Raw genomic sequence first — 54998 nt, forward strand, 5'->3', positions numbered from 1 at the left:
CAGGATCAAACTCTCCAATAAAGTTTGTTACTGGTTCAAAGCTGGCAAATCATTTAATGATAGACTCATTAACGCTTTCGCTGTTCAGTTTTCAAGGAGCATTTTCCTGTCCTCAATGTTCATCGTTATTTGTGATGGCGTCTTAAGGACAAGAACTAATCTATCACGTTACCTATCTTTGAGTCAATATGTTTTTTAAAAAAGTTTTTAAGTATAATGTTCCTCCCCGAGTTTTCTGCGTCTAACATACTTGGATAACTCATTGGGAGAGGCGATTCTTGCATACATACGAAACATGATGGAGTACCTCTCCTCCATGGCCCGCTTCACTAGATGATCAATTCGTTTATCGCTAAAATCAAGGAGCATCTCTTCCAGCTCACGTTTTAACAAGTATTCTAGTTCCTGTACTTCTTTTGTATTGAACAAAAACCCTAGCAACGATATCGCCCTCCGCCTTACGAGTCTCTCCTCTATCCTTTCCATCAAAATTCAGCCCTATTCAAAATAAAAAGCCCTCCGTTTAGGAAGGCTTCAATTTGTTCACAAATCTGAATTATTTCAGTAAGTTCAATTGCTGCAGTTGTTGACCCACTGTTTCCTTGAGAATGGTTGGAGTAATCGTACTCTCCACAATAGCAGCGACGAATAGCAGAACGACCACAGTAAGAACCGCTACTGGAAATTGCTTGAGTGTATCGTACCAGTCATTTTTCAATCGTGCCAGCTTGTGCGGTTGGATTAGAGCTCCCACTGTGCGTAAACTCAGCACTCCTAAACGAATACCAACTCCCGCTGCAAACAGGATAGCTGGGAGCTCAAAAATTCCATGTGGCAAAATACCTGCACTAAAAATAAGCCATGGACTTACTCCCACCGTGCTGTATTTGAAAAGGAGAAATCCAAGCAGCACTCCATTCGTGAGCATTCCAATTATGGGGAAGAATGCAAACAATATTCCCAGCGCCATCATCATCAATGCACTGAAGACATTATTGGAAAAAATCATCCAGAATACCGCTAATGGTCCGCCGCCGTTGTCTTTTATCCGTTCAGCAATTTCCTTTAATTGGCCCATCATTTTATTGACCATCTCTTCAACAAGCGGTGCTTGAAAATAACCAATCAAGGCGCCACCAAAAAATAATAAGCATGCGGCGAAGAAATATTTTCGGTTATCAAGCCATAAATGCCGCAATCGATTGCCCATGCAACACACCCCTTTACTGCCTCTTCATTCACTATATGCATTGTACCTCAACAATAGCCAACAGGCCAAAGAATATCCTTGTCTTCCCTGCATAAACTGTTATCGGACAAAGGAGGTGCTTATCCATGAAATTCATTTACGTGATCAGCGCGAAACGATTAAAGCAAATCTTAATTATCGTCGCGGCCATCGTACTCACAGCTGGAATTGGTTATGCGGAACGCGATTCAATTGCTGCCTTTGCTGAAGGAGCCAGCACGCAAGCCCCCCAAGCTATTTATAAGGTCGACACCAAAGAAAAGAAAATCGCCCTTACCTTTGACATTAGCTGGGGAGAGACACGAGCATTACCCATACTGAATGTGTTGAAAGAAAAAAAGGTAAACAAAGCGACCTTTTTTCTCTCCTCCCCTTGGAGTCAACGACATCCAGACATCTTGAAACGCATCAAAGAAGATGGCTTAGAAATTGGTTCGCACGGTCACAAGCACGATAACTACACCAAATACTCCGATGAAGAAATTCGCTCCCAAATGGCCAAGGCTGACTCCATTCTAACCGAAATGACTGGAAAAAAACCTACGCTCATTCGGATGCCAAATGGTGATTTTGACAAACGAGTGCTGGAAATCGCGAATCGCATGGGTTATTCTGTCATCCAATGGGATACGGACTCAAAAGATTGGACCAATCCGGGAACAGATGTGATCATCAACAATGTATTATCGAAAGCTCATCCAGGAGACATCATCCTGATGCATGCGAGCGATTCTGCGAAAGATACACATCTTGCCCTTCCTGTGATCATTGATAAACTTCGCAAGGATGGCTATGAATTCGTTACGGTATCTGAACTCATCTCGGGTACAAGTGTAGACAGCAGTGAAATTCACTAAAATAAAAAAAGCTGACCTTCATTGGGTCAGCTTTCTCTTTTTACCAGACGGTGCAATTGCATGACTTGCCAGACGTTGCAAAACAATAGTGGAACGAGCATGGACAAAGTGGCACGCACATTATCTTCCTTCAATGCTGGAATCCATTCCAGTGCTGTAACGACAAACATAAAGAATGTCGTCGGTATCCATGCAGATTTATTGGTCAGACTCACTTTTCCGTATGCGGTAACAATAGCGACAATCAATAATAGCGTTGGCTCAATAAAATACGTGCCAAATCCTTTTCCCTCACCGAAGGACGTATAGCGAAGATATATCATATCGAAAAAGACAAACAAAATAAGAAATACTTGGACACTTTTCCACATGGAAGCGGTTTTAAATATCGTTTTGGCGAAATAGTTAATCGTCATATACGCAAAGAAACCCATCTGAGCCACAATGCTAATGGTCATTCCATACAGTAGATACATGAACAAGCCGACAAAAAAGTTACCGGTGCTTCCCACGAGCAGCTTGTCCAAATCAAAAATTAGGGCAACCAGGATCCCACCTAATCCCCCAAGCAAGAGCGTGGTAATAAAAAGCCAGCCATACTTACGCAAACTCACCAAGTATTCCCTCCCATCCACATCGAATATGATTGTACCAATGGATACAAGAAAATACTAGCGTAAGAACAAAACAAAATGCACACGTTACTTGTAGGCAGAGTAAAGAAGGAGGTGTCCACCCCATGAGAAAAAAGACAATGTCTTTTTGGTTAACCGCTCTTGTCTGTCTGGTGCTCACCAGTTGCGGGGGTGGCGGACAAGCGCAAAGTTCGTCTCAGCCTGATTATAAAAGCGTCAAAGACATGGTGCTGGACATATTGCAGACGGACGAAGCGAAGCAATCTGTTAGCAAGATGATGAAGGATGAAAAGTTCAAGCAAAGCCTGATGTTGGACGAGTCCACTGTGCGAACCACCTTGATTCAAAGCATGACCAATCCAAATAGTACGCACATTAAAGAGGCGTTTAAAGACCCCAAGTTCGCTAGCGCCATGGCGAAATCCATGAAAAACGAGCAAAAAACGCTCATGAAGGACCTGATGAAGGACCCTGATTACCAAAAAGAGCTCATTAGTGTTATGAAAGACCCTGAGTTTGAAAAAAATTTGATGGACCTCATGAAAAGCTCTGCCTATCGTCAACAAACTATGCAGGTGATGAAGGATTCCTTGCAAAGCCCTTTGTTCCAAGCTGAACTCATGAAGATCATGACCAAAGTATCTGAGGACATGACAAAACCAAAGGAGCTCAAGCCAAAGAAAAAAGGGAAAGGAAAAGAAGGTGGCGATGGTGGTGGCGGAGGCGATTCCGGCGGAGGCGGCGGCGGAGGCAGTTCTTCCTAAACGTAAAGGTGAGCTCTTTTTATAGAGCCCACCTTTTTTACGTACATTTTTATCGTTTTACAGCTTCTCCGCATTTTTCTACAACACGTTTTGCCATATCGATGTAAAGTTGACCAATTTCCGTCTTTTCTCCATAGATGGATGGGGAATAATCAGGTTCAGATGGATGATTATCCGGTTGACCCAGCGGAATTTGAGCGAGCAGCTCACATGCCAATGTCTCGGCAAGCTTAGCTCCTCCACCACGTCCGAATACGTATTCTTTCGAGCCATCCTTTGCTTCGTACCATGCCATGTTCTCCACAATACCAAGGATTTCATGACCGGTCCGTTTTGCCATAGCGCCTGCCCGGGCTGCTACAAACGCTGCTGTAGCATGAGGAGTCGTTACCACAATCTCCATGCTTTGCGGAATCATGGTGTGCACGTCGAGGGCCATATCTCCCGTTCCTGGAGGCAAGTCCAGCAAGAGGTAGTCCAGTTCTTCGCCCCAGTGTACTTCCGTGAAAAAGTTACGCAGCATTTTACCCAACATAGGGCCACGCCAAATGATCGGAGAGTTATCCTCCACAAAAAAGCCCATGGACATAACCTTTACATTTTGCTTTTCAACAGGCAGAATGGTTTCGCCAATCACGGTTGGACGTTGTTCAATATTCATCATATCGGGCACACTAAAGCCGTAAATGTCTGCGTCGATAATGCCCACTTTTTTTCCTAAACGTGCGAGTGCAACAGCCAGGTTCACTGTCACCGTCGACTTTCCGACACCACCTTTTCCGGAAGTCACTGCGATAAAGGTCGTATTCGAATCCTTCGCCAAGATCGGGTTCAAGAGGGGAGCTTGTCCCGGTGTTATGTTATGTGTTTGCCCACCTTGGTTCTTGCGAAGCTGGGCAGACAGAGCCGCACGTTCCTCGTCTGTCATCGATCCGAATTGCAGGCGTACTTCCTCGGCTCCTAGCGCTTTCACAGCTGCGATGACATCGTCCTCGATCTTGGCTTTCAGTGGACAGCCCGAAATCGTCAGAACAACGGTGAGGCTTACTGTCTTGCCTTCAATATGGATATCCCGAATCATGTTGAGCTCGACCAAGCTACGATTAATTTCAGGGTCTTTTACATCGCGTAGTGCTTCGAGAACCTGTTCTCTGGTCAACATTTTGGTTCACCTCATCTATGATCTTTTCAAACATTTTCATGCTGGTATACCGACAGCGTATGCGCGTTCATTATAGCATATTCGGGCGGTCGGGACACGACCACCGCCCTCTTAAGGTGTAATTGGCGCTTTTTCTCCCGAATACTGACGCAAGATCCCCTGATAAATGGCATTCGCCATAGCCTTTTGGTATTCAACGCTCTGAAGTCGCTTTGCCTCCTCCGTATTGCTGACAAAGCCTACTTCTACCATAACGGCTGGACAGTTAACCTCCCGAATCAAGAACACATTGTTCGTCTTGCTGGGAACCCGATCTGTATGACCGATCACCCGTTTGATTTCATCTTGAATCAGATAGGAAACTTCTTCGCTCTTTTTAAAGGTGGGGGAATAGAAAGTCTGCGCTCCTGACCATTTCGGAGAAGGGATGGAATTGACATGGATGCTGACCAAGAAATCCGGTGAACTGTCATTGACCAGCTTCACCCGGTTTCGAATGTCCTCTGCTTTTCGTTTACGTAGCTGGTCGGCATCTGGACTCGCCAAATCCTTGTCCTCTTCCCTTGTCATGACCACAAACGCTCCTGACTGCTGGAGAAAATCCCGCAAATACATGCTGATGGCCAACGTTACTTCCTTTTCAACCACATCCCCCGCTTTAGAAACCGCACCACCGTCCTTCCCACCATGTCCTGGGTCAATGGCTATAACCGTTCCTGTCAGCGGCAGCGACCATGCCTGCCAGGAAGAGCGATCCGGCGATTCGTAGGTGAACAACAGCATAAGTACAGCAAAAGCCAATATCCAGCCTACTCCTTTTCGTGTCACAGTGTATCGTCCCCTTTGTCCCATTCTCGTTCCATCTTATGGACAAACATGGACAAATATACCCGTTTGTGAAAAGGAAAAACCCCCTGCCTGCGAACAGACAAGGGGTTTGTATCCAACAGCAATTAGCGCTTGGAGAATTGAGGTGCGCGACGAGCTGCTTTCAAGCCGTATTTCTTACGCTCTTTCATACGAGGATCGCGAGTCAGGAAGCCAGCGCGTTTCAGAGCGCCGCGCAGTTCCGGATCTGCTTTCAGCAGAGCGCGAGCAACGCCGTGACGGATTGCACCAGCTTGACCAGTGGTTCCGCCGCCGTTTACGTTAACCAATACATCGTAACGACCAAGAGTTTCAGTCAGAACGAGTGGTTGTTTTACGATCAATTTCAGTGTTTCCAAACCAAAGTAAGTATCCATTTCACGCTTGTTGATCACGATGCGACCTTCACCTGGAACCAGGCGAACGCGTGCTACGGAGTGCTTACGACGACCTGTACCGTAGTATTGTACTTGTGCCACGTATATTTCCTCCCTTTACCTTAACCGCGAATTTGCCAAACTTCTGGTTTTTGTGCTGCGTGCGGATGCTCAGTTCCAGCGTATACTTTCAGCTTGGTGAACATTTGACGTCCCAGGCTGTTTTTAGGCAGCATGCCTTTTACCGCCAGTTCGAACATACGATCTGGTCTCTTATTCAGCATTGCGCCAGCAGTGGTTTTTTTCAGACCACCTGGATACAGGGAGTGAGTGTAGTAAATTTTGTCGTTCAGTTTGTTACCAGTCAATTTCACTTTGTCAGCGTTGATTACGATTACGAAATCGCCAGCGTCAACGTGAGGAGTGAATTCTGGTTTCAATTTTCCGCGCAGGATAGAAGCTACTTCGCTCGCCAGACGACCCAGCGTTTGGCCTTCAGCGTCAACGATGTACCATTTGCGCTCAACTTCGAGCGGTTTCGCCATATATGTGGTACGCATTTTTGTCCCTCCTAAATATCTTACCTAACACATATCCATCTACTTATAACCAAAACAACCGAAACTTGCAATGGAAGATAATTGCTGTTACGGGTGAGCAACTCTTCCAGGTGTTCCATGTAATCACGATCTTGTCTTTCAATCCCGGGGCTAGAGTGGGGCTAGGCGGGGTTAAAATACCAAGGAATATCGTACTACATAGACGCCCTATAGTCAAGTGCTGCTCGTTCGTCTAATAGTTGGAAATCAGAGAACTAGTAGACAACTTCCCACATGGTCAGACCCTTGGCTGGTGCTGTCTTACCTGCCTTTTCCCGATCACATGCGGCGAGGATTACCTTCAGTTCAGCAGGACTTCTTTTTCCTTGCCCTACTTCAACCAAAGTCCCCACAATAATTCGAACCATGTTGTACAAAAAACCGTTGCCTCGGCATGTTACCCATACCTCGTCTCCGATTTTTTCGACAGTGAGTCCGTACACAGTCCGAACCTTGTCCTCAACGAATGTCTTTGCCGAGCAAAAGGAAGTAAAATCATGTTCACCCACCAAGTAATGAGCAGCCTGCTGCATCGCGTCCACATCTAACGGAAACCGGACATGGTCGGCGTAGCGATGTCGAAATACATTCGCCACTGGGTTGTTGTCGATACAATATCGATATTCTTTTACTTGCACGTCAAAACGCGCATGAAAAGAGGCATCGACCTCTTCGACTGTCCGAATGACAATAGAATCAGGCAACTGATTGTTCAACACAAACCGCCATTTATCCATCGGAATGTTGCTAGACGTGTCAAAGTGAATCACTTGACCGCGTGCATGAACACCCGCATCTGTCCGGCCTGAACCGAAGACTTGGATATCCTCTCCGGTAACCCGATTCAATGCAGCCTCAATTTCACCCTGGACCGTTACTTGATCTGGCTGTACCTGAAAACCGCTGAAGTCAGTCCCGTCATATGCCAATACACATCGCAGTCGCTTCATGTACGCCACCATCCAATCACGATTACCAAGATCACACTCACAACAGCTACGATTCCATCACGCCAAGTGAACGTCAGCTTATTCAGCCGCGTTCTCCCCACTCCCCCGCGGTAGCCCCGCGCTTCCATCGCCAAAGCCAGCTCTTCCGCACGCCGAAACGCACTAACGAACAATGGGATAGCGATCGGAATCAGGTTCTTGGCTCTGCGTACGAGACTTCCACTGGTGAAATTGGCTCCTCTGGCGGTCTGCGCCTTGATGATTTTATCCGTTTCTTCCATCAGGGTCGGAATGAACCGGAGTGCAATTGACATCATCAGGGCTATATCATGAACCGGTATGCCGATCTTCCCTAGTGGTCCTAGTAAACGCTCCAAACCCTCTGTCAAATCGATTGGAGAGGTGGTCAGTGTCAGCAAGGAACTAATGAGAATCAAAAGTCCCAAGCGCAAAGAAATGAAGATCGCCTGGCGAACTCCCTGTTCTTCTACTGTAAACCATCCCCACTGAAAGTAGACCGTTCCGCCTTTCGTGATAAAAATATGCAAGACGACGGTAAACAAAATCAGGATCCAGACTGGCTTTAAGCTTTTTAATATATAGGACAATGAAAGCCTAGAAAGAAGTGCTGCATACAAGGTAAAACCAATGAGCATGGCGTACGTTACCGTATTGTTAGCCAGAAAAATCAAGGTAGCAAAAAGAATGATGAAGAGAAGCTTGCTTCGCGGATCTGCACGATGTAAAAAAGATTGCCCTGGTACGTATTGACCAATTGCGATATTCTGCAGCATGCCTAGCCCTCCTTTGGTACGGACAGTCGTTCCAGCAGATGGGCAATCAGCTCTTCCTCCCGATAAAGGGAGCTCGGCAGACTAGCCTTGTCCGGCAGCATTTGATTCAATTGCGATACGAGAGCCACCGTTTCCGGTACATCCAAAGACAGCTCTCGGAGACGATCCACTTGCATGAATACTTCCTCCGGCTTCCCCTGCAACGCTACTTGACCTTGTGCCATCACAAGCAAATAGTCTGCATAGCGGGCTGCCTCTTCCATGCTGTGCGTTACCAATAGTGTCGTGAGGTTTTGTTCCTGATGAATCCGGTAGATCCCTTCCAGAATCGTGACTCGTCCCGCAGGATCAAGACCCGCAGTTGGTTCATCCAATACCAGAACCTTCGGCTGCATGGCAAGAACACCAGCCAAAGCAACACGTCGCATTTGCCCGCCACTCAAATGAAACGGCGAGCGATCCTTGATCGTGGCATAATCCAGGCCGACAATTTCAAGGGACTCCTTTACACGCGCTTCCACCATCTCCGTTGGCAAGTCAAAGTTGAGCGGTCCAAAAGCAACATCCTTCGCAACCGTTTCTTCAAACAACTGATGTTCAGGATATTGAAAGACGAGCCCAATATTGCGCCTTTGAGCATGGGGTAACCGCCGCTTTGGAGTAATGACCGCATCACCCAGGGTAATCTGCCCTGTACTAGGCATCAGCAACCCGTTCAAGTGCTGAATCAGCGTTGACTTACCCGAGCCCGTGTGGCCAATAATTCCGACAAACGAACCGGATGGAATCGTCAGCGAAATATTGTGTAAAGCAACTCGTTCGAACGGTGTTCCCTTTGCGTAGATATGGCTTACTTGGTCAAAAGTAATTTGCATACGTGCTCCACCAGCTCCTCTTGATGCAGGACAAACGGTAAATCAATCCCTTTGGAATGAAGTGCGTGTCGCAGTCGAACGGCAAATGGCACATCCAGTCCCACCTGTTTCAAACGATCTACCTCATTAAACACTTCACTCGGTTTGCCTTCCATCAGGACTTCACCCGCATTCATGACGATGACCTTATCCGAATAGATGGCTTCTTCCGGAAAATGGGTAATGTTAATGATCGTGAGTCCCTCGTCACAGTTCAGTTGACGAGCCAGATTCAGCACTTCCATTCTCCCTTGTGGATCAAGCATCGCTGTCGCTTCATCCAAGATGATGACAGAAGGCCGCATCGCCATAATCCCTGCGATCGCCACTCGCTGCTTTTGTCCACCAGACAGACGATGTGGTTGTGCCTGTAAATAAGACTCCATTCCTACAGAAACGAGCGCCTCATCAATACGATCTCGCATCTCTTTGGGGTCCACACCCATGTTTTCTAGGCCAAAGGCGACATCATCTTCCACTGTAGCCCCAACAATCTGATTGTCCGGGTTCTGAAAGACCATGCCAACATGTCGTCGAATTTCCCAAAGCAGCTCCCCATCTTTCGTATCCATTCCACTGATAAGTACTGTGCCGCCTTCTGGAAGCAACAGAGCATTCATCAGCTTTGCCATCGTAGATTTGCCGGAACCGTTGTGACCCAGTACGGATACAAAGGAACCTTTTTGAATGGTAAGGTCAACACCTTGTAATACCGGAACCCGTTGGCCATCCTCACCATCGTAGGTATAAGAAACATCTCGCAATGCCAGCAGGTTATCTTCATTCATGAGGCATTCACAACCTCCCCAGCCTTCACAGGGAACTGACTAGCAGGATTTCGATAAGAAAGGAAAAAAGGGTTGAATCAGAGTCCAGCCTATGACCAGATCTGCCCCCACCCTTTTCGCGGTAATCTACCAGGCTTAAAACCTGAATAAACGACCAGTTTACATGTATTAAACGAATTCGATGTACGCCATTGGAGCAGCGTCGCCACGGCGAGGGCCGGCTTTCAGGATACGAGTGTATCCACCGTTGCGCTCTTTGAAGCGAGGTGCGATTTCATCGAACAGTTTTTGAACAGCATCGCGGCCTTCAGCATTCGCAACTTCTTTGCGAACGAAAGCAGCAACTTGACGGCGAGCATGCAGATCGCCACGTTTCGCGAGCGTGATCATTTTTTCAGCGATTGGGCGCAGTTCTTTCGCCTTCATCTCTGTAGTTTCGATGCGCTCGTTGATGATCAGGTCTGTTACCAAGTCGCGGAACAGCGCTTTACGAGCTGAGCTACGACGACCCAATTTACGTTGTGCCATGTGGTTTACCTCCCTCTTAATCGAGAGAACAAAAGTTTGCTTCTTGGTTTGCTACTCTAGTCGTCACTGCGCAGGGACAGGCCCAGTTCAGCTAACTTTTCTTGAACTTCTTCAAGAGATTTGCGCCCCAGATTGCGTACTTTCATCATGTCCTCTTCGGTCTTCTGCGTCAGCTCTTGCACGGTATTAATACCGGCACGCTTCAAGCAGTTGTAGGAACGAACAGAAAGATCGAGCTCTTCGATAGTCATCTCCAAGACTTTCTCTTTCTTGTCCTCTTCCTTCTCTACCATGATTTCTGCATCCTTCGCCTCGTCAGTCAGACCGACGAACAGGTTCAGGTGCTCCGTCATGATTTTAGCGCCGAGACTCACGGCTTCTTCCGGACTGATGCTACCGTTAGTCCAAACCTCAAGTGTTAACTTGTCATAGTTGGTCATTTGCCCTACACGGGTATTTTCCACTTGATAGTTAACGCGCTTGATCGGCGTGTAGATCGAATCAATCGGAATCACACCAATAGGTAGATCCTCAGATTTGTTTCCGTCAGATTGAACATAACCACGACCACGTCCAGCTGTCATGCGGATATGCAGACGACCGCCATTGGCCAACGTTGCAATATGAAGATCAGGGTTTAAGACCTCCACATCACTGTCAGCACGGATATCTCCCGCTTTGACAACGCCTTCGCCTTCTGCATCGATCTCGATTACTTTTTCTTCATCGGAATGGATCTTCAGCGCCAAGCCTTTGATGTTCAGGATGATCTCGGTTACATCTTCAACGACGCCTTCAACCGTAGAGAATTCGTGAAGAACCCCATCGATTTGAACAGTACGAACTGCCGCGCCTGGCAAGGACGAAAGAAGAATTCGTCTCAGCGAGTTGCCAAGGGTAGTTCCGTATCCGCGCTCTAGAGGTTCTACAACAAACTTTCCATACGAGTTGTCGTCGCTAACTTCCACAACCTCGATTTTTGGTTTTTCTATTTCTATCATTAAACAAACCCTCCTTCAAAACGTCGAAATCCTTGGGTGGGCCGCATACGTGCCCACTCAGGAATTTCCCCGGCGGTTTACCGTTTGCGTGCATGACAAGCTATAAATCAGAATTTACCATTCTAGTATGGACATGTTCTGAACGATATAAACCAGTTACACGCGGCGACGTTTTGGTGGACGGCAACCGTTGTGCGGAATTGGCGTCACGTCTTTAATCATGTTCACTTCAAGACCAGTTGCTTGCAGGGAACGGATCGCAGCTTCACGACCTGCACCTGGGCCTTTTACTGATACTTCAAGGGAACGCATGCCGTGTTCCATAGCAACGCGTGCAGCCGCTTCAGCAGCCATTTGCGCAGCAAATGGAGTGCTTTTACGGGAGCCTTTGAAGCCGAGGGAACCAGCACTGGACCAAGAGATCGCGTTACCGTGTGGATCCGTGATAGTGACGATCGTGTTGTTGAAAGTAGAACGGATGTGTGCTACGCCGACTTCAACATTCTTACGGTCACGACGACGGGTACGAGTTGCTGTAGCTTGTTTTCTTTTCGCCATGTCAGATTACCCTCCTTTACTTCTTCTTGTTTGCTACTGTACGGCGTGGACCTTTACGCGTACGAGCATTTGTTTTAGAACGTTGACCGCGAACTGGAAGTCCACGACGATGACGGATGCCACGGAAGCAACCGATTTCCATCAGACGCTTGATGTTGAGGGAGATCTCACGACGGAGGTCACCTTCCACCTTCACAGTTTTGTCGATGTACTCACGAAGTTTGTTCACTTCATCTTCTGTCAGATCGCGAACACGAGTGTTCATGTCTACGCCAGTAGCGGACAGAATTTTTTGAGACGTGGGGCGGCCAATACCAAAAATGTAGGTAAGAGCAACTTCAACGCGTTTTTCGCGCGGCAAGTCTACGCCTGCAATACGTGCCATGTGTCTAAAGCACCTCCTTGTTTACCCTTGTTTTTGCTTATGCTTCGGATTTTCACAAATAACCATTACGTTACCTTTGCGACGGATAACCTTGCATTTCTCGCAGATCGGTTTAACCGAAGGTCTCACTTTCATGGTTCTTGCCTCCCTTTTCTAGGGGTTTTGCTTACTATTTATAGCGGTACGTAATACGTCCGCGGGTTAAGTCGTACGGCGACAGTTCAACAGTTACTTTATCCCCCGGCAGGATACGGATAAAGTGCATGCGGATTTTTCCAGAGACGTGAGCGAGGACTTTATGTCCATTCTCTAATTCTACTCGAAACATAGCATTTGGCAAAGGTTCGATTACCGTACCTTCCACCTCAATTACATCATCTTTTGCCATGGTAAACTCTCCTTTCTTCTGCTCTTCAGTCGGACCATGAGTTTTGCGAAATGATCACACAACGAACTTATCGTCGACACGTTGGACGACAATCCCGAACCGTTCGGAACTACCGTTTTTATGTCCGTGTAAAAATCTCATAGCCATCTTCCGTAATCGCGATGGTGTGTTCAAAATGAGCACAAGTTTTCCGATCCACTGTTACTACCGTCCAATTGTCCTCCAATGTGCGGACATAACGTTCGCCGGCATTTACCATTGGCTCAATTGCCAACACCATGCCTGGTTTTAACCGTGGTCCTCGATCAGGAGGGCCGTAGTTAGGAACCTGCGGATCTTCGTGCAAGTTTTGCCCGATCCCATGCCCCACATACTCGCGAACGAGTGTGAAGCCGGCAGCTTCTGCATGAACCTGAATCGCATGAGAGATATCGGATAAGCGTCCACCCGGAACAGCTTTTTCAAGCCCCTTGTACAACGACTCTTCCGTTACTCTGAGCAGCTTCTGGTTTTCTGTTGAAATCTTACCGACCGGATACGTCCAAGCGGAGTCGCCATGGTAACCCTGAAACTGGGCACCGATGTCGATACTAATAATGTCTCCTTCTTGCAACGCCCGTTTACCTGGGATCCCGTGTACGAGTTCTTCATTGACTGAAGCACAGATACTTCCTGGAAAGCCACCATAGCCTTTAAACGATGGAATTGCTCCCATGCTTCGAATAAAGGTCTCGGCAATTTCGTCTAGCTGCTTCGTCGTGACACCAGGCTTGATCGCCTTGGCCAGTTCTTGATGGGTGAGTGCGACGATACGACCAGCTTCGCGCATAACCTCAAGTTCTGCTTTCGACTTTAGGATAATCATTCGCAATTACCCTCGCAACAAAGACTTAATTTCCGCAAACACTACCTGGATATCTTGTTCTCCATCGATATCTCGCAGAAGTTCCTGTGCGGAGTAGTAGTCGATAAGTGGCTGTGTTTGCGCGATATTCACGTCAAGGCGTTGTGTTACCACTTCGATCTTGTCGTCATCACGCTGATACAGCTTACCACCATCTTTATCACATACGCCAGCCTCTTTTGGAGGATTGAACATCGTGTGATAGCTAGCACCGCAAACAGGGCAGATCCAGCGACCGGTCAGACGTTCAATCAATTGCTCGCGTTGAACGTTGATGTTAATTACATGGTCAATTTCACGTCCCAGCTCTTTTACTGTAGCTGTCAACGCTTCCGCCTGAGGTACTGTGCGCGGAAAACCATCTAAGAGGAATCCCTTTGCGCAGTCATCCATCGAAAGGCGCTCCCGCACAATACCAATGACGACCTCGTCTGGGACGAGATGACCTTTATCCATATAGGATTTAGCCTCTAGTCCGAGCGGCGTTTCGTTTTTGACCGCAGCTCGGAACATGTCGCCAGTCGAAATGTGCGGGATGTCAAACTCTTTTACGATACGTTCTGCCTGTGTCCCTTTACCGGCTCCAGGCAGTCCCATCAGAATTATATTCACGTCCATTCCCTCCGTCCCATCAAAAAAGCTATAGAAGCTTTTCTGTAAACATCTAAGTCATTACTTGATAAACCCTTGGTAGTGGCGTTTGATCATTTGACTTTCAATCTGCTTCATTGTATCCAAACATACCCCGACCACGATCAAGAGCGATGTACCGCCGATGAAAATGGATTGCGGCAAGTTTGCAATACTACCGAAGAAGAATGGCAAAATGGCAATTGTCATCAGGAACAAAGCGCCCGCCAATGTTAACCGGTTTAATGTACGAGTAATGAATACCTCAGTGTTTTTACCAGGTCGGATACCAGGAATGTAACCGCCATTTTTTCTCATGTTTTCTGCCATTTGTACAGGGTTGATCTGTACGAATGTGTAGAAGTAGGTGAATCCGAGAATCAAGATAGCGTAAAGCGTCATTCCTAATGGTTTGTTGACTTGGAAGTTCTGATAAATCCAGTTAGCAAATCCTTGTCCAGATGCATCCACCCAGAACTGAGCAATCGTTGACGGGAACATTACCAGCGATACCGCAAAGATAACAGGAATAACACCAGCAGAGTTGATTTTCAGCGGAATGTGGGTAGATTGACCACCGTACATTTTGCGTCCAACCACTCGCTTCGCATATTGCACTGGAATCTTACGAAGACCTTGCTGCATAAAGATAACCCCGACAATAATGGCGAGGACCACCAATAGGATAAGCAGAACTTTGACGATGCTGAAGAAGATGTTTACAGATGGATCACCAAACATCGTGGTGTAGATTGTCGTAGCCGCATTAGGCAGTCCAGCAACGATCCCGGCAACGATCAGGATCGAAATCCCGTTACCGATACCCTTCTCCGTAATCTGTTCCCCCATCCACATCATGAATGCGGTCCCAGCTGTCAATGTCAACGCAATGAGTGCATAGCTGCCAACCGACGTGTCGTTTAACAAACCAGGCGCCATATTGTTGAATCCAATCGTCATCCCTACAGACTGAATCAACCCCAGGATAATTGTAGCGTAACGGGTAACAGTGGCAATCTTGCGACGGCCAACTTCCCCTTCACGAGCCCATTGCGTAAGCTTAGGCACAACATCCATGGACATCAGCTGCATGATAATCGATGCCGTAATGTACGGCATGATACCCATGGCAAAAATCGAGAAGTTTTGCAGTGCTCCACCTGAGAAGGTGTTCAACAAGCCCAGTAGTTGGTTTGTATTCTGCTGAAACAACTCGACATTTACGTTAGGAACTGGCACAAAGCTTCCGATCCGGAAAACAACCAGCATCATGAGCGTAAAAAGGATTTTGCGACGAAGGTCGCTAATTTTAAAAATGTTAGTTAAGGACGCTAACATTAGATCACCTCGGTTGTTCCACCGACTTGTGCGATCTTCTCAGCAGCAGCTCCGGAGAACTTGTGAGCTTTAACAGTCAGCTTCACAGTCAGTTCACCGTTAGCAAGAACCTTAACACCGTCGCGCAGCGCGCTGATAACACCAGTTTCTTTCAACAGCTCAGGTGTTACTACAGTGCCCTCTTCGAAACGGTTCAGCGCGTCCAAGCTAACAATCGCAAATTCTTTGCGGCTGATGTTAGTGAAACCACGCTTAGGCAGACGACGGTACAATGGGTTTTGACCACCCTCGAATCCTGGGCGAACACCTCCGCCGGAACGAGCGTTTTGACCTTTGTGACCTTTACCAGCAGTTTTGCCAGTACCGCTACCGATACCGCGACCGATGCGCTTACGAGTGTGACGGGATCCTTCTGCAGGTTGCAGTTCATGCAATTTCATACGTTGCACCTCCTAACTAATTGAGATGTTCAATTAAGCTTCTACTTCTTTCACTTCTACCAAGTGCTTCACTTTGAAAACCATTCCACGAATTGCAGGATTATCTTCCTTCACTACAGTGGAGTTGATTTTGCGAAGACCCAGAGCTTTAACAGTGTCTTGCTGATCTACTGTACGACCGATCAGGCTGCGTTTGAGGGTGATTTGCAATTTTGCCATGTTCATTCCCTCCTTATTAACCCAACAACTCGTCAACAGTCTTACCGCGCAATTTCGCGACATCTTCCGCTGTTTTCAGACGGCCGAGACCTTCCAGCGTAGCGTTGACCATGTTGATAGGATTGTTGGAACCAAGAGACTTACTCAAAATGTCACCTACACCTGCCAGTTCGAGAACGGCACGAACAGGTCCACCAGCGATAACTCCAGTACCTGGAGCAGCAGGTTTGATCAGAACTTTACCAGCACCGAATTGGCACATTACTTCGTGCGGAACAGTTGTTCCTCTCATCGGTACACGGATCAATTTTTTCTTAGCGTCGTCAATCGCTTTGCGAATGGCGTCTGGAACTTCTTGAGCTTTACCCATACCAGCACCTACGTGGCCGTTACGGTCTCCCACAACAACCAAGGCGCTGAAGCTCATACGACGTCCACCTTTAACCGTTTTTGCTACACGGTTAACTGCGACTACTTTTTCTTCGAGCTCTAATTTGCTAGGGTCGATACGCATTCCTTACCCTCCTTGTTGTTAGAATTGCAGACCAGCTTCACGAGCTGCTTCTGCCAGTGCTTTAATACGTCCATGATAAATGTAACCACCGCGGTCAAAAATCACTTCTGTCGCACCTTTTTCTTGTGCACGCTTAGCGATCAGTGTGCCAACAGCTGTAGCAGCTTCCACGTTAGCGCCATTTTTCAGGCCCAGCTCTTTATCCAAAGAAGATGCAGACACCAGTGTTACGCCAGTTGCATCATCGATCAATTGAGCGTAGATATGCTTAGAAGAACGGAAAACGTTCAGACGCGGGCGAATGGTAGAACCAATCACGCGTTTGCGGATTCGCAGGTGGCGTTTTTTCCGAGCTTTGTTTTTATCAGCTTTCGTAAACATTAAGCGGCCTCCTTTCTCATGAAGCTAGAAGCTTATTTACCTTTTTTACCTTCTTTACGACGAACCACTTCATCGCTGTACTTGATACCTTTACCTTTGTATGGCTCAGGTTTACGCAGAGAACGGATTTCAGCAGCAACTTGGCCTACGCGCTCTTTGTTAATACCTTTTACCACCAAAGTGGTTTGGTTTGGTACATCGATTTCGATACCCTCTTCTGGAGTAACTTCCACTGGGTGGGAGAAACCAAGAGAGAGAGTAACACCGTTGCCAGACTTGGCAGCACGGTAACCTACACCGACCAGTTCCAGGGTACGAGTGAAGCCTTCAGATACGCCAGTTACCATGTTGGATACCAGCGCACGAGTTGTACCATGCAGGGAACGGTGAAGTTTGTTATCGCTTGGACGCTCAACGATTACTTCGTTTTCAGCGATGTTGATTTTGATATCTTCATGGAAGCTACGAACGAGTTGACCCTTAGGGCCCTTTACCGTCAGCTCAGTTCCGTTCAGAGTGAGGGTAACGCCTGCAGGTACCACGATCGGTTTTCTACCGACACGAGACATGTGGTGCACCTCCTGTGCTATTTACAATCTGTTAATTACCAAACGTATGCAAGAACTTCTCCACCAACATGTGCTTGACGAGCTTGTTTGTCAGTCATTACACCAGTGGATGTAGAGATGATCGCGCAACCGAGGCCACCCAAAACCTTTGGTACTTCGTTGTTTTTCGCATATACACGAAGACCTGGTTTGGAGATACGCTTCAGACCTGTGATGACGCGCTCGTTGTTAGCACCGTACTTCAGGAATACGCGGATGATTCCTTGTTTGTTGTCTTCAACAAACTCCGCATCGCGGATGAAGCCTTCTTCTTTAAGAATGCGCGCGATTTCCTTCTTGATGGTAGACGCCGGGATTTCCACTTTCTCGTGGCGAACCATGTTGGCGTTACGGATGCGAGTCAACATATCTGCGATTGGATCAGTCATAACCATGAGAGAAAACCTCCTTCCCGTTTCAAATTACCAGCTTGCTTTTTTCACGCCTGGAATTTGACCTTTATAAGCAAGTTCACGGAAGCAAATACGGCAGAGTTTGAATTTGCGCAATACGGAGTGAGGACGTCCGCAACGCTCGCAACGAGTGTACGCGCGTACTGCAAACTTCGGCTGCCGCTGTTGCTTGATGATCATAGATTTCTTTGCCACATTCTTCCCTCCTTACGAGTGGGTTTATTTACGGAATGGCATACCCATTTGAGTCAGCAACTCACGAGCTTCCTCATCCGTTTTCGCGGAAGTAACAATTACGATGTCCATACCGCGAACTTTATCAATTTTATCGTACTCGATCTCAGGGAAGATCAGTTGTTCCTTCAGACCGAGTGTGTAGTTACCGCGACCGTCAAAAGCCTTGGAAGAAATTCCACGGAAGTCACGAACACGCGGGAGAGATACGTTCATCAATTTGTCGAGGAAGTGGTACATACGCTCGCCGCGCAGAGTAACCTTCGCACCGATCGGCATACCTTCACGCAATTTGAAACCCGCGATGGATTTCTTAGCCTTTGTTACTACAGGCTTTTGACCAGCGATGATTTGCAGGTCTTCAATTGCAGTATCCAAGGACTTAGCGTTAGCTACCGCTTCGCCAACACCCATATTGATGATGATCTTTTCTACTTTCGGCACTTGCATGATGGAAGTGTAGCTGAACTTGCTCATCAAGCTAGGCACGATTTCGCTCGTATACTTTTCTTTCAATCTTGTTGCCATCTAGGATATCCTCCTTTCCAACCTGACTACTTGTCGAGTACTTCGCCAGACTTTTTCGCGTACCGAACTTTCTTGCCGTTATCCAAAACTTTGTAACCGATGCGAGTAGCTTTTCCGGACTTCGGATCGATCAAAGATACGTTGGATACGTGAATAGCTGCTTCTTGAGTCACAATGCCACCTTGCGGGTTAGCTTGGGACGGACGGCTGTGTTTCTTCACGAGGTTGATACCTTCAACCAGAACGCGTTCTTTCTTTGGATAAGCAGCGAGAACGCGACCTTTTTTGCCTTTATCTTTGCCCGCATTTACGATAACAGTGTCGCCTTTTTTAACGTGCATCGCTTGGTGCACCTCCTATCGAACAAACTGCCTGAGTTTTGCCGTTCAATTAGATAACCTCTGGAGCCAGAGAGATGATCTTCATGAAATCCTTGTCACGGAGCTCACGAGCCACAGGTCCAAAGATACGAGTACCACGAGGGGATTGATCGTCTTTGATAACTACAGCTGCGTTCTCATCGAAACGGATGTAAGAACCATCGTTACGACGAACGCCACTTACTGTGCGTACTACTACCGCTTTAACTACTTGACCTTTCTTGACAACGCCGCCGGGTGTAGCGGATTTTACGGAGCACACGATAACATCACCGATGTTCGCCGTTTTACGACCGGAACCACCCAGAACCTTGATGCACATGAGTTCCTTTGCACCGGAGTTGTCAGCAACAGCCAATCTCGTCTGAGTTTGGATCATTTACTGTTCCTCCTTTCGGACTTAATATCCGAAAATCTGACTTATACGATTACTGCCTCTTCGACGATACGTACCAAACGGAAACGTTTGTCTTTCGACAATGGACGAGTTTCCATGATTTCTACGATGTCGCCCACTTTTGCCGTGTTGTTCTCGTCGTGAGCCTTGAACTTTTTCGAGAATTTCATGCGTTTGCCGTACAAAGGATGTGTCTTGTAAGTTTCTACAAGAACAACAATGGTTTTATCCATCTTGTCGGAAACAACGCGACCTACAACTGTTCGACGCATATTGCGATCTGCGGTCATCGTTCAAACCTCCTTCCTATAATTAGCCGATTCCCAATTCTCTCTGGCGCAGGACGGTTTTCGCACGAGCAATATCCTTACGCACTTGTTTGATACGAGATGTGGTTTCGAGTTGACCCGTAGCCAGCTGGAAACGAAGGTTGAACAACTCTTCTTTCAAAGAAGTAACGTTTTGTTCGATCTCGGCAGTGGTCAAATTACGGTACTCATTAGCCTTCATGTGCGTCACCACCCACTTCTTCACGCTTCACGAACTTGCACTTGATTGGCAGTTTGTGCATAGCCAGACGCATAGCTTCGCGAGCGACTTCTTCAGGAACACCAGCAAGTTCGAACATGATCTTGCCTGGTTTCACTACCGCTACCCATTTCTCAGGAGAACCTTTACCGGAACCCATGCGGACTTCGAGCGGTTTTTGTGTTACTGGTTTATCAGGGAAAATTTTAATCCATACTTTACCACCACGTTTGATGTAACGAGTCATCGCGATACGAGCTGCCTCGATCTGACGGTTAGTTACCCAAGATGGCTCCATTGCTTGCAATCCGTATTCACCGAACGCAACAGTAGTACCGCCTTTTGCGTTACCAGCCATTTTCCCGCGGTGTTGTTTACGGTGTTTCACGCGTTTTGGCGTCAACATGATTACTTGCCTCCTTCCTCAGTAGCGACGTTCTTTCTCGCTGGAAGGACTTCTCCACGATAGATCCACACTTTAACACCGATGCGACCATAAGTGGTATGTGCTTCAGCAGTACCGTAGTCGATGTCAGCGCGCAATGTGTGAAGTGGAACAGTACCTTCGCTGTAACCTTCAGAACGTGCGATGTCCGCGCCGCCAAGACGACCGCTTACCAAGGTTTTGATACCTTTAGCACCAGAGCGCAGCGTACGAGTGATCGATTGCTTTTGCGCACGGCGGAAAGAAATGCGGTTTTCCAATTGGCGTGCAATATTTTCAGCTACCAGAGTAGCATCCAGATCCGGACGTTTGATTTCGTTGATATTGATATGAACGCGTTTGCCAGTCAGCTCAGTCAAAGATTTGCGCAGAGTCTCAACCTCAGCTCCACCTTTACCAATTACCATACCAGGCTTAGCGGTGTGAATCGTAACGTTCACGCGATTAGCTGCGCGTTCGATTTCGATCGTGGATACAGCAGCATCTTTCAGACGCCCTTTTACATACTTGCGGATTTTCAAGTCTTCGTGCAACAGAGTTGCGAAGTCCTTGTCAGCGTACCATTTGGACTCCCAGTCACGAATGACACCGATCCGAAGACCTACCGGGCTTACCTTTTGACCCACACGTAATCCCTCCTTATTTCTCGTTTAGTACCACTGTGATGTGGCTCGTGCGTTTATGGATGCGGCTAGCGCGACCCATAGCGCGCGGACGGAAACGCTTCAACGTAGGACCTTGGTCTACGAAGATTTTGCCCACTACGAGGCTGTTTGGATCCATCTCATAGTTGTGCTCAGCGTTTGCAATAGCCGACTTCAGGAGTTTTTCAACAACTGGAGAAGCTGCCTTTGGCGTGTGTTTCAAGATCGCCAAAGCTTCACCTACTTGCTTGCCTCTGATCAAGTCTACCACCAGGCGGACTTTACGAGACGCGATGCGAATATTGCGTGCAACTGCTTTTGCTTCCATCTTTGTACCTCCTCTCTGTCAAGAGAAAATTAGCGCTTCTTGGACTTCTTGTCGTTGTCGACGTGACCCTTGAAGGTACGAGTTGGTGCGAATTCACCCAATTTATGACCAACCATGTCTTCCGATACGTATACTGGTACATGTTTGCGGCCATCGTAAACTGCAAACGTGTGTCCTACGAACTCAGGGAAGATGGTGGAACGGCGAGACCAAGTTTTGATCACGCGTTTCTCGTTCTTTTCATTTTGCTCGTCAACTTTTTTCATCAAGTGGTCATCCACGAAAGGACCCTTTTTTAAGCTACGTCCCATTAGTGAACCTCCCTTCGCCAAAGGCGTTCGGTTATAGTATCAGCCTACCTTACTTCTTGCGGCGGCGGATGATGTATTGGTCGGACTTGTTCTTCTTCTTGCGAGTCTTGAGACCCAGGGTTGGTTTACCCCAAGGAGTAACAGGTGCTTTACGACCGATTGGAGCGCGACCTTCACCACCACCGTGTGGGTGATCGTTCGGGTTCATTACGCTACCGCGAACAGTTGGACGGATACCCAACCAGCGGGAACGTCCTGCTTTACCGATGTTCAGCAGTTCGTGATCCAGGTTACCTACTTGACCGATAGTAGCGCGGCATACGTTGTGAATGCGGCGTGTTTCACCGGAAGACAGGCGAACGATTACGAACTCACCATCACGACCAAGCAATTGAGCGGAAGTACCAGCAGCGCGCACCAATTGGCCGCCTTTACCAGGTTTCAGCTCGATGTTGTGGATGGTAGTACCTACCGGGATTTTCTCCATTGGCAGTGCGTTACCGATTTTGATGTCGGCATCTGCTCCGGATACGATCTGGTCGCCCACTTTCAGGTTGTGTGGAGCGATAATGTAACGCTTTTCACCGTCTGCATAGTTGATCAGCGCGATGTTAGCGGAACGGTTTGGATCGTATTCAATGGTTGCTACGCGACCAATGATACCATCTTTGTTACGTTTGAAGTCGATAATACGGTATTTACGTTTATGACCGCCACCTTGATGACGAACGGTAATTCTACCTTGGTTGTTGCGACCAGCTTTTTTGCTGAGAGGCGCCAACAAGGATTTTTCGGGAGTCGACGTGGTGATCTCCTCGAAAGTAGAAACCGTCATTTGGCGACGACCAGGAGAAGTCGGTTTAAACTTTTTGATACCCATGTTAATACCCTCCTTTTCGGTAGTCGTCGAGGTTATACTCCCTCGTAGAAGGCCAATTCTTTGCTGTCATCAGTCAGCTTAACGATTGCTTTCTTCCACTCGGACGTGTAACCGGAGTATTTTCCGTAGCGTTTTGGTTTCGCAGGTACACGAACTGTGTTAACTGCTTCTACTTTTACGCCAAATACTTTTTCAACAGCTTGTTTGATTTCTGTTTTGTTGGCTTTGAGAGGTACTTCGAAAACGTACTTTTTCTCAGCCATCATATCAGTGGTGCGCTCGGTAATGACAGGGCGTTTAAGGACATCATGAAGGCTCTTCATTATGCGAGCACCTCCTCTACTTTCGCAACCGCTTCTTTCGTCACGATTACTTTGTCATGCGCTACCAGATCAAGAACGTTAATGCCTGCAGCATCTACGATTTTTGCACCTGGGATATTACGGGAAGCGAGCGCTACGTTTTGGTCGTACTCGGAAGTAACGATCAGAACTTTGCGATCTACTTTCAAGCTGCTCAGAACAGCTGTCATTTCCTTAGTTTTAGGAGCTGTGAAGTTCAAAGCTTCCAATACCAGGAGTTCGTTGTTTTGTACTTTCGTGGAAAGTGCAGATTTCAGAGCCAAACGACGAACTTTACGGTTCAGTTTGTAACCGTATTTGCGCGGAGTTGGACCGAATACAACACCGCCACCTTTCCATTGCGGAGAGCGAATGGAACCTTGGCGTGCACGACCTGTACCTTTTTGGCGCCATGGCTTGCGGCCACCACCACGTACTTCAGAACGGTTCTTTACATCATGTGTACCTTGGCGTTGGGATGCTTGTTGCATCACGATCGCATCGTACAGAACTGCGCTGTTAGGCTCAATCCCAAATACGCTGTCTGCCAGATCGATTTCGCCAACTTGAGAACCGGTTTGGTTATAAAGAGCTACTTTCGGCATGTCAGTTCCTCCTTTCCTTACTAGTTCTTCTTGACTGCCGTGGATACCAGTACGCAGCTGTTTTTCGGACCAGGCACGGAGCCTTTTACGAGAACCAGATTGCGTTCTGTATCTACTTTAATTACTTCCAGGTTTTGGATAGTAACGTTGTCGCCACCCATTTGACCTGGCAATGTTTGACCTTTAAATACGCGGTTTGGAGCTACAGCACCCATGGAACCTGGACCGCGGTGGTAACGCGAACCGTGAGCCATAGGACCGCGGGATTGATTGTGACGTTTGATCGCACCTTGGAAACCTTTACCCTTGGATACGCCAGCTACGTCCACCATTTCTCCCTCGGCAAAAATGTCAGCCTTCAACTCTTGACCAACCTCGTAATCAGCGAGGTTAACTCCGCGAATTTCGCGAATGAAGCGCTTAGGAGCAGTGTTAGCTTTCGCTGCATGTCCTTTTTCCGGCTTGTTAGCGCGCTGTTCTTTTTTGTCTTCGAAGCCGATTTGAATCGCTTCATAACCGTCGTTCTCAACGTCTTTCTTCTGAAGAACTACGTTAGAACCAACTTCGATGACCGTTACAGCAGTCGCTGTTCCGTTTGGACCAAAAACTTGAGTCATGCCAAGTTTTTTCCCTAAGATTCCTTTGGTCATTTGTGCCACCTCCTGTGCTTATTTCAGTAAAACGTTTTTATGTTGTATCAAGTCCCCACCGATGCGCAGGGGTGCCATTTTAAGGGTTTGTTGCTTGGTATAACACGCTTATCAAGACAACGTCTGCGCGTGTATCGCTTTTTGGGACCTTACAGTTTAATCTCGATATCCACACCAGATGGCAGATCCAGACGCATCAAAGCATCTACTGTTTGTGGTGTTGGGTTCAAGATGTCGATCAAACGTTTGTGTGTACGCATCTCGAATTGCTCACGAGAATCTTTGTACTTATGAACCGCACGCAGGATCGTGTAAACTGCTTTCTCCGTAGGGAGTGGAATTGGACCGGATACGTTAGCACCGGAACGCTTCGCAGTGTCCACAATTTTTTCTGCGGACTGATCCAGGATTTTGTGATCATACGCCTTCAAACGAATACGAATCTTTTGCTTTGCCATTGAAGTCCCTCCTTTTTCGCCCATTTTTTAAACAGACATTTCTCCGTGGAAATATCCTGCACCCCGGTCATGGCAAAGGGGCCGGGTGTGTCAGCAACCTCCCACATCATCGCAAGTCCATGACCAACATTCAATATTGTACTAAAAAGATTTGGGCAACGCAAGTTTTTTCTTGGGTTTCCGTATATTTTTTTGTACATGGTGTGCCTACTGAATGGCTCACCTTGATCATATTACAGATTTCCGGGAAGGAAGGCAAGCGGGATTACCTGCCAACTCGCTGACTCATCTATCTATAATAGAAGGAAGACGTTATACTTATGGTTGTAATCGCTATGAAATGGAGGTTATCCTCAATGTCTGATTTGAATCAAACCCCTTATGAAATCATTGGCGGTGCAGATACCTTGGCCCGTCTTGTCGATACCTTTTACGATCTGGTTAAGCAGCATCCCGACATTACTGACCTCTTCCCTGAAGATTTAACCCACGTGAAGGAACGTCAATATCAGTTTTTGACACAGTTTCTCGGTGGTCCAAGCCTGTATTCGGACGCCCATGGTCATCCGATGCTGCGAGCACGACACATGCCGTTCCCTATTGGACCTATACAGGCAGAGGCTTGGCTCTCTTGTATGGATAAAGCCATGGACCTGACTGGACTGGAAGGCGAAATTCGGGAGCAAATCTTTGATCGCTTGCGTTTAACTGCTCATCATATGGTCAATAAGTGGGATCAATAAGAAAAAGCGTAGGACAATTACTGTCCTACGCTTTTGTTGTTATATCAGAGGTTGCTGCCGCTGCCGCACTTGTAGCTTTCGGTCTCACCAAGTTACGCGATCCCAAGTATACACCGCCTACGATCATACACAATGCTAGTAAGTGTACAAGTTGAAGGCTTTCTCCCAGGAATATCGCCGCAAATACCAAACTGGCCATTGGCATTCCATTTAGGAAAACAGCCGTTCGACTCGCTCCCAGCTGGCGTATCCCATAATTCCAACCGATCGAGCCGAGCGCAGTTGATAGCGCACCTGAAGCAAAAATCACAAGCCACTGGAAGGGAGAAACGTCCAAAGAGAGATAATAGGAAGCTGGTTGAACAGTCAATGCGACTCCCCACAAGAAGATGACCCCAAACATTTGCGATAAAGCCGTAATTAAGAGTACCGGTACACCTCTTACGACCAATTTCCGTATGAGTAACCCCCCCGTTACATACATAAGCATGGAGAAAAACATAATAGCATCTCCCCAGCCATTCATATGAAGGCCGCCGTGCTGAGAGATGACGACAATCAACACTCCCGCAAAACCCATTCCAATGCCAAGCCCTTTTTTCAACGACATGCCTTCCCCTAAGAAAAGCATTGCCAAGAGTGCCGTTGCCAACGGATTTAATCCAAGAATAAGCGATGCATTTCCTGCCGTCGTGTATTGAACACCGGCTGCAAGCGTTATTTGATGAAGCGCGATAGAACTAGCACCGACTCCGGCCAACAAGAACCAATCTGTTTTGCTAAATCGCAAACTCTTTCGGTATAAGAAGATGAGTGGCGATAAACATATTCCACCGACAGTCATGCGTATGGCCGCGACATATAATGGAGGAAACGTTGTTAAATACTTGACCATGACGACGTTCAAGCCCCACAGCGTGACAACACCCGCAAGCATAAGAAACAATAATCGCTCATTATTTTTCATCTCTAATATCCCCCATCCAATCCTGATGGTATTGTAGCATATTGCTACGAGAGGCAAATTGAATGATTTTGATGGGAGTTATTTAAAAATTCGATAAAAGAGCATAAAAAAACCCGACAACCAAAGTTGTCGGGTTTTGTATATCCGTATATCTTACGCGTCGATAGAAGCTACAACGCCAGCGCCTACTGTACGGCCACCTTCGCGGATAGCGAAGCGAGTACCTTGTTCCATCGCTACTGGAGCGATCAGTTCTACAGTGAACTCAGTGTTGTCGCCAGGCATGATCATTTCAACGCCTTCTGGCAGTTGGATGATACCTGTTACGTCAGTTGTACGGAAGTAGAATTGTGGACGGTAGTTAGCAAAGAAAGGAGTGTGACGTCCGCCCTCTTCTTTGGACAGAACGTAAACTTCTGCTTTGAACTTAGTGTAAGGCTTAACGGAACCTGGTTTCGCCAAGCATTGTCCACGCTCGATGTCGTTACGGTCTACACCGCGCAGCAGAGCACCGATGTTGTCACCAGCTTGAGCTTGATCCAGCAATTTGCGGAACATCTCAACACCAGTTACAGTTGTAGCTTTTGTTTCTTCAGCCAGACCAATGATTTCTACTTGGTCACCAACTTTAACGATACCGCGCTCTACACGACCAGTAGCAACAGTACCACGACCAGTGATCGTGAACACGTCCTCTACAGGCATCAGGAACGGCTTGTCAGTTGCACGCTCAGGAGTTGGGATGTAAGTGTCAACAGCATCCATCAGTTCAGCGATTTTCTTAGCCCACTCGCCAGTTGGGTTGTCCAAAGCTTCTTTAGCAGAACCTTTGATTACTGGAGTGTCGTCACCTGGGAACTCATATTGAGACAACAGGTCACGGATTTCCATTTCAACCAGTTCCAACAACTCTTCATCGTCTACCATGTCGCATTTGTTCATGAATACTACGATGTAAGGTACGCCTACTTGCTTGGAGAGCAGGATGTGCTCGCGAGTTTGTGGCATTGGGCCATCAGCTGCGGATACAACCAGGATAGCACCGTCCATTTGAGCAGCACCAGTAATCATGTTTTTCACGTAGTCAGCGTGACCAGGGCAGTCAACGTGAGCATAGTGACGGTTTTCAGTTTCGTACTCAACGTGAGCAGTGTTGATTGTGATACCACGCTCTTTTTCTTCTGGAGCAGCGTCAATTGCAGCGTAGTTCATAGCTTTTGCTTTACCTTGTTGTGCCAATACAGTTGTAATAGCAGCAGTCAGGGTAGTTTTACCATGGTCAACGTGACCGATAGTACCGATGTTAACGTGTGGTTTATTACGCTCAAATTTTTCTTTTGCCATGAGAGTAAAGCCTCCTTATACATAAGGGTTTTATGGTTTGAAGAAAGGTTTACCTTACGAATGGTTGTCCCTTCAATATTGTAAACCTTTCTGGTTGCAAGATAAAGTCGTAACCTGTAATTATTCGCCTTTAGATTTCTTGATGATCTCTTCAGCGATAAATTTAGGTACTTCTTCGTAGTGGTCGATCACCATGGAGTAAACGCCACGACCTTGAGTACGGGAACGCAGAACTGTGGAATATCCGAACATCTCGGACAGTGGTACCATTGCACGGATTACTTGTGCATTTGCACGAGCTTCCATACCTTCGATACGACCGCGGCGGGAGTTCAGGTCACCCATTACGTCGCCCATGTACTCTTCAGGCATTGTAACTTCTACTTTCATGATTGGCTCGAGCAGTACAGCGCCACATTTTTTCGCAGCTTCCTTCAATGCGAGGGAACCTGCTACTTTAAATGCCATCTCGGAGGAGTCGACATCATGGTAGCTACCGTCTACGATAGTAGCTTTGATATCAACCAGCGGGAAGCCGGCGATAACACCATTTTTCATCGATTCTTCGATACCCGCTTGAACAGCAGGGATGTATTCGCGTGGTACTACACCACCAACGATTTTGTTTTCGAATTGGAAGCCTTGACCCGGCTCGAGAGGAGCGAACTCCACCCAAACGTGACCGTATTGACCACGACCACCGGACTGACGAACGAATTTACCTTCCACTTTAGCTGGGTTACGGAATGTTTCACGGTAAGCAACCTGTGGAGCACCTACGTTCGACTCAACTTTAAATTCGCGTTTCAGACGGTCAACGATGATCTCCAGGTGAAGCTCACCCATACCGGAGATGATTGTTTGACCAGTCTCTTCGTCTGTGCGGGTTCTGAACGTCGGATCCTCTTCAGCCAGCTTGGACAGGCCGATACCCATCTTGTCTTGGTCTGCTTTGGATTTTGGTTCGATCGCAACAGAGATAACTGGCTCTGGGAATTCCATAGACTCGAGGATAACAGGAGCCTTTTCATCACACAGAGTGTCACCAGTTGTTGTATCTTTCAAACCTACTGCAGCAGCAATGTCACCGGAGTAAACCGTTTGGATTTCTTCACGGTGGTTTGCGTGCATTTGCAGGATACGGCCTACACGCTCACGCTTACCTTTAGTAGAGTTGAGCACATAAGAACCGGAGTTCAGTACACCGGAGTATACACGGAAGAATGTCAGACGGCCTACATAAGGGTCAGTCATGATCTTGAACGCAAGAGCAGAGAACGGACCGTTATCATCAGCTGGACGATCTACTTCTTCATCAGTATCTGGCAATGTACCTTTGATTGCAGGGATATCTACCGGGGACGGCAGGTAAGCTACAACGTTGTCCAGCATAGGCTGAACACCTTTGTTACGGTAAGAAGAACCGCACATTACCGGCGTCAGTTTGCACTCGATAGTACCCTTACGCAGAGCAGCACGGATTTCTTCGTTGGTCAGCTCTTCGCCTTCCAAGTACTTCATCATGAGCTCTTCGTCTTGTTCAGCAGCTGCTTCAACCATAGCCATGCGAAGTTCTTCGCAACGTGCCAGAATGTCAGCAGGAATTTCAGCGGAGTCAGAAGTTTTACCCAAGTCATCAGTATATACGATTGCCTTCATTTCAATCAGGTCAACCATACCTTTGAATTGATCTTCTGCACCGATTGGATATTGGATAGCTACTGGATTTGCACCCAGGCGAGATTTGATCTGACCCAAGCACATATCGAAGTTAGCACCCAAGATATCCATTTTGTTGATGTAGCACATGCGCGGTACGCCATAGCGGTCAGCTTGGCGCCATACTGTTTCGGTTTGCGGCTCAACGCCACCTTTTGCGTCAAAAACGGTTACAGCACCGTCAAGAACGCGCAGGGAGCGCTCAACTTCTACAGTGAAGTCTACGTGACCTGGTGTATCAATGATGTTGATACGATGACCAGCCCATTGAGCAGTAGTAGCAGCCGAAGTAATGGTAATACCGCGCTCTTGCTCTTGTTCCATCCAGTCCATTGTAGCTGCACCTTCGTGCACCTCACCAATTTTGTGAACACGACCAGTGTAGAACAGAATACGCTCAGTAGTCGTCGTCTTACCAGCATCGATGTGAGCCATGATACCGATATTACGCGTATTCGGCAAAGAGAACTCGCGAGCCATTAGGTATGCTCCTTCCATACTCGAGTTTGAGAATAAACGGGTATCCAAAACGGACACCCGATTCAATTCCTACCAGCGATAGTGAGCAAACGCTTTGTTCGCTTCAGCCATCTTGTGCGTGTCTTCACGCTTTTTAACTGCTGCACCGGTGTTGTTAGCAGCGTCCATGATCTCGTTAGCCAAGCGTTGTTCCATGGTTTTCTCTCCACGGTTACGGGAGTAGTTAACCATCCAACGCAGACCAAGAGTGGTACGGCGCTCCGGTTTTACTTCGATTGGTACTTGGTAGTTAGCACCACCTACACGGCGAGCTTTAACTTCCAGTACTGGCATTACGTTTTTCAGTGCTTCTTCAAACACTTCCATCGGGTTGCGACCTGTGCGCTCCTGGATGATGTCAAATGCGTTGTAGAGAATGTTCTGAGCTACACCGCGCTTACCATCCAACATCAGGCGGTTAATCAAGCGAGTAACCAACTTGCTGTTGTGAATAGGATCAGGCAGCACGTCACGACGGGTTACAGGACCTTTACGAGGCATCGTATTCCCTCCTTCTTTTCGTTATAAATTCACGCCACTTCACAGGCGCTTTTCTTATTACTTCTTCGCTGCTGCTTGACCTGGCTTCGGACGCTTAGTACCGTATTTGGAACGACCTTGTTTACGGTTGTTCACACCAGCAGTGTCAAGAGCACCACGAACGATATGGTAGCGTACCCCTGGCAAGTCTTTTACACGACCGCCGCGCACCAGCACGACGCTATGCTCTTGCAGGTTGTGGCCGATACCACCGATGTAAGCTGTTACCTCGATTCCGTTTGTCAAACGCACACGAGCGTATTTACGCAACGCGGAGTTCGGTTTTTTCGGAGTCATGGTACCTACACGAGTGCAAACACCACGTTTTTGAGGAGAGCTTTGGTTGGTTTGGCTTTTCTTGAAGCTGTTGTACCCCTTTTGAAGAGCTGGGGACTTCGACTTCACAACCTTATCCTCGCGACCTTTACGCACCAATTGGTTAATTGTAGGCATGATGTTACCTCCCTTCTTAATACCCAATCTTCAAGACCACAGATCCAGGTGAGTCATTTTTAGGCCAAATAGAAAGTCCTTGTCCAGTATTACGCAACGTGTAACCACAGACAAAAACATCGTTAACCACTTTTCTTAATCGCAGCGGTTGCCGCTCCCACTTCAATTCCGCACGCTTTGCCTAGACGGCGCATGGAATCTACATGAATGACTGGAACACCCTTCTCTTTGCAAAGGAGCTCGACTTTTTGGGTCAAACGCTTATCTGCATCAACAGCGATATACACCGCTTCTACCTGTTGGCTTTCAACAGCTTTGATCGTCTGCTTAATGCCGATTGTCAAGTCCTTGGCCCGCTCTACTTTTTCATAAGACATGATTCTCATATCCTCCAAAGTACAGATGTCAGGCACACTTGAATATAATATCAGGTGGACTAGTTGTTGTCAACGCCCATTTGATATTTTTATTAACTAAACCTCTATCGAGGCCTATTCATGGCGGAGCGACCGCATTTTAGCGGAAAGTTTTGATGCGCTCCGGAATTTATTTTATAAATTCCTATACGTTTAGGAAAGCGCCCATCACCGATTGATGGGCGCTTTTCCCGCAATTACTCTACAGAAACTGCTTCTTGCTCAGCTTTCGCTGCTTCCAGCTCTGCTTCGTAATCTACTTGACTAGCAACTTTTACATTGCGGTAACGTGACATACCGGTACCTGCTGGAACCAGCTTCCCGATAATAACGTTCTCTTTCAAACCTAGCAAGCGGTCCACTTTTCCTTTGATCGCTGCATCGGTAAGAACGCGAGTTGTTTCCTGGAAGGATGCTGCCGACAGGAAGGAGTCGGTTTCGAGGGATGCTTTGGTGATCCCCAGAAGAACCGGACGGCCCACTGCTGGATTTCTGCCTTCCATGAGAACTTTTGCGTTCGCTTGCTCAAATTCTGGAACCTCAACATAGGAACCTGGCAAGAGGTCTGTATCTCCGCTGTCGATAACGCGCAGTTTGCGCAGCATCTGACGAATCATAACCTCTACGTGCTTGTCGTTAATTTCTACCCCTTGCATACGGTAAACTTTTTGTACCTCTTGCAAGATGTAGTTGGAAACGCCGCGCATACCGCGAACTTTGAGCATTTCTTTCGGGTCTACGGAACCTTCCGTGAGCTCATCACCGGCATTCAGCTTGACACCAACAGAAACCTTGATGCGCGAGCCATACGGTGCTGCATACACTTTGTTCTCCGCTTCCCCACGCACTTCGATCTCGCGACGATCTTTCCCTTCGCGAATATCAACAACTTCACCATCGATTTCGGAGATGACTGCTTGCCCTTTCGGATTACGCGCTTCGAACAACTCCTGAATACGCGGCAAACCTTGGGTAATATCGTCTCCCGCAACCCCACCGGTATGGAAGGTACGCATGGTCAGCTGGGTACCCGGCTCACCAATGGATTGTGCAGCGATAATACCAACTGCTTCTCCCACTTCCACCTCGGCTCCTGTTGCCAGGTTGCGTCCGTAGCACAGTTTGCAGACACCGTGGCTGGTGCGGCAAGCAAGTACGTTACGGATGTAAACGTCAGTGATTCCAACTTTTTCGATATACTCGGCAACCTCTTCTGAGATTTCCTCATTGCGGTGCACGATGATTTCTTTTGTCTCAGGGTGGCGCAAAGTCTCGAAGCAAGTACGTCCTACCAGACGGTCAGACAGCTTCTCGATTTCTTCTTTACCATCCTTGATCGCTGTTACACGGATACCTTTATCTGTTCCACAATCGGTTTCGCGTACAATCACGTCTTGGGCAACGTCTACCAGACGACGAGTCAGGTAACCCGAGTCCGCTGTACGCAAGGCTGTATCGGCGAGACCTTTACGCGCACCGTGCGTGGAGATAAAGTACTCCAATACCGTCAGACCTTCACGGAAGTTGGATTTAATCGGCAACTCGATGATTCGACCGGATGGGTTTGCCATCAGACCGCGCATACCAGCCAGCTGAGTGATCTGGGATACGTTACCACGGGCACCGGAGTTCGCCATCATGAAGATCGCATTGAACTTATCCATGGACTTCATCAAAACGTCTGTTACTTCATCCTTCGCTTTGGACCAGATGGAGATTACGCGGTCATAGCGCTCGTCCTCGGTGATCAAACCGCGACGGAACTGCGTCATAACAGTTGCAACCTTCTCGTCTGCTGCGTCGAGGATGTCTTTTTTCTTTCCTGGTACCGCAATGTCCGCTACGGCAATCGTGATACCTGCTTTTGTCGAGTACGTGAAGCCCAGTTCCTTGATCTTGTCGAGGATCATGGACGTTTTCATCGTACCGAAACGACGGAAGCACTCGGAAATGATCGTTCCCAAGAAGCCTTTCTTCACCGCACCCGGATCAGGCAGGTTCTTGATGAACTCTGAAACATTTGTACCTTTATCAAAGATAAAGCACTCGTCTGGAACCATAAATTGCAGGTTAGCCTTGGTCGGTGCATTGATGAACGGCAGATCTGCAGGGAAGATCTCGTTGAAGATCACTTTCCCTACTGTCGTTACGAGAAGCGCGTTCTCTTGACGTTCAGTAAAGCTGGTTTTGTTCAGGCGTTTTGCTGGCAGAGCGATGCGCGTATGCAGGCTGATAAAGCCTTGCTGATAAGCGGCAATCGCATCGTGAGGATCGCGATAAATTGTACCCTCGCCTTTGTCGCCTTCGCGTTCCAGTGTCAGGTAGTAAGAACCAAGCACCATGTCCTGGGATGGTGTTACTACCGGTTTACCGTCTTTCGGGTTCAAGATGTTCTGCGCTGCCAGCATGAGGATACGGGCTTCCGCCTGTGCTTCAGCAGACAACGGAACGTGAACCGCCATTTGGTCACCGTCGAAGTCCGCGTTGTACGCTGTACAAACGAGCGGATGCAGACGGATCGCACGGCCTTCAACCAGAACTGGTTCGAATGCCTGGATACCCAGACGGTGCAAGGTGGGGGCACGGTTCAACAGTACCGGATGCTCGCGAATAACGTCCTCGAGAACGTCCCATACCTCTGGCTGAACGCGCTCAACCTTGCGCTTTGCGCTCTTGATGTTGTGAGCGAGGCCTTTGGAAACCAGCTCTTTCATCACGAACGGCTTGAAGAGCTCCAGTGCCATTTCTTTAGGCAAACCGCACTGATACATCTTCAGATTAGGTCCTACAACGATAACGGAACGGCCGGAGTAGTCAACACGCTTACCGAGCAGGTTTTGACGGAAACGGCCTTGTTTACCTTTCAGCATGTGGCTGAGAGATTTCAAAGGACGGTTACCTGGTCCTGTTACCGGACGTCCACGACGACCGTTATCGATGAGCGCGTCTACTGCTTCCTGCAGCATGCGTTTCTCGTTTTGTACGATAATGTCAGGAGCACCCAGTTCGAGCAGGCGCTTCAGACGGTTATTACGGTTGATTACACGGCGGTACAGGTCATTCAGGTCGGAAGTAGCAAAACGTCCACCATCCAACTGAACCATTGGACGAAGCTCTGGCGGGATAACCGGCAGTACGTCGAGAACCATCCAATCCGGGTGGTTACCGGAGTTGCGGAATGCCTCGAGCACTTCCAGACGCTTGATCGCACGGTTGCGGCGTTGACCTTGTGCCGTTTTCAAATCTTCTTTTAACGTTTCCACGTCTTTATCCAGATCGATTTCTGCAAGCAGGCGTTTGATCGCTTCTGCTCCCATCATCGCTTGGAAGGAGTGGCCGTATTTCTCACGATAGTTGCGATACTCTTTTTCGGAGAGCAATTGCTTTTTATCGAGAGGAGTGTCACCTGGATCGGTTACTACGTAAGAAGCAAAGTAGATTACTTCCTCCAGGGAACGAGGGGACATGTCGAGCACCAAGCCCATACGGCTTGGAATCCCTTTGAAGTACCAGATGTGAGAAACTGGGGCAGCCAGTTCAATGTGCCCCATACGCTCACGCCGTACTTTGGCGCGGGTCACTTCCACGCCACAACGATCGCACACTACACCTTTATAACGAACACGCTTGTATTTACCGCAATGGCATTCCCAGTCCTTGGTCGGTCCAAAGATGCGTTCGCAGAACAAGCCGTCTTTTTCCGGTTTCAGTGTGCGGTAGTTGATCGTCTCAGGCTTCTTCACTTCCCCGAAAGACCACGAACGGATCTTATCGGGGGAAGCCAAGCCGATCTTCATATATTCGAAGTTGTTCACGTCAATCACAGGGCGTTACCTCCCTTTGTACCGGAATCTTACTCGTCGTTCAAGCTTCCGCCTTCGAGAACGAGGTTCAGTTTTTCACCGTTGCCTTCATCCTCGTCTTCCATTTCACGCATTTCAATCTCCTGCTCGTCACCGGACAGAATCTTCACGTCCATACCCAAGCTCTGGAGTTCCTTGATCAATACCTTGAAGGACTCTGGAACACCTGGTTCTGGAACGTTTTCGCCCTTAACGATCGCTTCGTACGTTTTCACGCGGCCCACGACGTCATCCGACTTGACAGTGAGGATTTCTTGCAAGGTGTAGGCAGCACCGTATGCTTCCAATGCCCAAACCTCCATCTCCCCGAAACGCTGTCCACCGAATTGAGCTTTACCACCCAATGGCTGCTGCGTAACAAGAGAGTAAGGACCAGTAGAACGAGCATGGATTTTGTCGTCAACCAAGTGAGCCAGTTTCAGCATGTATACGCAACCTACCGTTACACGGCGGTCAAACGGTTCACCTGTACGACCATCAAACAAGATCGTTTTTCCGTCACGATCCAGACCTGCTTCTTCCAACGTTTCGAATACTTCTGCCTGACGTGCACCGTCAAATACCGGCGTTGCTACGTGGATACCCAGAAGCTTCGCTGCCATACCCAAGTGAGTCTCCAATACCTGACCGATGTTCATACGCGAAGGTACGCCCAACGGGTTGAGTACGATCTCTACTGGAGAGCCATCTGGCAGGAACGGCATATCTTCTTCCGCCATGATGCGGGCGATAACCCCTTTGTTACCATGTCGACCGGCCATTTTGTCACCCACGGAGATTTTCCGTTTTTGGGCGATGTAAACGCGAACCAGTTGGTTTACGCCTGGTGGCAATTCGTCGCCATTCTCACGCGTAAATACTTTTACGTCTACGATGATACCGGAACCACCATGCGGTACGCGCAGGGATGTATCACGAACTTCACGAGCTTTTTCACCGAAGATGGCATGCAGGAGACGTTCTTCTGCTGTCAGCTCAGTAACCCCTTTAGGTGTAACCTTACCAACGAGAATGTCGCCGTCCTGAATCTCCGCACCAACACGGATAATACCGCGTTCGTCCAGGTTTTTCAGAGCATCTTCCCCGACGTTTGGAATATCGCGAGTGATTTCCTCTGGACCCAGCTTGGTGTCGCGAGCTTCGGACTCGTATTCTTCAATATGGATAGACGTATACACGTCATCTTTTACAAGTTTTTCACTCAGAAGAATCGCGTCTTCGTAGTTGTATCCTTCCCACGTCATAAACGCAACGATTACGTTACGACCGAGAGCCAATTCACCTTTTTCAGTGGATGGGCCGTCCCCAATGATATCGCCTTTTTCAATCCAGTCTCCAGTGCTTACGATTGGACGCTGGTTGATGCAGGTACCTTGGTTGGAACGGATAAACTTGTGCATTTTGTATTTATCGAGATCGCCAGCAACTTTTCTACCGTCGATTTCTTGGTAACGACGAATCCAAATTTCGCGAGCCGTTACGCGCTCTACTTGACCCGGATGCTTGGCAACGATCGCCACGCCGGAGTCTTGCGCTGCTTTATGCTCCATACCCGTACCGACAAACGGTGCTTGTGGAATCAAAAGCGGAACGGCCTGCCGCTGCATGTTTGAACCCATCAGTGCGCGGTTGGCGTCATCGTTCTCGAGGAACGGAATCAGCGCTGTCGCAACGGATACAACCTGCTTCGGCGATACGTCCATGAAGTCTACCTTGTCGCGCGGTACGCTCAAGATCTCACCTTTACGACGGCAGATTACCATGTCGTTTACGAAACGGCCATCTTCATCAAGTGGCTGATTCGCCTGTGCCACGTTGAACACGTCTTCCTCATCAGCAGTCAAGTAGCTGATATCAGTCAACACGAAGCCTGTTTCCGGATCTACTTTACGACGAGGCGTTTCGATGAATCCGTAGTCGTTAATGCGTGCAAAGGACGACAGGGAGTTGATCAAACCAATGTTTGGTCCCTCTGGCGTCTCAATTGGACACATACGACCGTAGTGGGAGTGGTGAACGTCACGCACTTCGAAGCCCGCGCGCTCACGCGTCAAACCACCAGGTCCGAGTGCGGACAGACGGCGTTTGTGCGTCAGCTCAGCCAATGGATTTGTTTGATCCATGAACTGGGACAGCTGCGAGCTACCAAAGAACTCCTTCAGTGATGCAATCACTGGACGGATGTTAATGAGAGCTTGCGGTGTAATTTGGTTTTGATCCTGGATGGACATGCGCTCACGAACCACACGCTCCATACGGGACAAACCGATACGGAACTGGTTCTGCAGAAGCTCACCCACGGAACGCAGACGACGGTTACCCAAGTGGTCGATATCGTCTGTGGAACCTACACCGTGCAGGAGGTTCATGAAATAGTTGATCGCCGATACGATATCCGCCGGCGTAATATGTTTGAAGGACTTATCTACATTTCCGTTTCCGATTACTTTGATGATCTTGCCATCCTCGATCGGAGAGAAAATATTGATAGATTGCAAATGAATCGCTTCATCTTCCAATACACCGCCATGCGTGCGAACATCGATAAAGCCGACATTGCCTTCCAGCGCTGGCAAGATGCGATCCAGGACACGACGGTCAATCATTTGACCTGCTTCGGCAAAAATTTCACCTGTTGTCGTATCGATCAGCGTTTCAGCCAAACGTTGGTTGTACAGACGGTTTTTCAAATGAAGCTTTTTGTTCATTTTGTAACGACCAACAGAAGCCAAATCATAGCGCTTAGGGTCGAAGAAACGAGAGATCAAGAGGCTTTTCGCATTTTCGACTGTTGGTGGCTCACCCGGACGAAGACGCTCGTAGATTTCAATGAGCGCTTTTTCCGTAGAATCGGTATTGTCTTTTTCCAGCGTGTTCTTGATGTATTCATCTTCACCCAGCAAGTTGAGAATCTCGATGTCGGAACCAAAGCCCAACGCACGCAAAAGAACCGTTACCGGGATTTTTCGCGTACGGTCGATGCGGACATAAATAACGTCCTTCGCATCGGTCTCCAGCTCCAGCCAAGCACCCCGGTTCGGGATTACTGTAGCTGTAAACGTCTGCTTGCCGTTTTTGTCCACTTTGGTGTTGTAATATACACTGGGGGAACGAACAAGCTGGCTGACAATAACGCGCTCAGCACCATTAATAATGAAGGTTCCCGTTTCGGTCATGAGCGGGAAATCCCCCATGAATACTTCTTGTTCCTTCACTTCTCCCGTCTCTTTGTTCAACAAACGTACCTTCACACGCAGAGGCGCCGCATAGGTGACGTCACGTTCTTTCGACTCGTCAACATCGTACTTCGGCTCTCCCAAGCTGTAGTCAATAAACTCCAGCACGAGATTACCTGTGAAGTCCTGGATTGGCGAAATGTCTTGGAACATCTCACGGAGCCCCTCATCAAGGAACCACTGGTAGGACTTTTGTTGAATCTCGATGAGATTTGGAAGGCCCAGCACTTCGTTAATACGTGAATACGTACGACGCTGGCGGTGTCGGCCACTTTGAATCACTTTACCTGCCAACTTATTCACCCCTCAGGTTGTGTTTTCACACATAGAAACTCGGCATTCGGCAACTTTTTTCAGTCGCATTCGAATGCCTAAAAATAAAAATGGGTTAAAGCAGCTTCAACCATTTTTAACCCAGAGAAACTCTATTTTAAAAGAATTCCCATGTTTTCACGCAAACATTCCTATCCCAGGAAAAAAGTAGAAACGCTTGACAGACAGGGAATTGCTGAAAAATAGACATTTATCCCATATTGACATTTTATAATGCTACCACATTCAATTATTCGCGTCAAGAAAACTTTTCTAATGATTTCTTCTTGCTTATTTGATTGCCCTGAATATGTGATAGCCTTTTTCCCGATCTACCTCTATTACTTCGCGGTATGTTTCCTGCAGCTTCTTCAATGCGGATGGGGCACCTTGCTTCTTCTGAATGACAACCCACATTTCTCCGCCTTCTACCAACAGGTCGTATCCTTCTACAAAAATGCGATGAACGATTTCCTTCCCTGCACGAATCGGCGGATTGGTCAGGATGACATCAAACTGCTCGCCTTGCACGCCGCTGTAGACATCACTTACACGAACCTCAACATTTTTGATTCCATTTGCTTCTGCATTACGACGAGCCAGGTTAACCGCACGCTCGTTCACGTCGATCATCGTTACCCGACCATGATCAGCAAGCTTGGCAGCCGTCAATCCCATCGGACCATACCCGCATCCTACATCGAGCACACGCGCATGACTGTCAATTTCCATGTTCTCGATGAGCAATACACTTCCAAAGTCAATCCGGTCTCGGGAAAAAACACCAGCATCCGTTATGAAACGAAGTTCATTGCCTCGGAGTTTGAACGTAAATTGCTGTTCATCATGTGCAGCGCCCGGTTGATTGGTATAGTAATGGTCTGCCACGTGTGATTCACCCTTCCTCATCGTTTAAGAAAACCTCTATCATTAAGAGTTTATAGAAAATCCCCCTGCCGCAGGCAAGGGGATATCCTAAAGGAAGCTAACTTACTTTACTTCTACTTGAGCGCCAGCTTCTTCGAGTTTTGCTTTGAGGGATTCTGCTTCGTCTTTGGAAACGCCCTCTTTGAGTGTTTTTGGAGCGTTGTCTACCAGGTCTTTTGCTTCTTTCAGACCCAAGCCAGTCAGCTCGCGAACAACTTTGATTACGTTGATTTTGGAAGCGCCGCCGCTTACCAGGTTTACAGTGAATTCAGTTTGCTCAGCAGCAGCTTCTGCTCCGCCACCAGCTACTACAGCTACAGGAGCAGCAGCAGTTACGCCGAATTCTTCTTCGATTGCTTTTACCAGATCGTTCAGTTCGAGAACGGACATGCCTTTAATGGCTTCCAAGATTTGCTCTTTAGACATTTGTAAATCCTCCATTCAAGGAATAGTATTTGTAAAACATTAACCGATCAGACGATTAAGCGCCTTGACCTTCTTTTTGTTCTGCCACTGCTTTGACTGCCAGTGCAACGTTGCGCATTGGAGCTTGCAGGACGGAAAGAAGCATGGACAAGAGACCTTCGCGGTTCGGCAGGGAAGCCAGAGCTTTAATTTGCTCAGCATCAACTACTTTACCCTCGATAACGCCACCCTTGATTTCCAGCTTGTCGTTTTTCTTAGCGAATTCAGCGATAACTTTCGCTGGAGCGATGATATCGTCTTTGGAGAACGCCAGAGCGTTTGGTCCAGTCAGATATTGATCCAGTTCAGTCAGGCTTTCCTTCTCAGTAGCCAAACGAGTCAGGGAGTTTTTCAACACCTGGAACTCAACACCTGCTTCACGCAATTGTTTGCGCAGCTCAGTTACTTGTGCTACTGTCAGACCGCGGTAGTCAGCTACCACTGTAGTTTGGCTTTCGCGAAGTTTAGCTGCGATTTCGTTGATCGCTTGTACCTTTTCTTCACGAATAACGGTTGGACGAATTTCTGCCATTGATTACACCTCCCGTGCTCTAATCCTAGAAAATGAAGAATGCCCTCGCAGACTCACGAGGGCATAATGCTATATCGTCAAAGGAAAACAGCGTTTCCTCATTCGTACATTACACGCCTCGGAGGGATATTAAGCGTTACTCTCACAAGCACCGCACCTTCTGTCTACGGCATATTCTTTTCATCAACAGGGACTATCTTAACAACTCCCACAAAGGAAGTCAAGTGTCATTATTTTACAGCTACGCGTACACCAGGGCCCATAGTGGAGCTCAGGGTTACGTTCTTCATGTAAACACCTTTTGCAGCAGCTGGTTTCGCACGGTTCAGTGCTTCAGTCAGAGCAGCCAGGTTTTCTACCAGCTTGTCAGCATCGAAGGATGCTTTTCCGATAGGAGCGTGGATGTTACCCGCTTTGTCTACACGATACTCAATTTTACCTGCTTTGATTTCGTTAACCGCTTTTGTTACATCGAAAGTAACTGTACCGGTCTTAGGGTTTGGCATCAGGCCTTTTGGACCGAGTACACGACCCAATTTACCTACTTCACCCATCATATCAGGAGTAGCTACTACAACGTCAAAGTCGAACCAGCCACCTTGAATTTTTGCGATCATGTCTGCATCGCCTACGAAGTCTGCGCCAGCTGCTTCTGCATCTTTTGCTTTTTCGCCTTTTGCGAATACGAGAACACGTTGTACTTTACCAGTACCATGTGGCAATACAACTGCGCCACGAATTTGTTGGTCAGCACGCTTAGGATCTACGCCCAAACGGAAAGCTGCTTCAACAGTTTCATCGAACTTAGCTGTAGCTGCTTTTTTAACCAGCTCAACGCCTTCAGCTACTTCGTATACTTTGTTTTTATCAACGAGCTTTACAGCCTCTTGATATTTCTTACCTTTTTTCGCCATGATTAAATCTCCCTTCAATGTGGTCGTAGCGGTTGATCCTCCCACAGACAGGGGGGCACAACGTCTGTGCCCCCTTGCACTCAAGACAATTAGTCTTCGATTACGATACCCATAGAACGAGCTGTACCTTCTACCATGCGCATAGCCGCTTCTACGGATGCAGCATTCAGGTCAGGACGCTTCAGTTCTGCGATTTCACGAACTTTATCACGCTTCAGCGTAGCAACCTTTGTTTTGTTTGGTACGCCAGAACCGGACTCGATACCAGCAGCTTTCTTCAACAGAACTGCAGCTGGAGGAGTTTTTGTGATAAAAGTGAAAGAACGGTCTTCAAACACGGTGATTTCCACCGGAATGATCATACCTACTTCGCTTTCAGTGCGAGCATTGAATTCTTTACAGAATCCCATGATGTTTACACCAGCTTGACCGAGAGCCGGACCTACTGGAGGTGCAGGATTCGCTTTACCTGCTGGGATTTGTAATTTAATTACGCGGATAACCTTCTTAGCCACGTAACACACCTCCTTACTTCACATGTGGTTATTACGGGGGAATGCCCCCTCCCACCGTTTTTTGAAAGTCTCTATGTAAAAGACTTTCGATCTATAGTGAGAGTGCAAGAAACCCCAAATAGTGTTGTGGGATTGTTAAAACAAAATGAAATGTACCACATAGCGCGATACTTTTCAAGTTGAATCCTAATCCAATTTTTGAACTTGTGTAAAGTCTAGCTCTACCGGTGTTTCGCGACCGAAGATGTCCACCAATACGCGAACCTTCTGCCTGTCCGGGTAAATCTCGATAATCTCCCCGGTGCGATTGGAAAACGGACCATCTGTGACGCGCACCATATCGCGGAGAGCAAAATCGACTCTGATCTTGGGAATTTCGATTCCCATTTGCTTGAGAATCGTATCGGCCTCTTCAGGACGCAGCGCTGTCGGTTTAGAGCCAGCACCCGTGGATCCGACAAAGCCGGTAACCCCAGGGGTGTTGCGCACGACATACCAAGAGTCGTCCGTCATCACCATTTCAACAAGGACGTATCCAGGAAACACTTTTTTCGTGACGGTGCGCTTTTTACCATCCTTGGTTTCCACCTCTTCTTCAGTGGGAACAAGAACGCGAAAGATCTTGTCTTCCATGCCCATCGACTCGAGTCGCTTCTCCAGATTGGTTTTCACCTTGTTTTCGTAACCTGAGTACGTATGAAGTACATACCATGCTTTTTCCATATCCAACAGGACGTTAACCGTCCGTCCCTCCTAAGACTTGCATAATTACGTTCCTAGAATCAAATCGATCAAGCGCGAGATACCCAAATCAACGACGAAGAAGAATATTGCAAGGAGCACGACCGTAACGAGTACTACAAGCGTATAGGTTGTCAACTCTTTACGGTTGGGCCAACGGACTTTCTTTAGCTCGGACATTACGTCACTAAAAAAACCACCGGTACGGCGAAAACTGGCTCCGATTCGTGATAAAAAACCCACTTTGCCACCCCCTGACTTCGTCGCATCAACCATTACTTCGTCTCGCGATGAAGGGTTTGCTTCTTGTCACGGGAGCAATACTTTTTCAGTTCAACACGTTCAGTAGTGGTGCGCTTGTTCTTTGTGGAGATATAGTTACGCTCGCCACACTCGGTGCACGCCAACGTGATGTTTACTCGCATTTATTGCCACCTCCATCTCATTTCAAACCTGCTATTAGTTAAAAGTACCCCGATGATAAATAGTACGGGAAAACCGCTACTTTTTCCAGACCATTTCATTCACCTAAGTAACCATAGAACAGAGAGATAAGAGTCTATGGCTACCTAAATAAATTTATCATACCGAAATACCCATGTCAAACAAAATGACTTGACAAGAGTTAGTCCTTTTGCTTCCAAAATAAAAAGAGAGATTCTCTACAGATGAATCTCTCTTCCTTCCAAATAGCGCTCTAGCTTGCGCTTTACTCGCTGCAATGCATTATCAATAGACTTGACGTGACGCTTCAACTCGACAGCAATCTGCTGATAGGATCGCCCATCCAAATAGAGCATGAGAACCTGACGCTCCAAGTCGCTCAAGATTTCACTCATTTTGCCCTCGATGTCATCGAACTCTTCCCGATTGATAAACAATTCCTCTGGATCGGTCACTTTTGTTCCCGAGATCACATCGAGTAGCGTGCGGTCAGAATCTTCATCATAGATAGGCTTGTCCAGTGAGACGTATGAATTGAGCGGGATGTGCTTTTGGCGTGTCGCCGTCTTGATCGCGGTAATGATCTGACGGGTAATACACAGCTCGGCAAATGCCTTGAACGACGTGAGCTTGTCTCCTCGGAAGTCGCGAATAGACTTGTACAGTCCGATCATCCCTTCCTGCACGATGTCTTCGCGGTCAGCCCCAATAAGAAAATAGGATCTCGCTTTGGCACGAACGAAGTTCTTGTATTTGTTGATCAAATACTCCAAAGCTTCGGCGTCATTATCGCGAACCAGGTCGACTACTTCTTCGTCGGTCATTAGTTCATATTGGGCATGTTTTAACTCCTTGAGGTCAACACTCACAAATGATCCCTCCGCCAACCGGTTTCTCCAATAGATAGCGCTATTATACATGATGCCGTAAAAAAGCGTCAACCGAATCCAAGTTATTCCCTTCTCCATTTTTCGAATATTTTCGCTATTTCATCATTCAGCGTAATCCGCGTGGAGAAGCGGTCTTCTTGCGTTTTTTCGACTTGTTTCTTGATTTCCTTGCCCGCATTTTCCATATCGAGCAACAACTCCCGCGCTGATTTGCGCAAAGCCCCCTGCCCAAATATGACACGTTGAGAGGTATAGTCAGAAGTTGCCACATAAATTTGTCGATTTTTATTGTGAAATTGGGAGACTAGCTGCTCAATTTTCTCGTCTGCCGTCTCCTTTTTCTTTGTGAAATAAACTTCAACCTGGAAGTCTTCCATTTGACGGCCAATGCCAGGAACGTTGTACGCATCAAAGACAATGATGACCTTCACACCAGTGTAGCTCTGGTACTCAGCCATTTTTGCGATTAATTGATCACGCGCCTCGTCCATCCGCTCTTGATCCTTCAGCAGGCGCAGATCGGGCCAGGCGCCGATGATATTGTATCCATCTACGATCAACAGCTGCTTGGCTTTTCGTTTCGCCATGTCATTTCACCCGCGTTGGAATTGGACTCCTGGAGCGATAGACTTCATACATCAACAAGGCAGCTGCTACAGAAGCATTGAGTGAGGTAACATTGCCCGCCATCGGAAGGCTGTAAAGAAAATCACAGTTCTCCCTCACGAGGCGACTCATGCCTTTTCCTTCGCTGCCAATGACAATCGCGAGCGGCATCGTATAATCACCCTGACGGAAATCTTGCTTGGCACTCGCGTCTGTTCCTGCGATCCAAACACCGCGTTCTTTGAGCTCTTCCATGGTACGAACCAAATTCGTCACTCGCGCTACCGGCACGTAGTTGATCGCCCCTGCCGAAGCTTTTGCCACTGTTGCTGTAAGACTGACAGAACGTCGTTTTGGAATGATGACACCATGAGCCCCGACTGCATCGGCTGTCCGCATGATCGAACCGAGGTTATGCGGATCTTCCAGCTCGTCCAACAGCAAAATGAACGGCGCCTCGTTTTTTTCTTCTGCCCGCTTCAAAATATCGTCTACTTCTACGTAATCGTAAGCGGCAACTGAAGCCACTACACCCTGATGGTTGTCCGTCGACACGAGCTGATCCAGCTTTTTGCGGTTCGCTGTCGTCACAATGACACCCTGTTCTTTCGCCAAGGCAAAGACAGGTCCCATCAGATTTTTATTCGTTCCCTCTGCAATCCAAATCTTATTGATCGTACGGCCTGATCGCAAAGCCTCGATGACGGGGTTTTTCCCCAGAATCCACTCTTCACTCATTTCATGATTCTCCTTCCACTATGGCAAAAGCCTGCTGCACAATTTCAGCGATCCGCTCTTCTTTTCCACTCAAGTACAGGTACCCGATCAATGCTTCAAAAGCCGTTGCATGACGGTAGTCGATAATATCGGCGTTTTTGGCACTGGAGCCGGATTTGGCATTCCGCCCCCGCTTCACTACATTCAATTCTTCCTCCGGCAATGTGGGCATTAACGTCAACAACACATTGGCCTGTGCTTTCGCTGAAACATAGCGGTTGGCCGCCTTGTGGAGCTGGTTTGGTTTAACCAGCCCCTTGGCGATCAAATGATACCTGACACAATGCGAATAGGTGGCATCCCCGAGGAAGGCAAGCACGAGTGGATTTGTCAGATTAGGATCTCGGGTCAGTTCTTCTTTTTGCATCTATTTTCTTCGGCCCCTTATTTTCGACGCCAGCGAACACCTTGTGGCGTGTCCTCCAGCACGATTCCTTTTGCTGCGAGCAGATCGCGGATTTCGTCAGAACGCGCAAAGTTTCTTGCTTTGCGAGCTTCTGTGCGCTCTTCGATCAACGCATCGATCTCACTATCCACCAGCTCCTGCTCTTCTGCAATTTCAAGACCAAGAACCTCCGTCAACTCCACCAACAAATCCATGTATGCACGAACTTCGGTTTCGCCTACATTTTGATGACGCAAATACAGGTTGGCTTCCTTCACGACGTCAAAAATAACGGTAATAGCATTCGCTGTATTGATATCATCATCCATCTCAGTAATGAATCGCTCACGAAGCTCCCCGATGATTCGTGCCTGCTCCTGCGCCTGATCATTCGGCTCTTCTGCGCGCACGGTATCTAGACGATGGGAAAGATTCGTATACGCAGTCTTGATTCTATCCAAACCATTGGCCGCCTGTTCGATCAACTCTTCGCTAAAATTGATCGGGTTGCGATAGTGCCCCTGAAGCATAAAGAATCGAATTAATTGACCGCCGAATTTCTCCGAAAGCTCTCGCGCAAGCAAGAAATTCCCGAGGGATTTGGACATTTTTTCGTTATCGATATTAAGCATGCCGTTGTGTAGCCAATAACGAGCAAACACTTTACCCGTAAAGCACTCCGACTGGGCAATTTCGTTCTCGTGGTGCGGGAACACAAGGTCTGTTCCGCCCGCATGGATATCGATTTCCTCACCCAAAAACTTTAGGGCCATTGCCGAGCACTCAATATGCCATCCCGGTCTTCCTTCGCCCCACGGACTGTCCCAGGTAACTTCTCCGGTCTTGGCCGCTTTCCAAAGTACGAAGTCCAGGGGATGTTCCTTTTTCTCGTTGATTTCTACACGAGCACCTGCCTGCAAATCATCCAACGGTTGATGCGAAAGCTTTCCGTATTCCTGAAAACGTCCCGTGCGGAAATAGACGTCACCTTCACTCTCGTACGCAAAGCCTTTTTCAATCAGCCCTTGCACGAATTCAATGATCTCTGGAATGGTCTGCATCACTCGCGGTTGAATATCTGGTGGCGATACGTTCAGTGATTTCAGATCAGCATTGTACGCATCCGTGTATCGATCCGCCACTTCTTTGACAGTGACACCTTCCTGATTCGCCACACGAATCAATTTGTCATCTACGTCCGTAATATTTTGCACGAATGTCACTTCATAGCCACGATACTTCAAGTAACGGCGCAGTGTATCAAAAACAATGGCAGGGCGCGCATTTCCAATGTGGATGTAGTTGTACACGGTCGGGCCGCACACGTACATTTTTACCTTTCCTGGCTCCAATGTGTGAAACGGTTCCTTTCGCCGCGTCATCGTGTTAGTCAGCTGAATGCCCATCGTTCTTTTTATCCTCCCTCAAAAGCTCCAATTCTTTGCGTAATTGATCAATTTCCTTTTGCATCATACGAATCGTATCCGCTACCGGGTCTGGCATGTTTACATGGTCCAGATCGTTTTTGACCCGCTTGCCATCCTGGATGACGATGCGTCCCTTGATTCCTACAACGGTCGAGTTAGGCGGTACCTCCTGCAAGACAACGGCACCAGCCCCTATCTTTGAATTATCGCCAATTTTGAAGGAGCCCAACACTTTTGCTCCCGTAGCAATAATGACATCGTTGCCGATCGTAGGGTGACGCTTTCCTTTTTCCTTACCTGTTCCCCCGAGTGTAACCCCTTGATAAATCGTTACATTGTCTCCGATTTCGCACGTCTCTCCGATCACAACACCCATGCCATGGTCAATGAACAGGCCGCGGCCAATGGTTGCGCCCGGATGAATCTCAATTCCCGTGAAAAAACGGGATAGTTGAGAGACAATTCGGGCGAGTGTACACAGCTCAGCCTTCCAGAGCCTGTGGGCAATCCGGTGCCCCCATATCGCGTGCAAACCGGAATAGGTCATGACGACTTCCAGTGTACTGCGCGCAGCCGGGTCTCGTTCAAAAACAGCATGAATGTCATCTCTCATCTGTGCTAACATTTTTGGGTGGCACCTCCTGCCTGATTTACCTGCTCAGCGTTTCCCCTCAACGATAGGGTTCAAAAAATAAAAAACGTCCCTATCCCCTCAAACACGAAGGGACAGAGACGGGTTTACCGTGGTTCCACTCTGCTTAGATCGTCATGACTGTCAATAAAAACTCTCAAAACAGTCATGAGCAAATCTCGCTCACATCCCGATAACGGCGGGAAGCCGATGGGGCTTACTGCTATCTTTTAAAAGATAGGTTCAGCTCATTGCTCACAGGGGCATTTCCATACAGGGCACATTAGATGGCTCTCACCTATCCATCCTCTCTGTAGATGTGCAGACTGTTGTACTTCTCCTGATCGTCGCATTCATTATTTATAAAAGAAAACCAGCCAATGCTCTACTGACCGTTTGCAATTACTTGCTCTGCACGTGCAATCACCTTGTCGCGTCCAAGCAGATACAATGTCTCCGCCAGATCACGACCATGCGCCTGGCCAGTTGCTCCTACGCGGACCGGCATAAACAATGCCTTGCCTTTGTGACCCGTTTCCTTTTGCACGTCCTTGAGTACCGCTTTAATAACATCCACATTATATGCATCCTGGGCAGAAAGGTGTTTCACAAAGGAAGCAAGTACTTCCGGCAATTGTGGTTCTTTCAGCACCAGAGTTGCTTCTTCATCGTACACCACTTCGTCGAGGAAGAAAAGAGCTGCCAACGGAACGATTTGCGCACAGTAGGACATTTGCTCTTGGTACAGGCCTACAATACTGCGAACCCATTCGCGCTTCTCAGCAGACAAATTTTCTTCGATGAAACCAGCTCTTTGCAGATGAGGGATACACATGTCTGTAATCATATCCAGCGGTTGGCGCTTCAAATAGAAGTTGTTCATCCAGTTCATCTTCGTTGCATCAAACACAGCTGGCGACTTGTTCACGCGGTCCATCGAGAACAGCTTGATCAGATCTTCCATTAAGAAAATCTCTTCTTCGCCACCTGGAGACCATCCCAAAAGAACAAGGAAGTTCACGATTGCTTCTGGCAAGAAGCCGAGGTCACGGTACTGTTCAATGAACTGAAGAATGCTCTCGTCGCGCTTGGACATCTTTTTGCCATCTTGGTTGAGGATCAATGCCAAGTGAGCAAAGTCAGGCGCTTCCCACCCAAACGCTTCATAAATCATCAACTGACGAGGCGTGTTGGACAGATGCTCTTCTCCACGAATGACGTGGCTAATTTTCATCAAATAGTCGTCTACTACAACGGCGAAATTGTATGTAGGAATCCCGTCCGGACGGCAAATAACGAAATCGCCCATCTCGTTGGAGTTGAAGGTTACCTGTCCACGAATCAGGTCGTTCACAACATACTCGCGATCATCATGAACGAGGAAGTGAATGGATGGCACTCGCCCTTCTGCTTCGTACTGAGCACGCTGCTCGTCCGTTACATGGCGGTGCTTTTCCAGAATGCGTGGTGTTTCTCCACGCGCGATCTGTTCTTCACGCTCTGCATCCAGCTCTTCTTTTGTCGCATAGCAGTAGTACGCTTTGCCTTCTGCCAGCAATTGATCGATATATTTCCGATAAATGTCCAGGCGCTCTGTTTGACGGTACGGTCCATATGGTCCACCAACGTCCGTACCTTCTTCCCATGTTACGCCGAGCCATTTCAGGTTTTTCATTTGCTCTTCGTCCGCATTTTCCTTATTCCGCGTCTGGTCCGTATCTTCAATCCGAACGATGAACGAACCACCGTGATGTTTTGCAAAAAGATAATTGAAGAGCGCTGTTCGCGCACCGCCGATGTGTAAATGCCCCGTAGGACTCGGCGCATAACGAGTGCGAATTTCTTTCGCCATTGGTAGCACCATCCTTATGAATGTAAAAGGCTATAACCTTGACCTAAGTAAAAACGTATCTAAGGCTTTATGTTACACCTTGCCCCTCTACTTGACAAGCAAGCATACTGCCTGTGCAGCGATTCCTTCCCCTCTGCCTGTAAAACCGAGTTTCTCGGAGGTAGTCGCCTTCACATTCACTTGCGAGAGATCGTCTGCTTCCAGAACGCGTGCAATGACTTCACACATTTGCGGGATGTACGGCGCCATCTTCGGTGCTTGGGCAATGATCGTTGCATCCACGTTTCCTAAACGGTATCCGCGCTCCCGAACCAACTTCCATACATGCTCCAGCAGCTTTACGCTATCCGCATCCTTGAAAGCCGGGTCTGTATCTGGAAAATGACGGCCAATATCCCCCTCACCTATCGCTCCAAGAATTGCGTCACTAATCGCATGAAGGAGAACATCCGCGTCAGAATGCCCTAGCAAGCCTTTTTCATACGGGATGGTGACGCCTCCGATAATGCATGGACGCCCTTCTACTAATTGATGCACGTCAAAACCTTGTCCAATACGCATGAGCTACTCTCCCTTTCGTTTCCGCAATATCTCTTCACCAAACCACAGATCGTCTGGCGTAGTAATCTTAATGTTCTCATAGCTTCCGTTCATAATCGATACCGAATGCCCCAGCCACTCTACCAGCATCGCATCATCCGTACCCAGCTTCCCCGCTGCCTCTGCTGCCTGATGTGCCTCTCGCAATAAAGACATACGAAAAGCTTGTGGGGTTTGAACCGCCCACAAGCTTTCCCGTGCCGGGGTTGACTCTACAAGTCCTGTTGCCCCCACCACTTTAATCGTATCTTTGACAGGTACTGCCATGATCGTTGCCTGATCTTGTTGCACCTGTTTGATCATGTCACTGATCTGTTTGCGAGTGACGAAAGGACGAGCAGCATCGTGAACCAGTACGTAATCGCAATTTGCGGATAGTGAAGCCAAGCCATTTCTCACACTGTCTTGTCGCTCTGCTCCACCCAGAGTAACCACAACTGGCAGCTTTTCAGCCGAGAGCCAGGTCGTTACTTCTGCGTGGTCAGCTTCACTCACCACTAGCACGACTTCATCAATGTCGGGATGAGTAGCAAAAAGACGTACCGTATGAGCCAAGATCGGCTCGCCCGCAAGCGGTAACCACAACTTGTTTCGTTGTCCACCCATTCGTTTACCCGAACCGGCTGCAACGATCACGACACCCGTACTCACTGATTCATCCCTCTCCTGTCTTTTCTATAACGCGCGTTCCAGCAACTTTGGTTTGGCGAAAATCATGCGTCCTGCTGACGTTTGCAGCACACTCGTTACGAGAACATCAACGTCGTTTCCGATGTATTCTCGTCCGCCCTCTACAACAATCATGGTGCCATCGTCCAGATAAGCGACACCCTGACCGTGCTCTTTCCCATCCTTGATGACTTGAACGTTCATTTCTTCTCCAGGTAAAACAACGGGCTTGACTGCATTCGCCAAATCATTGATGTTCAATACCGCAACACCTTGCAGCTCACATACCTTGTTCAGGTTAAAATCGTTTGTTACGACCTTTCCGTTAATGAGCTTGGCGAGCTTGATCAGCTTGCTGTCCACCTCGGATACTTCTTCAAAATCGCCTTCCCAAATCTGAACCTTTACCTTCATTTCTTTTTGAATCTTGTTCAAGATATCCAGACCACGACGACCGCGGTTTCTCTTCAGTACATCGGAGGAATCGGCGATATGCTGCAGCTCCTCTAGCACAAATCCCGGAATGACCAGTACCCCTTCCAGAAAGCCGGTACGGCAAATATCTGCGATGCGTCCGTCAATGATGACACTGGTATCGAGAATTTTATTTTCCAAGTTAACGGCAGTTGTTGCACTTTCCTTTTTCTTATCCTTACGTCCAATCGAAAATACCGACATAATCTCGTCCCGCTTGCGAAATCCTACCTGGAAGCCCAAATAACCGAGCAACCCGGAAACAATTAACGGCAAAAGATCTCCTACAAATGGAATCGGAATTTTACTGATGGGCAGGAATAATAAGAATGCAACAATAAGACCACTAATCAACCCCATCGCTCCGAACATCACATCGACAACCGGCATTTTGACGAGTGTCTCTTCTCCCCATCGAACGATGCGCAGAACATAATCGACAACCCAATTCGCTAAAAAGAAAAACAAGATGGCACCCAGTACAGCTCCAATATATTGCGATCCGGCTACTACACCAAAGTTTAACAGTGGATCGAGCAACGAGAACAGTTCGTCGCCAAATCGATACCCCAATCCGCCACCTATCAAAACAAAAATGAATTTTCCTACTCGGCGTAACATGCCTTCACCTCCTTTTACTAATATAGACAGAACCCTAAGAGTAAAACCCTATTTTTTTCCAAATCATTATAATGCTTCATTTTACTTTCCCTCACTATAGCAAAAAAGATTTTGCCATGTCAAATAGCCAAAAATTTTAACATAGTTGTCATTTTCTCGTCAACCCGGGAACACTCGTTTCCTTTGATGATAAATTGACAGGGAGCTGACTCCCTTCTTATAATGTCAGTATCGTAATGAGAGAAAATTATGACGATACCAACAGCCTAAAGCAGAGGTGAACCAGATGGACAATCGAAACATAGACGACTTTCAAACGCAAGTATCCGAGCTTTTGATCAGACATCGTAGCGTACTGGACGTCATGTCCAAAGTTCAGGAAACGGCATCCCGCATTAACCGTTCACTGACGAAAGCCATCACCGAATGCGGCTGTGTCGAAGTGGTTGCCAAAAAACAGACGTACGATTCGAACAAGAATCTGGAGGACAACAAGTCCCATTTGGACACCCACTTTAACGGACCGCTGTGCGAGCATTGTCGCGATGTAGTTACTGCTGAGCTCGGCAAAAACCTCTTTTACCTCACTGCCTTATGCAATATTACTGACATTAAGCTAGAAGATGTGCTTCAGAAAGAATCCAACCGACTGAATACTTTGGGTGTCTTCAATCTGTCTTAAAAGTCCGCTACTCGTATTACGAATGAACCCTAAAAAAAGTTGCATACAAAAAAAGAAAAACCCGCACATGGAAGTGTGGGTTTTTTTATGCCGCAACTATTCAAACGGAACGGATTCTTCCTCTTTGTTTTTACGCTTGCGTAATTTTTTGACAAGAAAGTCAACGTTTTTTTTTATTCCGTAAAGTGCATAAAAAGCAAGTGGCAGGAAGACGATTTTGGGAAATTGCTGCGGATACTTAATCGCTACAACAACCACAATCGCGATGATAATGGGTGTGATCCAGTAAGCAGACTTTGGAATCCCCACTTTTTTAAAGTTAGGATACTTGACCTTTGATACCATCAAAAAGGCCAGCAGCAACATACTTACGGCAAGCAATACCGGAGTGAATACTTGGTGATAGAGTGCGAGCGTAGCCAGTACGCCCCCCGCTGCCGTAATCGGCAAACCGATGAAATACCCCGGAACCCCGGCCTGTACGTTAAAACGCGCCAAACGCAGCGCACCACAGATCGGAAAAATGGCTGTAATGAGAATCCCAAGCAAATCAAAGTGTTGCAAGACGACAACATACATGATGAACGCTGGCGCAATCCCAAATGTAATGACGTCAGAAAGTGAATCCAATTCCTTCCCGAACTCGCTTTGGGCATTCAACATACGAGCTACACGTCCATCCAGCCCGTCTGCCAGCATACCAATGATCACTGTGATCGCTGCATATTCGACGTATTGATCGCCTCGAAACGCAAGAATAATTGCTAAAACTCCCAGAAACAAATTGCTTACGGTTAGTATGTTCGGTAACGATTTAACGAACATAGACTACCTCCTGATTTCTTTTGCGTAAGGAGCAGGTTATCCTGTTGACCTTGTTTTTATCCAAGTCCCCTAGGCAAATGCTGAATACAAATAATGCCTTTATCCTATTCTACTTTAAATGTGTCTGTCAATGAACACTTGTTCTTGAATCCGTTTCAGCCCCTCTTTAATCGCTCTCGCTCGGACCTCGCCAATGCCTTCCACTTCGTCTAATTCCTGAATCGTTGCCATCATAATTCGGGGCAAATGATGAAAATGCTCTACCAGATTCGAGATGATCGTAACAGGCAGACGCCTGATCTTGTACAGGATCCGATAACCTCTAGGAGAAACGGATTCATCCAGCATACTGGTATTGGAGGAATACCCCAGCGTTCGCAAAAAAGAAGTAAGCTCCAGCATTTCCTCTGAGTTCAATTTTTTCATGTCCCGCAGCACAAAATCAGGTGAATAGGATGGATCTCGGGAGTAATCCCGAATAAGCATATGGGCCTCTTCCTCAATGTTTGAAACCAGTTCCTCCAACTGCATACTGACGAGCCTTCCTTCTGTCCCTAGCTCACATATGTACTTGGAGACCTCTGTCTTAATACGTAACACCATCTCAATCCGTTGCAAAACCGAAGCAACTTCGTGTAAAGTAACGAGTTCCTCGAATTCTAACGCACCGAGATTCGTCAAAGCTTGATCCAACACGGCCTTGTATTTCTCAAGCGTAGATACAGCCTGATTCGCCTTGGCCAAAATGACACTGATTTCACTTAAGACATACCGGAAATTCCCCTGGTACAGCGTGATCACATTGCGACGCTGAGAGATAGCAATGACCAGATGATTCGTTTGAATAGCCGTCCGTTGCGCTGTACGATGACGTGTTCCCGTCTCGCTCGTGGGGATTGAGGAGGGGGGGAAGATTT

At 47.7% G+C, this 54998-nt stretch carries 73 protein-coding genes and 2 other annotated features (1 of these 75 running past the window's edge); of the genes, 4 read left to right on the plus strand and 69 right to left on the minus strand.

Annotated features, from left to right (window positions below):
• Positions 1-207 precede the first annotated feature (207 nt).
• A complete protein-coding gene (locus FB479_RS29715) occupies positions 208-441 on the minus strand; it encodes a hypothetical protein (protein ID WP_012684012.1) in 234 nt (77 codons plus the stop codon).
• Between the two features lie 115 nt (positions 442-556).
• Positions 557-1210, minus strand: coding sequence for a stage II sporulation protein M (locus FB479_RS29720; RefSeq protein WP_106656087.1), 654 nt, complete (start codon positions 1208-1210; stop codon positions 557-559).
• 125 nt (positions 1211-1335) lie between these two features.
• On the opposite strand from FB479_RS29720, the gene pdaB reads away from it, so the two are divergent.
• Entirely contained in the window at positions 1336-2106 is a 771-nt protein-coding gene (gene pdaB, locus FB479_RS29725; protein WP_106656086.1) for a polysaccharide deacetylase family sporulation protein PdaB, read from the plus strand.
• Between the two features lie 26 nt (positions 2107-2132).
• Here pdaB and FB479_RS29730 read toward each other — a convergent pair whose 3' ends face one another.
• Positions 2133-2720, minus strand: coding sequence for a KinB-signaling pathway activation protein (locus tag FB479_RS29730; RefSeq protein ID WP_106656085.1), 588 nt, complete (start codon positions 2718-2720; stop codon positions 2133-2135).
• 125 nt (positions 2721-2845) lie between these two features.
• Here FB479_RS29730 and gerD point away from each other — a divergent pair, with 125 nt between their 5' ends.
• Positions 2846-3505 (plus strand): spore germination lipoprotein GerD, encoded by a 660-nt coding sequence (gene gerD, locus FB479_RS29735; protein WP_106656084.1) that lies wholly within the window; start codon positions 2846-2848, stop codon positions 3503-3505.
• 49 nt (positions 3506-3554) lie between these two features.
• Here gerD and FB479_RS29740 read toward each other — a convergent pair whose 3' ends face one another.
• From FB479_RS29740 to rpsJ, 38 genes are all read right to left on the minus strand, one after another.
• A complete protein-coding gene (locus FB479_RS29740; protein WP_142067620.1) occupies positions 3555-4667 on the minus strand; it encodes a P-loop NTPase in 1113 nt (370 codons plus the stop codon).
• A 111-nt stretch (positions 4668-4778) separates the two neighbouring features.
• Positions 4779-5495, minus strand: coding sequence for an N-acetylmuramoyl-L-alanine amidase CwlD (gene cwlD, locus FB479_RS29745; protein WP_269149378.1), 717 nt, complete (start codon positions 5493-5495; stop codon positions 4779-4781).
• A gap of 125 nt (positions 5496-5620) precedes the next feature.
• Entirely contained in the window at positions 5621-6013 is a 393-nt protein-coding gene (gene rpsI / locus FB479_RS29750; protein ID WP_005828788.1) for a 30S ribosomal protein S9, read from the minus strand.
• 20 nt (positions 6014-6033) lie between these two features.
• Positions 6034-6471 carry a 50S ribosomal protein L13 gene (gene rplM, locus FB479_RS29755; RefSeq protein ID WP_012684005.1) on the minus strand — a complete coding sequence of 146 codons (438 nt, stop codon included), beginning with the start codon at positions 6469-6471 and terminating at the stop codon, positions 6034-6036.
• 254 nt (positions 6472-6725) lie between these two features.
• Positions 6726-7460 carry a tRNA pseudouridine(38-40) synthase TruA gene (gene truA, locus FB479_RS29760; RefSeq protein WP_142067621.1) on the minus strand — a complete coding sequence of 245 codons (735 nt, stop codon included), beginning with the start codon at positions 7458-7460 and terminating at the stop codon, positions 6726-6728.
• Positions 7457-8254, minus strand: coding sequence for an energy-coupling factor transporter transmembrane component T family protein (locus FB479_RS29765; protein WP_142067622.1), 798 nt, complete (start codon positions 8252-8254; stop codon positions 7457-7459). Before FB479_RS29765 ends, truA begins: the two co-directional genes overlap by 4 nt.
• 2 nt (positions 8255-8256) lie before the next feature.
• Complete coding sequence (locus FB479_RS29770) at positions 8257-9129, minus strand: energy-coupling factor transporter ATPase (protein WP_142067623.1); 873 nt, start codon at positions 9127-9129, stop codon at positions 8257-8259.
• Positions 9105-9956 carry an energy-coupling factor transporter ATPase gene (locus tag FB479_RS29775; RefSeq protein WP_142067624.1) on the minus strand — a complete coding sequence of 284 codons (852 nt, stop codon included), beginning with the start codon at positions 9954-9956 and terminating at the stop codon, positions 9105-9107. The genes FB479_RS29770 and FB479_RS29775 overlap by 25 nt, the downstream gene beginning before the upstream one ends.
• A 168-nt stretch (positions 9957-10124) precedes the next feature.
• Entirely contained in the window at positions 10125-10484 is a 360-nt protein-coding gene (rplQ, locus tag FB479_RS29780; RefSeq protein WP_012684000.1) for a 50S ribosomal protein L17, read from the minus strand.
• Positions 10485-10540: 56 nt separating this feature from the next.
• Positions 10541-11485 carry a DNA-directed RNA polymerase subunit alpha gene (locus FB479_RS29785; protein WP_005828801.1) on the minus strand — a complete coding sequence of 315 codons (945 nt, stop codon included), beginning with the start codon at positions 11483-11485 and terminating at the stop codon, positions 10541-10543.
• A gap of 156 nt (positions 11486-11641) precedes the next feature.
• Positions 11642-12043, minus strand: a complete 402-nt coding sequence (gene rpsK / locus FB479_RS29790) for a 30S ribosomal protein S11 (RefSeq protein ID WP_005828803.1) — start codon at positions 12041-12043, stop codon at positions 11642-11644.
• A gap of 16 nt (positions 12044-12059) precedes the next feature.
• The gene (rpsM, locus tag FB479_RS29795) at positions 12060-12428 is read right to left on the minus strand and encodes a 30S ribosomal protein S13 (protein ID WP_012683999.1); all 369 of its coding nucleotides are present in this window, start codon (positions 12426-12428) and stop codon (positions 12060-12062) included.
• 21 nt (positions 12429-12449) lie between these two features.
• Positions 12450-12563 (minus strand): 50S ribosomal protein L36, encoded by a 114-nt coding sequence (gene rpmJ, locus FB479_RS29800; RefSeq protein ID WP_003333770.1) that lies wholly within the window; start codon positions 12561-12563, stop codon positions 12450-12452.
• Positions 12564-12597: 34 nt separating this feature from the next.
• The gene (gene infA, locus FB479_RS29805; RefSeq protein ID WP_003333772.1) at positions 12598-12816 is read right to left on the minus strand and encodes a translation initiation factor IF-1; all 219 of its coding nucleotides are present in this window, start codon (positions 12814-12816) and stop codon (positions 12598-12600) included.
• A gap of 118 nt (positions 12817-12934) precedes the next feature.
• On the minus strand, positions 12935-13681 hold the full coding sequence (gene map, locus FB479_RS29810; RefSeq protein WP_047074690.1) for a type I methionyl aminopeptidase: 747 nt from the start codon (positions 13679-13681) through the stop codon (positions 12935-12937).
• 6 nt (positions 13682-13687) lie between these two features.
• Positions 13688-14332 (minus strand): adenylate kinase, encoded by a 645-nt coding sequence (locus FB479_RS29815; protein WP_048035662.1) that lies wholly within the window; start codon positions 14330-14332, stop codon positions 13688-13690.
• A 60-nt stretch (positions 14333-14392) separates the two neighbouring features.
• Complete coding sequence (gene secY, locus FB479_RS29820) at positions 14393-15688, minus strand: preprotein translocase subunit SecY (protein ID WP_106656566.1); 1296 nt, start codon at positions 15686-15688, stop codon at positions 14393-14395.
• A complete protein-coding gene (gene rplO / locus FB479_RS29825) occupies positions 15688-16128 on the minus strand; it encodes a 50S ribosomal protein L15 (RefSeq protein ID WP_007716272.1) in 441 nt (146 codons plus the stop codon). Before rplO ends, secY begins: the two co-directional genes overlap by 1 nt.
• Positions 16129-16161: 33 nt before the next feature.
• Positions 16162-16347: a 50S ribosomal protein L30 gene (gene rpmD / locus FB479_RS29830; RefSeq protein WP_012683995.1), complete on the minus strand. Its 186-nt coding sequence runs from the start codon at positions 16345-16347 to the stop codon at positions 16162-16164.
• A gap of 16 nt (positions 16348-16363) precedes the next feature.
• Entirely contained in the window at positions 16364-16861 is a 498-nt protein-coding gene (gene rpsE / locus FB479_RS29835) for a 30S ribosomal protein S5 (RefSeq protein ID WP_047074695.1), read from the minus strand.
• A gap of 18 nt (positions 16862-16879) precedes the next feature.
• Positions 16880-17242: a 50S ribosomal protein L18 gene (gene rplR, locus FB479_RS29840; RefSeq protein ID WP_047074697.1), complete on the minus strand. Its 363-nt coding sequence runs from the start codon at positions 17240-17242 to the stop codon at positions 16880-16882.
• A 32-nt stretch (positions 17243-17274) separates the two neighbouring features.
• Positions 17275-17811, minus strand: coding sequence for a 50S ribosomal protein L6 (gene rplF, locus FB479_RS29845; protein WP_106656567.1), 537 nt, complete (start codon positions 17809-17811; stop codon positions 17275-17277).
• Positions 17812-17846: 35 nt separating this feature from the next.
• Positions 17847-18245 (minus strand): 30S ribosomal protein S8, encoded by a 399-nt coding sequence (gene rpsH, locus FB479_RS29850; protein WP_047074701.1) that lies wholly within the window; start codon positions 18243-18245, stop codon positions 17847-17849.
• A gap of 27 nt (positions 18246-18272) precedes the next feature.
• Positions 18273-18458 carry a type Z 30S ribosomal protein S14 gene (locus FB479_RS29855; protein WP_005828830.1) on the minus strand — a complete coding sequence of 62 codons (186 nt, stop codon included), beginning with the start codon at positions 18456-18458 and terminating at the stop codon, positions 18273-18275.
• A gap of 24 nt (positions 18459-18482) precedes the next feature.
• Positions 18483-19025 (minus strand): 50S ribosomal protein L5, encoded by a 543-nt coding sequence (rplE, locus tag FB479_RS29860; RefSeq protein WP_106656568.1) that lies wholly within the window; start codon positions 19023-19025, stop codon positions 18483-18485.
• A gap of 26 nt (positions 19026-19051) precedes the next feature.
• A complete protein-coding gene (gene rplX, locus FB479_RS29865; RefSeq protein WP_007716253.1) occupies positions 19052-19366 on the minus strand; it encodes a 50S ribosomal protein L24 in 315 nt (104 codons plus the stop codon).
• A 49-nt stretch (positions 19367-19415) separates the two neighbouring features.
• Entirely contained in the window at positions 19416-19784 is a 369-nt protein-coding gene (rplN, locus tag FB479_RS29870; RefSeq protein ID WP_012683990.1) for a 50S ribosomal protein L14, read from the minus strand.
• Between the two features lie 41 nt (positions 19785-19825).
• Positions 19826-20092 (minus strand): 30S ribosomal protein S17, encoded by a 267-nt coding sequence (rpsQ, locus tag FB479_RS29875; RefSeq protein ID WP_012683989.1) that lies wholly within the window; start codon positions 20090-20092, stop codon positions 19826-19828.
• 22 nt (positions 20093-20114) lie between these two features.
• On the minus strand, positions 20115-20312 hold the full coding sequence (gene rpmC / locus FB479_RS29880; protein ID WP_012683988.1) for a 50S ribosomal protein L29: 198 nt from the start codon (positions 20310-20312) through the stop codon (positions 20115-20117).
• Entirely contained in the window at positions 20302-20736 is a 435-nt protein-coding gene (gene rplP, locus FB479_RS29885) for a 50S ribosomal protein L16 (protein ID WP_007716249.1), read from the minus strand. Before rplP ends, rpmC begins: the two co-directional genes overlap by 11 nt.
• Before the next feature lie 2 nt (positions 20737-20738).
• Positions 20739-21401, minus strand: coding sequence for a 30S ribosomal protein S3 (gene rpsC, locus FB479_RS29890; protein ID WP_048035658.1), 663 nt, complete (start codon positions 21399-21401; stop codon positions 20739-20741).
• A 13-nt stretch (positions 21402-21414) separates the two neighbouring features.
• Positions 21415-21747 carry a 50S ribosomal protein L22 gene (gene rplV, locus FB479_RS29895; RefSeq protein ID WP_047074707.1) on the minus strand — a complete coding sequence of 111 codons (333 nt, stop codon included), beginning with the start codon at positions 21745-21747 and terminating at the stop codon, positions 21415-21417.
• Between the two features lie 29 nt (positions 21748-21776).
• Complete coding sequence (gene rpsS, locus FB479_RS29900) at positions 21777-22058, minus strand: 30S ribosomal protein S19 (RefSeq protein ID WP_005828846.1); 282 nt, start codon at positions 22056-22058, stop codon at positions 21777-21779.
• Positions 22059-22107: 49 nt separating this feature from the next.
• A complete protein-coding gene (rplB, locus tag FB479_RS29905) occupies positions 22108-22938 on the minus strand; it encodes a 50S ribosomal protein L2 (protein ID WP_012683985.1) in 831 nt (276 codons plus the stop codon).
• 32 nt (positions 22939-22970) lie between these two features.
• Entirely contained in the window at positions 22971-23261 is a 291-nt protein-coding gene (rplW, locus tag FB479_RS29910; protein WP_007716243.1) for a 50S ribosomal protein L23, read from the minus strand.
• Positions 23261-23884, minus strand: a complete 624-nt coding sequence (gene rplD / locus FB479_RS29915; protein WP_106656569.1) for a 50S ribosomal protein L4 — start codon at positions 23882-23884, stop codon at positions 23261-23263. Before rplD ends, rplW begins: the two co-directional genes overlap by 1 nt.
• A 20-nt stretch (positions 23885-23904) precedes the next feature.
• Positions 23905-24534 carry a 50S ribosomal protein L3 gene (gene rplC, locus FB479_RS29920; RefSeq protein ID WP_106656570.1) on the minus strand — a complete coding sequence of 210 codons (630 nt, stop codon included), beginning with the start codon at positions 24532-24534 and terminating at the stop codon, positions 23905-23907.
• 149 nt (positions 24535-24683) lie between these two features.
• Positions 24684-24992, minus strand: coding sequence for a 30S ribosomal protein S10 (gene rpsJ / locus FB479_RS29925; RefSeq protein WP_005828858.1), 309 nt, complete (start codon positions 24990-24992; stop codon positions 24684-24686).
• Between the two features lie 356 nt (positions 24993-25348).
• Here rpsJ and FB479_RS29935 point away from each other — a divergent pair, with 356 nt between their 5' ends.
• Complete coding sequence (locus FB479_RS29935; RefSeq protein ID WP_142067625.1) at positions 25349-25735, plus strand: globin domain-containing protein; 387 nt, start codon at positions 25349-25351, stop codon at positions 25733-25735.
• A 25-nt stretch (positions 25736-25760) separates the two neighbouring features.
• On the opposite strand, the gene FB479_RS29940 is transcribed toward FB479_RS29935, so the two are convergent.
• The 26 genes from FB479_RS29940 to FB479_RS30060 form a co-directional block, all read right to left on the minus strand.
• A complete protein-coding gene (locus tag FB479_RS29940) occupies positions 25761-26702 on the minus strand; it encodes a DMT family transporter (protein ID WP_142067626.1) in 942 nt (313 codons plus the stop codon).
• Positions 26703-26855: 153 nt separating this feature from the next.
• Positions 26856-28046: an elongation factor Tu gene (gene tuf, locus FB479_RS29945; RefSeq protein ID WP_106656573.1), complete on the minus strand. Its 1191-nt coding sequence runs from the start codon at positions 28044-28046 to the stop codon at positions 26856-26858.
• A 120-nt stretch (positions 28047-28166) separates the two neighbouring features.
• Entirely contained in the window at positions 28167-30245 is a 2079-nt protein-coding gene (gene fusA / locus FB479_RS29950) for an elongation factor G (RefSeq protein ID WP_106656574.1), read from the minus strand.
• Between the two features lie 69 nt (positions 30246-30314).
• Positions 30315-30785 (minus strand): 30S ribosomal protein S7, encoded by a 471-nt coding sequence (gene rpsG / locus FB479_RS29955; protein ID WP_007716226.1) that lies wholly within the window; start codon positions 30783-30785, stop codon positions 30315-30317.
• 57 nt (positions 30786-30842) lie between these two features.
• Positions 30843-31277 (minus strand): 30S ribosomal protein S12, encoded by a 435-nt coding sequence (rpsL, locus tag FB479_RS29960; RefSeq protein ID WP_012683978.1) that lies wholly within the window; start codon positions 31275-31277, stop codon positions 30843-30845.
• A gap of 122 nt (positions 31278-31399) precedes the next feature.
• Positions 31400-31654 carry a 50S ribosomal protein L7ae-like protein gene (locus FB479_RS29965; protein ID WP_017247041.1) on the minus strand — a complete coding sequence of 85 codons (255 nt, stop codon included), beginning with the start codon at positions 31652-31654 and terminating at the stop codon, positions 31400-31402.
• Positions 31655-31890: 236 nt separating this feature from the next.
• Positions 31891-35517: a DNA-directed RNA polymerase subunit beta' gene (gene rpoC / locus FB479_RS29970; RefSeq protein WP_106656575.1), complete on the minus strand. Its 3627-nt coding sequence runs from the start codon at positions 35515-35517 to the stop codon at positions 31891-31893.
• A gap of 29 nt (positions 35518-35546) precedes the next feature.
• The gene (rpoB, locus tag FB479_RS29975; RefSeq protein ID WP_106656576.1) at positions 35547-39086 is read right to left on the minus strand and encodes a DNA-directed RNA polymerase subunit beta; all 3540 of its coding nucleotides are present in this window, start codon (positions 39084-39086) and stop codon (positions 35547-35549) included.
• 309 nt (positions 39087-39395) lie between these two features.
• Positions 39396-39992: a class I SAM-dependent methyltransferase gene (locus FB479_RS29980; protein ID WP_142067627.1), complete on the minus strand. Its 597-nt coding sequence runs from the start codon at positions 39990-39992 to the stop codon at positions 39396-39398.
• Positions 39993-40094: 102 nt separating this feature from the next.
• Entirely contained in the window at positions 40095-40457 is a 363-nt protein-coding gene (gene rplL, locus FB479_RS29985) for a 50S ribosomal protein L7/L12 (protein WP_047074728.1), read from the minus strand.
• Positions 40458-40512: 55 nt separating this feature from the next.
• Positions 40513-41028: a 50S ribosomal protein L10 gene (gene rplJ / locus FB479_RS29990; protein ID WP_012683973.1), complete on the minus strand. Its 516-nt coding sequence runs from the start codon at positions 41026-41028 to the stop codon at positions 40513-40515.
• A 24-nt stretch (positions 41029-41052) separates the two neighbouring features.
• Positions 41053-41216: a sequence feature (ribosomal protein L10 leader region), on the minus strand.
• Between the two features lie 42 nt (positions 41217-41258).
• On the minus strand, positions 41259-41942 hold the full coding sequence (rplA, locus tag FB479_RS29995) for a 50S ribosomal protein L1 (protein ID WP_106656577.1): 684 nt from the start codon (positions 41940-41942) through the stop codon (positions 41259-41261).
• An 89-nt stretch (positions 41943-42031) separates the two neighbouring features.
• On the minus strand, positions 42032-42457 hold the full coding sequence (gene rplK / locus FB479_RS30000) for a 50S ribosomal protein L11 (RefSeq protein ID WP_005828886.1): 426 nt from the start codon (positions 42455-42457) through the stop codon (positions 42032-42034).
• Positions 42458-42643: 186 nt separating this feature from the next.
• Positions 42644-43180, minus strand: coding sequence for a transcription termination/antitermination protein NusG (gene nusG / locus FB479_RS30005; RefSeq protein WP_048035648.1), 537 nt, complete (start codon positions 43178-43180; stop codon positions 42644-42646).
• A gap of 45 nt (positions 43181-43225) precedes the next feature.
• Positions 43226-43474 carry a preprotein translocase subunit SecE gene (gene secE, locus FB479_RS30010; RefSeq protein ID WP_012683970.1) on the minus strand — a complete coding sequence of 83 codons (249 nt, stop codon included), beginning with the start codon at positions 43472-43474 and terminating at the stop codon, positions 43226-43228.
• Complete coding sequence (gene rpmG, locus FB479_RS30015; RefSeq protein ID WP_003392018.1) at positions 43474-43623, minus strand: 50S ribosomal protein L33; 150 nt, start codon at positions 43621-43623, stop codon at positions 43474-43476. Before rpmG ends, secE begins: the two co-directional genes overlap by 1 nt.
• A 237-nt stretch (positions 43624-43860) precedes the next feature.
• Entirely contained in the window at positions 43861-44511 is a 651-nt protein-coding gene (gene sigH / locus FB479_RS30020; protein WP_005828894.1) for an RNA polymerase sporulation sigma factor SigH, read from the minus strand.
• Positions 44512-44594: 83 nt separating this feature from the next.
• Positions 44595-45119, minus strand: coding sequence for an NYN domain-containing protein (locus FB479_RS30025; RefSeq protein WP_106656578.1), 525 nt, complete (start codon positions 45117-45119; stop codon positions 44595-44597).
• Between the two features lies 1 nt (position 45120).
• The gene (gene rlmB, locus FB479_RS30030; RefSeq protein ID WP_142067628.1) at positions 45121-45876 is read right to left on the minus strand and encodes a 23S rRNA (guanosine(2251)-2'-O)-methyltransferase RlmB; all 756 of its coding nucleotides are present in this window, start codon (positions 45874-45876) and stop codon (positions 45121-45123) included.
• Between the two features lies 1 nt (position 45877).
• Complete coding sequence (locus tag FB479_RS30035; RefSeq protein ID WP_007716204.1) at positions 45878-46282, minus strand: Mini-ribonuclease 3; 405 nt, start codon at positions 46280-46282, stop codon at positions 45878-45880.
• A 17-nt stretch (positions 46283-46299) separates the two neighbouring features.
• Positions 46300-47706 (minus strand): cysteine--tRNA ligase, encoded by a 1407-nt coding sequence (gene cysS, locus FB479_RS30040; protein ID WP_142067629.1) that lies wholly within the window; start codon positions 47704-47706, stop codon positions 46300-46302.
• Positions 47687-48352, minus strand: coding sequence for a serine O-acetyltransferase (gene cysE / locus FB479_RS30045; protein WP_012683965.1), 666 nt, complete (start codon positions 48350-48352; stop codon positions 47687-47689). Before cysE ends, cysS begins: the two co-directional genes overlap by 20 nt.
• Positions 48353-48452: 100 nt before the next feature.
• Positions 48453-48715 (minus strand) — a binding site (T-box leader).
• A gap of 28 nt (positions 48716-48743) precedes the next feature.
• Positions 48744-50210, minus strand: coding sequence for a glutamate--tRNA ligase (gltX, locus tag FB479_RS30050; RefSeq protein WP_142067630.1), 1467 nt, complete (start codon positions 50208-50210; stop codon positions 48744-48746).
• 87 nt (positions 50211-50297) lie between these two features.
• Complete coding sequence (gene ispF, locus FB479_RS31135) at positions 50298-50771, minus strand: 2-C-methyl-D-erythritol 2,4-cyclodiphosphate synthase (RefSeq protein ID WP_048035642.1); 474 nt, start codon at positions 50769-50771, stop codon at positions 50298-50300.
• Positions 50772-50774: 3 nt separating this feature from the next.
• Positions 50775-51461, minus strand: a complete 687-nt coding sequence (gene ispD, locus FB479_RS31140) for a 2-C-methyl-D-erythritol 4-phosphate cytidylyltransferase (RefSeq protein ID WP_255438853.1) — start codon at positions 51459-51461, stop codon at positions 50775-50777.
• 24 nt (positions 51462-51485) lie between these two features.
• Positions 51486-52574 (minus strand): PIN/TRAM domain-containing protein, encoded by a 1089-nt coding sequence (locus tag FB479_RS30060; protein WP_106656582.1) that lies wholly within the window; start codon positions 52572-52574, stop codon positions 51486-51488.
• A 286-nt stretch (positions 52575-52860) separates the two neighbouring features.
• Here FB479_RS30060 and FB479_RS30065 point away from each other — a divergent pair, with 286 nt between their 5' ends.
• Complete coding sequence (locus tag FB479_RS30065; protein ID WP_007716195.1) at positions 52861-53256, plus strand: nucleoside triphosphate pyrophosphohydrolase family protein; 396 nt, start codon at positions 52861-52863, stop codon at positions 53254-53256.
• A 96-nt stretch (positions 53257-53352) separates the two neighbouring features.
• On the opposite strand, the gene pssA is transcribed toward FB479_RS30065, so the two are convergent.
• The gene (gene pssA, locus FB479_RS30070; RefSeq protein WP_017247027.1) at positions 53353-54081 is read right to left on the minus strand and encodes a CDP-diacylglycerol--serine O-phosphatidyltransferase; all 729 of its coding nucleotides are present in this window, start codon (positions 54079-54081) and stop codon (positions 53353-53355) included.
• 114 nt (positions 54082-54195) lie between these two features.
• Positions 54196-54998, minus strand: partial view of a DNA integrity scanning diadenylate cyclase DisA gene (gene disA / locus FB479_RS30075; protein ID WP_106656588.1) — the 3' portion only. The gene runs 274 nt beyond the window's last position; 803 of the gene's 1077 nt are visible here — the last part of the coding sequence; its start codon lies off the right edge, out of view — the gene reads right to left on this strand; it ends in the stop codon at positions 54196-54198.

Source organism: Brevibacillus sp. AG162 (assembly GCF_006715575.1).
Taxonomy (GTDB): Bacteria; Bacillota; Bacilli; order Brevibacillales; family Brevibacillaceae; genus Brevibacillus; species Brevibacillus brevis.

Excerpts from the sequence above, each read along its gene's own strand:
- FB479_RS30035 (WP_007716204.1), bottom strand. The coding sequence starts at position 46,282 with ATGCAAAAAGAAGAACTGACCCGAGATCCTAATCTGACAAATCCACTC.
- FB479_RS30060 (WP_106656582.1), bottom strand. The coding sequence starts at position 52,574 with ATGTTACGCCGAGTAGGAAAATTCATTTTTGTTTTGATAGGTGGCGGA.
- rplB (WP_012683985.1), bottom strand. The coding sequence starts at position 22,938 with ATGGGTATCAAAAAGTTTAAACCGACTTCTCCTGGTCGTCGCCAAATG.
- rplR (WP_047074697.1), bottom strand. The coding sequence starts at position 17,242 with ATGTTTACGAAAGCTGATAAAAACAAAGCTCGGAAAAAACGCCACCTG.
- FB479_RS30025 (WP_106656578.1), bottom strand. The coding sequence starts at position 45,119 with ATGGCGAAACGAAAAGCCAAGCAGCTGTTGATCGTAGATGGATACAAT.
- fusA (WP_106656574.1), bottom strand. The coding sequence starts at position 30,245 with ATGGCTCGCGAGTTCTCTTTGCCGAATACGCGTAATATCGGTATCATG.
- tuf (WP_106656573.1), bottom strand. The coding sequence starts at position 28,046 with ATGGCAAAAGAAAAATTTGAGCGTAATAAACCACACGTTAACATCGGT.
- ispF (WP_048035642.1), bottom strand. The coding sequence starts at position 50,771 with ATGCGTATTGGACAAGGTTTTGACGTGCATCAATTAGTAGAAGGGCGT.
- rplQ (WP_012684000.1), bottom strand. The coding sequence starts at position 10,484 with ATGGCACAACGTAAATTGGGTCGTCGTAGCTCAGCTCGTAAAGCGCTG.
- rplC (WP_106656570.1), bottom strand. The coding sequence starts at position 24,534 with ATGACCAAAGGAATCTTAGGGAAAAAACTTGGCATGACTCAAGTTTTT.
- rplW (WP_007716243.1), bottom strand. The coding sequence starts at position 23,261 with ATGAAGAGCCTTCATGATGTCCTTAAACGCCCTGTCATTACCGAGCGC.
- rplN (WP_012683990.1), bottom strand. The coding sequence starts at position 19,784 with ATGATCCAAACTCAGACGAGATTGGCTGTTGCTGACAACTCCGGTGCA.
- rpsH (WP_047074701.1), bottom strand. The coding sequence starts at position 18,245 with ATGGTTATGACTGATCCAATCGCAGATATGTTGACTCGCATCCGTAAC.
- rplO (WP_007716272.1), bottom strand. The coding sequence starts at position 16,128 with ATGAAATTGCATGAACTGCAACCTGCAGAAGGATCCCGTCACACTCGT.
- FB479_RS29965 (WP_017247041.1), bottom strand. The coding sequence starts at position 31,654 with ATGTCTTATGAAAAAGTAGAGCGGGCCAAGGACTTGACAATCGGCATT.
- infA (WP_003333772.1), bottom strand. The coding sequence starts at position 12,816 with ATGGCAAAAGATGATGTAATTGAGGTGGAAGGTACGGTAATCGAACCT.
- rplA (WP_106656577.1), bottom strand. The coding sequence starts at position 41,942 with ATGGCGAAAAAAGGTAAGAAATATCAAGAGGCTGTAAAGCTCGTTGAT.
- rplD (WP_106656569.1), bottom strand. The coding sequence starts at position 23,884 with ATGCCGAAAGTAGCTCTTTATAACCAAACCGGTTCTCAAGTTGGCGAA.
- FB479_RS29720 (WP_106656087.1), bottom strand. The coding sequence starts at position 1,210 with ATGGGCAATCGATTGCGGCATTTATGGCTTGATAACCGAAAATATTTC.
- FB479_RS29785 (WP_005828801.1), bottom strand. The coding sequence starts at position 11,485 with ATGATAGAAATAGAAAAACCAAAAATCGAGGTTGTGGAAGTTAGCGAC.
- pdaB (WP_106656086.1), top strand. The coding sequence starts at position 1,336 with ATGAAATTCATTTACGTGATCAGCGCGAAACGATTAAAGCAAATCTTA.
- FB479_RS29940 (WP_142067626.1), bottom strand. The coding sequence starts at position 26,702 with ATGAAAAATAATGAGCGATTATTGTTTCTTATGCTTGCGGGTGTTGTC.
- rpmJ (WP_003333770.1), bottom strand. The coding sequence starts at position 12,563 with ATGAAAGTGAGACCTTCGGTTAAACCGATCTGCGAGAAATGCAAGGTT.
- rplE (WP_106656568.1), bottom strand. The coding sequence starts at position 19,025 with ATGGCAACAAGATTGAAAGAAAAGTATACGAGCGAAATCGTGCCTAGC.
- rplV (WP_047074707.1), bottom strand. The coding sequence starts at position 21,747 with ATGGAAGCAAAAGCAGTTGCACGCAATATTCGCATCGCGTCTCGTAAA.
- rplJ (WP_012683973.1), bottom strand. The coding sequence starts at position 41,028 with ATGGCAGAAATTCGTCCAACCGTTATTCGTGAAGAAAAGGTACAAGCG.
- rpmD (WP_012683995.1), bottom strand. The coding sequence starts at position 16,347 with ATGGCAAAATTGCAAATCACCCTCAAACGCAGCCTGATCGGTCGTACA.
- cysE (WP_012683965.1), bottom strand. The coding sequence starts at position 48,352 with ATGTTAGCACAGATGAGAGATGACATTCATGCTGTTTTTGAACGAGAC.
- rpsL (WP_012683978.1), bottom strand. The coding sequence starts at position 31,277 with ATGCCTACAATTAACCAATTGGTGCGTAAAGGTCGCGAGGATAAGGTT.
- rpmG (WP_003392018.1), bottom strand. The coding sequence starts at position 43,623 with ATGCGAGTAAACATCACGTTGGCGTGCACCGAGTGTGGCGAGCGTAAC.
- FB479_RS29770 (WP_142067623.1), bottom strand. The coding sequence starts at position 9,129 with ATGCAAATTACTTTTGACCAAGTAAGCCATATCTACGCAAAGGGAACA.
- FB479_RS29935 (WP_142067625.1), top strand. The coding sequence starts at position 25,349 with ATGTCTGATTTGAATCAAACCCCTTATGAAATCATTGGCGGTGCAGAT.
- pssA (WP_017247027.1), bottom strand. The coding sequence starts at position 54,081 with ATGTTCGTTAAATCGTTACCGAACATACTAACCGTAAGCAATTTGTTT.
- map (WP_047074690.1), bottom strand. The coding sequence starts at position 13,681 with ATGATTATCCTAAAGTCGAAAGCAGAACTTGAGGTTATGCGCGAAGCT.
- secY (WP_106656566.1), bottom strand. The coding sequence starts at position 15,688 with ATGTTAGCGTCCTTAACTAACATTTTTAAAATTAGCGACCTTCGTCGC.
- rpsS (WP_005828846.1), bottom strand. The coding sequence starts at position 22,058 with ATGGGACGTAGCTTAAAAAAGGGTCCTTTCGTGGATGACCACTTGATG.
- rpmC (WP_012683988.1), bottom strand. The coding sequence starts at position 20,312 with ATGAAGGCTAATGAGTACCGTAATTTGACCACTGCCGAGATCGAACAA.
- rplL (WP_047074728.1), bottom strand. The coding sequence starts at position 40,457 with ATGTCTAAAGAGCAAATCTTGGAAGCCATTAAAGGCATGTCCGTTCTC.
- secE (WP_012683970.1), bottom strand. The coding sequence starts at position 43,474 with ATGGTTGATGCGACGAAGTCAGGGGGTGGCAAAGTGGGTTTTTTATCA.
- gltX (WP_142067630.1), bottom strand. The coding sequence starts at position 50,210 with ATGGCGAAAGAAATTCGCACTCGTTATGCGCCGAGTCCTACGGGGCAT.
- rpsK (WP_005828803.1), bottom strand. The coding sequence starts at position 12,043 with ATGGCGAAAAGAAAACAAGCTACAGCAACTCGTACCCGTCGTCGTGAC.
- FB479_RS30065 (WP_007716195.1), top strand. The coding sequence starts at position 52,861 with ATGGACAATCGAAACATAGACGACTTTCAAACGCAAGTATCCGAGCTT.
- FB479_RS29740 (WP_142067620.1), bottom strand. The coding sequence starts at position 4,667 with ATGTTGACCAGAGAACAGGTTCTCGAAGCACTACGCGATGTAAAAGAC.
- rplP (WP_007716249.1), bottom strand. The coding sequence starts at position 20,736 with ATGTTGACGCCAAAACGCGTGAAACACCGTAAACAACACCGCGGGAAA.
- rplF (WP_106656567.1), bottom strand. The coding sequence starts at position 17,811 with ATGTCTCGTGTCGGTAGAAAACCGATCGTGGTACCTGCAGGCGTTACC.
- FB479_RS29775 (WP_142067624.1), bottom strand. The coding sequence starts at position 9,956 with ATGAATGAAGATAACCTGCTGGCATTGCGAGATGTTTCTTATACCTAC.
- rlmB (WP_142067628.1), bottom strand. The coding sequence starts at position 45,876 with ATGAGTGAAGAGTGGATTCTGGGGAAAAACCCCGTCATCGAGGCTTTG.
- cysS (WP_142067629.1), bottom strand. The coding sequence starts at position 47,706 with ATGGGCATTCAGCTGACTAACACGATGACGCGGCGAAAGGAACCGTTT.
- rpsJ (WP_005828858.1), bottom strand. The coding sequence starts at position 24,992 with ATGGCAAAGCAAAAGATTCGTATTCGTTTGAAGGCGTATGATCACAAA.
- truA (WP_142067621.1), bottom strand. The coding sequence starts at position 7,460 with ATGAAGCGACTGCGATGTGTATTGGCATATGACGGGACTGACTTCAGC.
- FB479_RS29765 (WP_142067622.1), bottom strand. The coding sequence starts at position 8,254 with ATGCTGCAGAATATCGCAATTGGTCAATACGTACCAGGGCAATCTTTT.
- rpsQ (WP_012683989.1), bottom strand. The coding sequence starts at position 20,092 with ATGACCGCAGATCGCAATATGCGTCGAACAGTTGTAGGTCGCGTTGTT.
- gerD (WP_106656084.1), top strand. The coding sequence starts at position 2,846 with ATGAGAAAAAAGACAATGTCTTTTTGGTTAACCGCTCTTGTCTGTCTG.
- rplM (WP_012684005.1), bottom strand. The coding sequence starts at position 6,471 with ATGCGTACCACATATATGGCGAAACCGCTCGAAGTTGAGCGCAAATGG.
- rpsM (WP_012683999.1), bottom strand. The coding sequence starts at position 12,428 with ATGGCACGTATTGCAGGCGTAGACTTGCCGCGCGAAAAACGCGTTGAA.
- rpsG (WP_007716226.1), bottom strand. The coding sequence starts at position 30,785 with ATGCCTCGTAAAGGTCCTGTAACCCGTCGTGACGTGCTGCCTGATCCT.
- rplX (WP_007716253.1), bottom strand. The coding sequence starts at position 19,366 with ATGCACGTTAAAAAAGGCGACACTGTTATCGTAAATGCGGGCAAAGAT.
- nusG (WP_048035648.1), bottom strand. The coding sequence starts at position 43,180 with ATGGAAAAAGCATGGTATGTACTTCATACGTACTCAGGTTACGAAAAC.
- rpsE (WP_047074695.1), bottom strand. The coding sequence starts at position 16,861 with ATGCGTATCGACCCTAGCAAATTAGAGCTCGAAGAAAAAGTAGTCGCA.